This window comes from bacterium (assembly GCA_013360215.1).
Taxonomy (GTDB): domain Bacteria; phylum CLD3; class CLD3; order SB21; family SB21; genus JABWCP01.
Map to the genome: position 1 here is coordinate 1 of JABWCP010000015.1, position 57,671 is coordinate 57,671.

The following is a 57,671-nucleotide window of genomic DNA, read 5'->3' on the forward strand; positions in this document are numbered from 1 at the left end:
CAAACCGACAAACCCTAACATCAGCAGGCGAAACCACCACGTTTGCCAAAAAGGCGGTGTGATGACGATCATTACCGATGCACCGTCTTCATTCCACACGCCGTCATGATTGGATGCTTTTACACGAAAGATATATGCACCCGGATCAAGATTGGTGTAACTCACATACCGGCGCGTGCCGCTGTACAACCATGTTTTGTCAAATCCTTCCAGTCGGTAAGCATACTGATGTTTTTCCGGCGCATGATACATAAGGGCTGAAAATTCAAAAGCAAATGCATTGCCCGCGTACGGCAATACGATCTGCTGCGATTCCGTGACGGATTGTTTTAGCACGCCGTTAGGATCAACCGCGATCGGTTGATTGGCTATATGAAACTGCGTAAGCACAACGGATACCGGCATCGTATTATCCGTAATGCGGTCAGGATGAAAAGCGTTGAACCCTTGTATTCCGCCAAAAAACATTTCACCGTTTTGATTTTTAAAAAATGCGCCGGCATTAAATTCATTACTCTGTAGACCGTCTTTGGTATCGTAATTACGAAAAGCCGAAGTTTTCGGATCAAACTTGGACAGCCCGCCATTGGTACTCATCCATAAACAACCTTTTTCGTCACGAAGAATGCCATACACCACATCGTTGGCCAGACCGTCGCGTTCACGAAAATGTTGCGTAATACCTGTGCGCGGATCGAACCGATTCAAACCGCCGGCCGTTCCCAGCCAAAATATATGTTGCGTCGTATCCGGCAATATGCAAAGTACGATGCTATTGCTTAGGCTTTGCGGATTAGCCGGATCATAATTATAAACCGTTACGGATTGCCCGTCCGCTGATATACAATTTAACCCGCCCCCCTGCGTTGCCACCCAGACTTTACCGTCCCGGTCCTGATAGAGCCCGCGAATAATATTAAAACTCAAACCCGGTTTGGTTTGCGGGCTATACTGCTGCAAAACTTTTCCGGATTTTTCGATGCGAAATACACCGTTATTATTAGTACCTACCCAGAATATATTTTTATCTCGGCGGTCTTCGATCACATAACGAATAAATTTGATATTCGGGTTGGTTGAAGGCTCAAACAACCCGCGATCCGTATCCATCCGTTGCAAACCGGATTTATTGGTTCCTACCCAAAAAATACCTTCACTGTCTTTGAACAAAAAACGAACGGAATTATCACCGATCGTATGGCGAACTCCCGGCGTATTGACATAGGAACGAAAGGTCTGTGTTATGCGATCCCAGCGATTAAGCCCGCCGCCATTGGTACCGATCCAAAGTACTTTTCCCGAATCCGCCGGATCTTCAAAAATACAATACACACTATTGTGGCTTAGGCTATTGGTATGATCCGGATCATGTCGGTACGACGCAAAACGTATGCGTTGCGGATCGTATTTGCTAATTCCCCCGTCACGATGCCCAATCCAAATTACACCGGTATGATCTTCTGTCAAACGCAATATCAGGTTATTGCTTAGGCTGTGTGCATCACCCGACTCGGTTTTGAACTGTAAAAACTTGTTTTGTTCTGGCGAAAAGAGAAATAATCCTCCGCCTTCGCTGCCGACCCAAATACGCCCTGCACGATCACAGTATAACGTCTGCAAATCATCTTCGGTAAGGCCGTGTTTCGAGGCGTCTGCTTTTTTAAAATTATTCTGAAGACGCCAAACTTCATCATACATATATAGACCGCCACCGTATGTCGCAACGTAATACCAACCCCGTCGGTCTTTCACCACCGATCGCACACTGTTCTCCGACAAACGATAGTCACCGGCAGCTTCACGATGATAACGTACGACGTGGCGCCGGGTAGGATCGCAAATATATAAACCCGAATTGGTCGAAAGAAAAAAACGGCTCCCGCTTTCAATTTGCAAATTTTGAACCGACGACATGTCATCGGCAGAACGCGGATTCCATCGTTCCTGTATCTTTCCGTTTTCATCCACACGCAGGAGTATGCCGCGATCCGTTGCACACCATAGATGCCCCGTGCTGTCTTCAGCCATATTTTCAATACGATACCCCGCGATGGTCGCCGTATCGTCACTACGCTTGAATCGTAAAAATTTTTCATCGCGCGGATCGTAGCGATTTACGCCTTCCAAAGTCATCACCCAAATAAACCGACGACTATCTTCGTAGAGAGCGTTGATGTAATTATTGGATAGCGACGTGGAATCAAACGGATCGTTTTTGAAAATGCGAAATTGATACCCATCGTAACGGTTGAGCCCGTCCTCCGTACCGAACCACATAAAACCGCGACGATCCTGCATCATCCCAAAAATGGTGGTTTGCGATAAACCTTGTTCAACGGAAATCCGCTCTACATATAAGCGTTCTGTCTGCGCCGCTAAAAAAGCAACATTCATCCACAACAGCATCGAGGATGCGAATTGAAACAGTTTTGCAATGCGGCCTGTATTCATATCCTGTTTACACTCATACCATGAGTCGGTTTTGAACTAGTTCACACCGATACGATCGGCAAGTTTTTCGATATGACGCGGCGTCGTACCACAACAACCGCCGATTATTTTTAATTTGTACTCCGATACCCACCCTTCCATACGCGAAGCAAAATCATCGGGTGTCATCGCAGGCTTTGATTGTTCCGGAAATATATTGGCATAAGCGCCGATCGGGATATCACCGGCCGTATCTTTCAATACATCCAGCGTATGTTCCATGATTTCTACGCGCATACAGTTGAGCATGAGTGCAGCGGGATTATATGTTTTAATACGCAGTATGGCTTTTTCCAAAGATTCACCGCTGAGCAGTTGCGTATCATTGCGTGCAATAAAGCTGACGGCAACGGGTAAGCCGGTCTGAACGGCATATTCCGTTGCAATGGCGGCTTCATTCATATTATTCATCGTCTCGATCAAAATCAGATCCGGCCGCGCTGCATACAGATCATCAATACGCCGATGGTGGTCATCGCGTAAAACATCGTCCGCCGGTGCACGTTCCGGATGATAACAATCCTCCACCGGTCCGATCGATCCGGCGATAAAAACCGTACGATCCCGTGCCACACTTTCGATCGCTTCGCGAACGGTGTCAACCGCTTTGCAGATAAGTCTTCTCGAATCATTATGGAGTTGCTCGGTCATGAGCGTTTGGCGATTTAGGCGAAACGTGTTTGCTGTGATGATCTGTGCACCGCGCTGTATGTACTCCGCGTGAATAGTCCGCAAAACGGATGTGTACTCATTTTGAAGGAGTGCCACGGCGGACCACAACGGTAAAACACATGGAACGCCGCGACGTTCCAATTCAGAACCCGTTGCACCATCCAAGAGCAGTGGCTTCGCATCCCGAAGTCGATCAACCCAAGCGATCATAAAATAAATGACCGCCGGTTGTACACCGGCGGTAGTATTGGAAATGATTTACAAATTTTGCAAAGCGGAAAGATTGGATCGAAGTTTTTCTACGGTCGCGCGAAAATTATCCAATTTAGCGCGCTCTTTTTCGAGAACCTGTGGCGGCGCTTTGGCCACAAAACCTTCATTGCCTAATTTTTGTTCGATACCACCGATCTGACCTGAAATGCGGTCAATCTCTTTTTGTAAACGTGTACGCTCCACTTCAAGATCAATCACACCCTCTAACGGTAAATAGACTTCCGTACCATTCACAACTGCACTCGCTGCGATGCGGGGTTTATCCGCTTCGACGGCCGCCGTGATTTTTTCTACCCGCGCAAGTCCCGCAAGTGCCGATGTATTAGCATTGTACAGCGCCGCATCCTGAGGTGTAACACAACGCAGAACGAGATCTGTTTTTTTGGATGGTGCGATATTCATCTCTGAACGAATATTACGGATCGTAGTAATCGTATCCCGCAATTGCTCCAGATCTTTTTCAGCTTCCACGCTGATGTAGGACGCTTCGCACTGCGGCCACGGTTGGATCATAATACTTTCACCGTCGGTGCGCGGCATCAGACGTTGCCATATTTCCTCGGTCACAAAAGGCACGATCGGATGCATCAACCGCAATACACCGTCGAGAATATACAACGCCGTGGATAACGTTTTTTCTTTGATCTCCGGAGTGGCATTGTACATACGATCTTTGATCAGCTCAAGATACCAATCGCAATAATCCGCCCAGAAAAAACGATAGACCGAATCCATCGCTTCGTGCAGTTTGTAATTTTCGAGTCCGGTAGTAATACCTTCAACGGCACGATGATATCGGCTCAGTATCCACCGATCGGCGAGTTCAGTGATCGCGTTCGAAAGCGGCAGTTGCGGTTTAGCGCTAGGTAGCTGCTCCTGATAGTTCGCCAAAAAACGAAACGCATTCCATACTTTATTGGAAAAATTGCGGCCGAGTTCAAATTGGCGTTCCGCGAGATTGATATCCTGACCTTCGGCACTGAGATCAACGAGCGTAAATCGCAACGCATCGGCCGAATATTTATCAATCACGGCTATGGGATCAATGCCGTTACCGAGCGATTTGCTCATCTTGCGGCCGAGTTCGTCACGCACGATACCATTGAAATAAACCTGACGAAACGGAACTTTACCGGTAAACTCCAACCCGGCCATAATCATACGTGCAACCCAGAAAAAGATAATATCCGGACCGGTCACCAAAAGGCTCGTCGGATAAAATTTTTCCAGATCTTTTGTTTGATGCGGCCAACCCATAGATGAAAAAGGAACCAGCCACGAAGAAAACCATGTATCCAGTACATCTTCGTCCTGACGTAAATCGGAAACCGTTAGCTGCGCATTTTTTTTCTTTAGTATCGCCAAGGCTTCATCGGCATTACGTGCTACGGCGACACTTCCGTCCGGCGCGTAAAATGCCGGTATCCGGTGACCCCACCAAAGCTGACGAGAAATACACCAGTCGCGAATGGAGGTCATCCAATGCTCATACGTTTTAATCCACTTCTCCGGATGAAACCGTATATCACCTTTAAGAACGGCCTCCAGCGCAGGTTTAGCCAATTCGTCCATTTTCAGAAACCATTGTTCCGAAACCAACGGTTCGATGGGCACATTTCCGCGCTGCGAATAACCGACGCGATTTAAGTGATCCTGAATTTTTTCGACCAATCCTGCCGATTCTAAATCGGCAACCACAGCTTTGCGTGCGGCAAAACGCTCCATGCCGCGATATTTTTCAGGCACGTTTTGATTCATGGTCGCATCGGCATGCATGATATTAAGAAACTGCAGCTGATGACGTTTTCCGAGTACAAAGTCATTCGGATCATGGGAAGGCGTTACTTTCATTGCGCCGGTACCGAATTCTTTATCCACATAGTCGTCGGCGATGATCGGTATTTCACGTCCCACTAACGGAAGTATCACTTTTTTTCCGATCAGGTGTTTGTAACGCGCATCGTCCGGATTGACGACGACGGCCGTATCACCCAGCATCGTCTCGGGGCGTGTCGTGGCAATGACGATATGTTCGGCGCTGTCTTTTACAGGATAACGGAAATAATACATCTTTCCGTTGATCTCCTTGTATTCCACTTCTTCATCGGAAATAGCCGATTGCGAATACGGACACCAATTGACGATATACTGACCCTTATAGATCCAGCCTTTATTGTAAAAATGTATGAATACTTCTTTGACGGCCTCTGATAGTTTTTCATCCATCGTAAACCATTCGCGCTCCCAATCGCAAGAACAACCCATTTTTTGCAATTGTCCGACGATCCGCGCGCGGTACGTCTCTTTATGCTTCCACACTTCATTGACAAAGGCTTCGCGGCCTAATGTTTTTCTTGAAGTCCCTTCTTTCGCTAATTGTTTTTCGACGACGGTCTGCGTTGCTATGCCGGCATGGTCCGTGCCCGGGGTCCACAGCGTTTCAAATCCCTGCATCCGTTTGAAGCGTGTATAAATGTCTTGCACGGAATTGTTATAAGCATGCCCGATATGCAATGCACCCGTTACATTGGGCGGAGGGATGACAATAGTAAAAACCGGTTTAGCGCTATCGGCATGGGCTTTAAAAAAATCATGCTTCAGCCAATACGCATACCATTTGTCTTCAGAGGCTTTGGGATCGTAAGCTTTCGGGATTTCAGTCTTTTGTTGTGCTTCGCTCATAGTAAAACCGACGTGTACCTGATGAATAATGAATTATTTTTGTGGAGTGAATATAGAAGAACGGCATGACAAATAAAAGCGGGTTCTACAGCGTATTTCTGTTGGCTCCAGAATATTACCCGATCATCCCGGACACCGAGTAGGCACGTGAGAGATACACCAAGATGCCCATATTAGAATTTATAGCTCGCCAAGACACCAAGTCGCACTAAAAAATTACTTAGTACTTTGCGACTTTGTGTGAATATTACGCAACCATATAGTAGTATCCCGAATATCAGGACATCCAGTGGAAACGAAAGCGATACACGGATGGGTCATTATTTATTGTTTCTAGACGGCGAAACCCATGCATTGCCATCAATAAAATAACGCCATTTCTTCTCCATCCCTACGCGAATGCCGATACGCGGCGACGTTTTTATTTTTGCATGGTATCGGTCATCAGAAAGATACAGATCGTCGGTCGTCAGATCGGTTCCATTATGGGATTTATCAATGCCCAACGCTAAACATAGTTTCCCTGGTCCGTTACTCAAAGCAAAGCCGCGAGCCATAACACGGTTAGCTTGCATGCGTTCTACGCCATCAAGCGGTTCAACCGCCCGGATCAGGCATGCACCGGCTGTACCTTCTTTTTCGCATACGACATTGGCACAGTAATACATCCCGTAAATAAAATACACATACAGATGGCCGGGCACGCCAAACATTATTTTATTTCTTGGCGTCAAACCGCGGTACGCATGCGACGCCGGGTCATCACCGGCACGATAAGCTTCTACTTCGACAATACGCGCCGACATCGTCCCGTGATGCAAAATTTTTCCTAATAATTCGGGAGCCACTTCTAAGGTAGGCCGCGCATAAAACGAACGCGGAAGCGGTTTAGGCATGATGGGTTTGTTTGTCGTGTTTAAACCCTTGATGAATTTCCTCTAATAGAAAATCCACCTGTAACATAAATCGTTCCGATGCACAACCGCGGCGCTTGCACTCACGGCAGGGGATTTTCAATTTACAATCCACTTCGTTTTTATGCAGGGTTTCAATCTCTCCGAACGCTTCATAGAGATCGCTTTCGTTTTCTTCCTGTTTACGTTTCGGTTCGTTTTCCGTCATCAATTTACCCCATTTGATACGAAGCATCTCTTCAAGGTCTTTGATACGGCCAAGAAACTGACTGATCGTATTACGCCAGATCATCACAGCTTTATTGAGTACGGCTTCATCCACTTCGTCTTCAACACCGGATTCTTCTTCAAACTTGAAACTTTTCAGATCAAGAATGTGTCGCACCATACCTTGAATCTCTTCAAATTCCGTAAAAAGCTCACGTTTGGTATCGCTGTAAAGCGCATTGATCGAACCTTCAAAATGCTCGATCGCTTGACGAATCACACCCTGCGCGACGGTTGCCGATCCGGATTCGAGATTTTTGGCTTCTTTGGCAAAAAGCTGAAGATAATTCAGCGAACCGCGCAACATAGTGACGGCTTCTTTTTGCGAATTGATACGACTGTAATTGAGAGACTGAAAGATCACGTCAAAATAAGCATTAACGCTGACTTCGATTTCCTTCATTTTTTTATTTAATCGTTCAGCTTCTTTGAGACGAATCTCCGTGGTACGTTGACGCACTCTTTCATCGGTGCTCTTTTCAAGCATCGGCAACACTTGCGATGAAATATGCCGCGGCGTCGAATCATCGGATACCAGATCAATAATGTCATCCGGCTGCAATATTTCCAACGCCTGCGCCCTCAGATCGGCATCTTTATCAAAATGAAGATAGGTAATCAGCGTAGCATTAAAAAGATCGGTCGGATCTTCCACGCACTTTTCCAACTCTCTTCGTTTGCGGTCTTGCAATACCTGTGTGAGTTGCCGACGTGCGGCATTGTGCTCATTCGTCTGATCCGCCCCCAGATCACCGCCCGCAGCCAGGTTACGAATTTCAAGATGAACCGCAGACTCCAGCATGCGAAAAATCGAAATCGCCGTTATTTTGGGTATAGATTCCCGCATGGTGTGTATGAGCGAATCATCTTCGAGCGCATTGATCAACGTTTGCACATCCAATGCAGAGACGACATTTTCTGCGGCCATTCGCACTTGCGCATCATCGTCAATGAGGTATGAAAACAATGTAATCAAATTAGCACGTTGTATCGGCTGCGTATTGGCCGTATGTATCTCGCGAACTTTGACGATACGACGACTGCGCCGCTTCATGACCTTTTGTGCAAGCTTGAGGATTTTATCATCTTCGCGATCGATGTCGCGTTCCTTGATCAGATTGATAAAATCATACAATACCTTGGTGGGCAACTGAGGATTACCAAAAACCGCTTCGAGAACATCCAGGTCGCGTTCAAACAACAAAAACACGATCAAATGTTGTACTTCGTTTTCACGGCCAAATTTGATGCGCTCCTGTTCACTAAAATCCAAGATGTGAACATATTTTCCTACGTCGCGGAAAAACGGATCGTTTTTCATCGCAATACGCGCATCGGGCGGTTGTTCATCTAAGTTTTTATAGGATTGAATATCAAACGGAAGCGACTGACGATAATAACGATGCAGGATTTCTTTATAATGAACATGATCCGATTTCGAAAATTTATCGTCCGTTTCGATCAGACGCTCCGGATCGGTGATATCCGGTGTATTTGTTATTTTAGTGTTTTCAGACATGATGTGCTGTTTCGGTTACATTCGAATGGTTTAACTCCATCACGGCGCTGATCGTATGCTGATGCGCGACATGTACTTGGATTTGCTCTTTCATCGCAGTAGTTTGCAAATGTTCTGTCATGGACGCCATCGCAAGATCCGGCATATTATTATGTTCACTCAGATGCGCCAGCACAAGCCATTGCAGCCTTGGGAACATCGTATCGCGCATCAATTCGCCGGCCTGACGATTGGAAAGATGGCCTACACGCGATGCGATACGCTGCTTCAGCGGCCAGGGATAACGTCCTTTCATCAGCATTCCCTCGTCGTGATTGGATTCCAAAATCAAGATATCCGAATCCTGAATGCGTGCTTTCACCAGTTCGGATGCATACCCCATATCCGTAGCGACGGTCACTTGCCTGTTGCCGCATTGGAACGAATAACCTACCGGTTCCGTGGCATCGTGTGAAATGGAAAACGGCTGCACCTGAAGTCCGTCGGCTTCAAATGTATCGGAAAACACATGCACCCTCGTCTGCTCCGGAATGCGATGTCTCAGATGGCGAAACGTTCCCGCATTGCAATGCACCATACCGCTAAAACTTTTCAATATTTTTTTCAGACCTTTGATATGATCATCGTGTTCGTGCGTGATAAAAATGTGTTGCAGTTCGTTGATCGGCGTAGCGACCGCCGTAAGACGATCCATCGTTTCTTCACCGCTCAACCCGGCATCGATCAGAACTTTAGTTGCACCGTACTGCAAAAACGTACTATTGCCTTTGCTTCCGCTGCCAAGTACGCATACGCGCACCGCATTGTTCGCTTCTGTTAACACACTATCTCCGTTTAGGGAAATTAAACTGAAACCGGGGCTGTAGTCAAGACATCAATTTTTTGAGAAGGTCTTCGGCTTATTTGTTCATCGAACGGCTTCCGGGCTTGATCGCCGGCAATGCGCCTTCCCGGCATAGGGGACATGTTTCGGGTTCATATTTGACTACATCCACAGAGACTAAGGAAAATTTAGGTACGCCAAACTCGGCGCGCCCGCCGCTGCGATCCACCAGATAACCGACGCCGACGACATTCGCATCCGCATCACGGCAAAGTTGAATCACCTCTTTGAGGGAACCGCCGGTCGTCACGACATCCTCGACAACCAACACGTTTTCATCGCGTTTGATTTCAAAACCGCGCCGAAAACGCATGGTGCCGTTTTCACGTTCGGAAAATATACAACGTGCATTCAGAGTGCGGGCTACCTCATGCGCTACGATGATCCCGCCTACTGCCGGTGCGGCCACGGCATGAATTTTTTTATCTTTATAATGCAATGCTATTTCACTGCACAACAGCTGTGCCCAGTTGGGATGCTGTAAAACGCGAGCGCATTGAAAATAATTAGGACTGTGTGCGCCCGAAGTCAGGATAAAATGACCTTCAAGTAAAGCGCCGCTTTGTTTGAAAATACCGAGTACTTCTTCCTGTTTCATCATTCGGTTGTATAGTTTTTAGATGAGCTGACTTGTTCGATATAATTCCACACATTAAAAAAATCATGCGATCCCGAATAATAAATTCCCAAAGCCGTGCACAAAACGATCAGCGCTCCGCCTAAAATAAATCCCGTACGCCACCAACTCGCATTAAAAAGTATTTGCGCTGCGCGGAAAAAACGAATCCAATGCCAGAAGAAAAACAATACGGCCGCCGTAGCTCCCAGGCTCAAGACAAAATCGGTTTTCATGAGACGATGGAAGACCACCACAAAGGGAATAAGATACAGAAAATGCGAACTGCTCCACGCCGCCGCGATAATACTTTGCTGGAAATTTACGTACGCCTGAAAAGGTTTTTGAAATATCATAAAGAGAAGCCCGATCACCGTGATGACCAAAGCGTAAATCATCGTCCACTCCAGCACAAAAAGTTCAGGACTCCATGCCAGGCCGTCTACCCAGGCTTTGAGGCCATTGCTGCGCAAGAACGTCGCAAGGTACTCATCAAACAAATGGTTCCGCCGCAATTCAAAGAAAACGATAGACAGCAATGCCGCGTACGCTAAGCTCGCAAGAAAGCCGACTAACAACGCCGGCCACAGTGTGATGACGCGGTTTTCGCGAATGTCACCAAAAAAGCTTACTACTTTGAACAACGAGCGGTGAACGCTGTTTTTAAATTTAGGACTTTGCCGGTAAAAACTGATAAACAAGACGACCAATATCAGTCCCGTGATCGGATACGTTTTGGGATATACGGGTTCGTAGGCACCGACGGCGATCGGCTCCAAAGCATCATCCGAATACAAGGCGCGCAATGTTTCAAACGCATAGCGCTCCTGACGATCGTAGGTCACGACGCCGGACGTATAGATTGTTGAACTCGCATTCGGATTGGCATAAAGATACGGGCGCTGTACGGCAAAATCATTGAACGAACGCACCACGCCGCCGGCCAATTTCCACTCGCCGGTCTTTTTATAAAAATCAGCCAACACCTTAGCCTGAAACTTGGTGGACATCGGGTCGCTGTAGCCATTCTGATTATTGGAAAAAATCTGCGCACCGTACACCGCGATCAGTGCACGTGTGGGCCACTTGGCCAGACTGCGCTGGACGAAAAGATTGGATACCAGAGGGTTATTGAGACGAATATCCAGCTGGACAATATCCACGTTGTCCATAAACGAATCATAACCGCCAAAAGCCGAAACGGCGAAAACGGGACGACGATCTTTATTTTTTATTTCGCCGACAATTTGCTGGAAATAATAATTGGCTGCGCCATCCGACGGATCGGGAGCAAATCCCACACCCCAGGCAAGGATACTCGGATTGAGATGCTCATATTCGACGATATGCCGATAGTATTTGCGAATATCTTCGACATAACTCGGCGAACGCATAATATCCGCCGTAAGTCGCCAGGATGGAATTTCATAAAACAAAAGCAAACCATAACGATTGCACAGTTCTACAAAATAAGGATGCGGCGGATGATGACGAAAACTCACGGCATTAGCGCCAAGGCGTTTGATTTTGAGAATATCCTGCTCCATCATCGCCCAGCTCATGGTGGTGCCCGCGCCCGGATAATCTTCATAATATTCGACGGCGCGTATCGTCACCGGTTGCGCATTGAGAAAAATATACTGGTCGTGCACATCGGCCTGGGCTATACCGAGTTGGTATTCGACACGATCAATCACCGTCGTGCCCTGTACTAAATACATTACAACGCGATAACGACTCGGCGTGATCGGGTTCCAAAAGACCGGTTTTTCTATTGAAAAACGTAATTGACGATCAACAAAATTGAAAACCGAAACCGTATCTTCTTCGTTTTGCTCGCGAATTTTCGGAATGTCCCACACGTTGCGATATTTTTTAAACCGATTTGTGTACACCGGTTCCGGATTATTTTCTTCAAACATTTCCAAAATATACCGCAGCGGCTGATTGGGGTTGATCAATCGTAATGTATCCACAAGGCGTAAACTGTATTCGTAATTACGCAAATGCCAATTGACCACAAAATCACATTTGCGCAAATCATTGGACAACGTATAACCTACGGTGTATTGATCAATAGCAACTTTTGGAAGACCTACGAGAAAGAGTTCACGGGTTATACCGCTGTACAATTTGGGTTGCAACAAACTGGTTTCACGGGGATAGCTGGTAAACGGATCAACACGCGAATCCACTGTAATTTCAATTTTGTTTTCCTGACCGATACGGATCAGATCTTCACGCAAGTCCGCTTCCAATCGCGTATAACTGTTATTGGCATTGGTGACAAATTCGCCATTGATGCGAATGTCGGCGCGGAAATTGATGCCTAAGCTGACAAAACGAAAGTGCTTATTACGAAAATCTTCGCCGGGAACGAACGTACGCGTAAATGTAACTTTGCCGCTATAATCATAAGAACTGGGAACAATAACCTTTCGTGAAACCCCTTCCACGGACATGGTCCACTCACCCGCCAAGTCTAAGAAGGCGCGGGTTTCGGTAAGATTGACATACTCGCGTAAGGTCTGGGGATCATAGCCGTTTTTTTCGCCGAGGATACGAAAATCATTTTGCGCGTGAACGAAAAGCGCGCAGCATAGAAGAGTGATGATACGAAAAATCATTCGCAGTACTGCTCCGGTCGCGGCCGTCATCGGCCGAATTTACATAATTCGTTTACCGAAAAGTGAAGCCATCATTTCGACGCCGACATGTGCCGTCGTGTTTTTAATATCAAGTATCGGATTGGTTTCAACAATTTCCGCAGAAATTACTTTTTTAGAATCGCACAGCGATTCCATGGCGAGGTGGGTTTCACGGTACGTAAGTCCGCCGGGTACCGGCGTTCCGACACCGGGAGCAATACTCGGATCCATACTGTCCGCATCAAAGCTCACATGAATGCCCGCGGTATCTCGCGCGGCTATATCAATGGCTTGTCGTATAATCCTGGACATACCTTGTTCGTCAATGTCGCGCATTGTAAAAACGGTGACCCCCATACGTCGGATATTATCAATTTCTCCGTCATCCAATGTACGAATGCCTACAAGTACGGTATTCTCAGGATTGACTTTGACAAATTCACCGCCGACACCGGTCAACTTGGGATGACCGTGTCCGAGTGATACGGCAAGCGGCATGCCGTGAATATTCCCTGAGGGCGAGGTATCGGGCGTGTTCATATCGCCGTGCGCATCGATCCAAATCACGCCGATTTTCTGATTGGTTTTTCTAAAATGACCGGATACGCCCGCCAGTGTGCCGATAGCGATCGAATGATCGCCGCCGAGCACAAGCGGTATATGATTATCGGCGAGGCATTTTTCGACGTCATCGGCGAGCGCCGTTACGGCACGCGTTACTTCATTGAGGTACTTGAGTTTTTCGTCGCCGACCCTAATGACTTCGGGGTTTTTGGTAACGATATCCCCCTTGTCTTTAACGGTGTGGCCTAATTCCTGCAGTCGCTCCGTCAAACCGGCCAACCGCAAAGCGGACGGGCCCATATCGGTTCCGCGGCGCCCTGCACCCAAATCCAATGGAACACCTATGAGACGAATGACGGACATACATTACCTCTGAAAATTTGAATTTTAAAACCGCGCGAATATACCCGTCCCGTGCCTAATAATCAAGCGTATAACCGATGCGCAGATAGTTCTGCGTCGCATCAAAACCTTTACGGTTACCCAAGTTTTGAATCATAGACAACTCATACTGGAGATATAAGGCGTGATGTGACCATGTTTCAAATGAGGTGTTTAACAACGCCGAGTTTCTAATTTCTTTGATACCCATGAGAAACCGTTTTTTCTGTTTACCGGAATCATCGTCGGTAAAACCGTATTCGTATCCAAACCGCTGAATATCGCCTTCTCCGTGGCGAATTCGCCTGAAACCTACCTCCGCCCGAAGACGCCGAGAGGGTTGATAACTTATTGAAAAATTCCATCGGTCGGAATTGGGTTGAAGCTGGCTTCCCAAACCGGCATCAAAATGCGTATAATTCAGCAATCGCCATTTATGCGCATACACAAAAGGTTCAATGCGTGAATATTCGATGCGCACACCGGCATCTTGGATCCCTATTGGTTCCGCCCAATAACCGCCGCCCATAACCGCCCAGGTTTGCTTCCAATATGTAAAAGGATTACGTGCCGATGTAAAATCATCAAGGTACACCGCACCGTACACTTTGGTTCGTCCGGGTAAAAAAGCAAGCACATCAAAACTCATTGTATTATTATCTTTGTCACCTAAATATTGTTCGGCGACATGGTAAGGAACAAGCGGGTTCAGATATGACAACTCTACGTCACGCCCTCCGTAGATCACACTTTCACTTCCGGCGAGAAAAAGCCAGGGTAGCGCTTTCCACTCCAAGCGATGCGCAACGATATATTTCCGATCGCTTAGATCTTTTCGTCCATTGACTGTATCACGATCATCCCTTAACCAACCGTGAACGTAGGTGAACTTGAAACGGCTATAGCTCACATCCAGTTTGATGTTTTCAAAAGAAGGTGCATGTCCCGATAAAAGGAGATTATCATAATATCCCGGCCCCCATGCCATATTATCTTTTCCGAATTGCAGGCGAAACCATTTTGGCTCGATAACGATATATGCATCGGAGTGTAACGCATAACGATTAGCACTGGCCGGATTATAGTTGAGCACACCGCCACGATAACTGCTCCCAAAATCGGTAGATTGTTCATCCCCTTTAACCAATGTATTGGACGCATCGGCATAAAAAGCAATGCCGCCTTTTATCAATCCTCGGACACGCCCACTACCTTTGGAAAGGCTTATCGTACCACCCAATGAATCATTTTGTTTGGAGAATCGTGTCAACTCGACGCTCTGGTCAATAACTAGATCACCAACCAAATAGCTGAATCCGTCTTCGTGCATTTGATATTCAAAAATATGTTTCTCACGCACATCTGATGTTTGTATGTTCTGCGTAGAGGCTAGTTCTAAATAAAATTCGCCTTTGAGCTTTTCAAATAAACTGCGTTCGGCCGATGTCAAAACATTCGCATCTGTTTTGATTTTGTCCTGCACTTCATTTATGATTTTAAGTACGGTTCCGCGGTCATACGGTTTGGTTCGAAGACGAATGGATGGCGATACAACACCCCGTGTCTCAAGATGCTCTATCAAATCGTATCCGAAGTGCCCCATCGGAAGGTTAACAGACGGCCCTGTATGTTGCGCCCACCCTGAGCAGGGCATTAAAAAAGCGGCTACGAGCACCGCCAAACCTGTCGGAACTATGTACTTTTGACAATGAAACACCAACGTCAATATCCTTTCGTATCGTATTTGATCATTTGCCATACGGTCAAAAATATGATTTGAATATCGAGCCAGAACGACCAATTTTCAATATACCAAATATCATGATTCACACGTTTTTGCATAAGTTCCGGATCACGGGTTTCACCGCGATAGCCATTGACTTGCGCCCAACCGGTGATGCCGGGTTTTACAAGATGACGGAGCATATAATTTTCGATCACTTCTTTGGATTCCATGTTGAGCGGGGTAGGATGCGGGCGTGGCCCGACAACGGACATCTGTCCCATGAGTACATTCCAAAATTGCGGCAGCTCATCCAAATTAGTTTTGCGTAAAAACTTCCCAAACCATGTTATCCGCGGATCATCTTTAGTCGCTTGTTGGTATTTCCCGCTGTCATCCACATCCCGGCTTTGAGAAATCATGGTTCTGAATTTATAACAGATAATTTTTTTGTTTTGCCGCCCCCAACGTTCCTGTTTAAAAAACACAGGGCCGCGCGACGTGAGCTTGATCGCAATCGCTATAATCGGCACCAACCATGACAATACAAGTACCATAAAGGCCAACGCAAAAAACGCATCAAAACAACGTTTGATGATATACCAATGCGCTTCATCCATTTTGATTTTCCGAACGGAGATGAGCGGGAATCTTCCGAACATGCGCACTTCAAATTTATCAGAAACAAATCGGAAATAATCCGGGATAATGCGTACACGGCGGGTATGATGGTCACAAATTTTGATGATCCAATCTATTTTTTCAGACGCATATGTCGGCAGAGCAACAATAACATCATCTACGGGATGTTTTTGCAATACCGATTCCAGATCTTCGACTTTGCCAAGTAATTTTCCATTGAGCGATGTCTGCGGCTGATCGTCAAGAAAACCCGTAACGGCATAGCCGAAATGAGAATTGGATCGAATAAGCTCATTAAAAGCTGTACCGACTTCCCCGGCTCCTATAATCAGCAGGTGCCTTAGATTACGTCCTTTACGGCGCAGAAAATTTAAAACCCTCCGAACCAAAAACCGCTCAATGGATAGGATAATAAGTAAATGGGCAGCGTAAAGAACGATAAATAGTCGCGGTAACGTATGATTTTTAGCAATAAACATCACTACGATAGCCACAAGTATTTGGATAAGTATGTTTTTTATGAGCCCAACGAGTTCGTAACTGAAATTACGCGAGCGGAACTCATCGTATAAACCGGTCATGCGTGCAAGGAAGTACCATGAAAAGGCTAAGGAAGTAAGCAGGAAGAGATCAAAATTGGTCGTAAGGCGCGCATCGCGAATCGAAAAAAAATAAATCGAACTCAACGCCGCCACGAGCACTGCTACCGTGTCTGCGGTAACCCGAAGAAAATATAACATCCGACGCTGCGTATGCATGAAACCAGTCAGTAAAAATTGAATCCAAATTCATATTAATGTAAACTTTTTACCTTCAAATTAAAACAGAATAATGATTGGAATGATACGAGACATCTTGTATTACTTCAACAACAGTATCCGTCTCGATTTTATGTATCTTCGACCTGAAATTTTTCCAATGGCTTCCATACGTATAATATATATTCCTGACGCTTTCCCCTCAGCCTTCCAATCAATTTCAAAATACTTTGCCGGAAGCCTCCCTTTGTAAATCCTCTGCACTTTTTGCCCGAGTATATTATAGATATCCAGAATAACCTCGCTTTCTTCGGGAACTTGAAAACGAAGTATAGTGTTCGGGTTAAATGGATTAGGATAGTTCTGAAAGAGTTCAAAGCTTTTAGGTAATTCTTCAAAAGTTTGATTTGAAAAACGCTTAGTCGTGTGAAAATAAAAAGTATCAATAGAAGAAACCGTAAACATACCGTCGAACACCTTGACCGTCCAATAATATTTGGAATTTTCTTGAAATACAATCCCCGAAAAAGTTACGTTTGTATCTTTTATGCCATGAAAAACCGTGTCTAATCCCGGGCCGTAAATTCTAAAATGATATAATAATGTGTCCTGTGAATCCGGGTCGTTTGCTTTACTCCATGTAAATGTTCTCATTAGTGGTGTTTTGAATAAAGTTAAAGTGTCTTGATGAGTAGGATTCTCAAGTGCAAACGCTGTTGGCGGTCGGAAAGCCCTTCCAACTGTTACCGCCCATTCCACTTCCGAAGAACTGCCATTTCTATCATACGCTTCAGCAATTACCAAATGTTTGCCAATATCCGATTCACTTGGAACCCCAATAATAACACCGCTTACACTGTCTATAGTCATCCAATCCGGACCATCAAACAACCTGTAACGAAGGATATCATTGAATAAAAAACTATCCTTATCAAACGCATATAACTGAAAGCGATATAGTGAATCAACCTTTGCAACTGAATCGGTACTCGACAGAAAAATCGGTGCATGATTTACATGAACAATCTTAAGTTCAAATGATTGCTGTATCGTTACAAAACCATCTGTAGCTTCCAATAAAACTGTTGTGTCGCCAACCGAATAGCCATCGGGAATGCCTTGGAGAACACCACTAATACTATCCATCGTCAACCAGTGTGGACCTATAACTAAACGATACTTGATCTTATCATTAAATAACAAACTATCTTGATCGTAGGCATATGCAGTATAATTATAAACCTCGTCTTCCAGTGCAATTGTGTCGGGATTACTAACAAAGACTGGCGGATGGTTCGTATGCAGTACATTGATAGAGAAAACTAAGCTATCTCTACCCCCTTTTTGATCGTAGGCTTCAACAACAACATGGTTTTCACCAGCATCATAGGCGTCTGGAATTCCTGTAAGATAACCGGTCACTGAATCTATTATCAGCCATGAAGGACCATTCAGCATGAAATAGCGCAATTCGTCTCCAAAGAACATGCTGTCAACATCATGCGCGTAAATCCGTATTACAAATTGAGAATCTTCTTTTGCCGTTTGAACTGGAATACTTCCAAAAATGGGCGCATGATTAGTATGATGAACACGGATTGACTGCGTTTGCACATTTGTCGCACCTTGCAAATCGGTAACCAACATTGAAAACGATGTATCTCCTACGTTATAAGCTGTTGGAGTCCCATAGACGATCATTGACGCAGGATCAAATGTCATCCAACTAGGTTTGAAAAGCAATTCCAGTATAGTTGTATCGCCATAAACACTATCCGAATCAGCTACAGTTATTTTGCATTGATACAGTGAGTCTTCATAAAGATTGGAATCTGGTACAGCGCCAAAAAATGGAGTTCTATTTGACGGAAAAGTCGGATTTAATTTTATATGATAAACCGTATCAAGTTTTGAGCTTGTCACTCTGAATTCAATTGATGTGTCACGCCATAATTTGGCATAACCGGTTATCGCACTATCGGTAAAACTCATAGTTTTTGGAAATGAGATTGGACTAATTTTTACCGAATCTAGATATTCAAATTGTCTGTATCCCTGTTGAGAACCCCAACGATCAATCAAAGTAATAGGCCTCAACTGAATTTTTATTGAATCAGAGTAATCGAAACTGATTTCATTGTTAAATAGAACACCTACATTCTCTAAGCCGATAAGATCACTTGGTCCACTTTTATTTCCATTATCATCCACAGATATGACACGATAAAATGAAAAAGATAATTTTTTTAAATAATCGCTTATAGTAAATCGGTTTGTATCCGTTGAATCAATAAGCGTTTGATCAGAAACCGAAAAACCTCTGATGTTACTGCCGTATATATAATACTTCGTTGGGAGGCTCCCGCTGGAGTTGATATCCCATAATATATTAATGCCGTTTGTTGAAGCTGCCAAGCGCAAATTCTTAACTACATCAGGTATTTGTACCTGAAATCTCCAAGCAGGACTCCAATCACTATAAACTCCGTCTTTTGAACGTGTCGCCACTCTCCAATAATAAGTCGTATTGGGCGATAATAGGCCCTCATGAGGAACTTCAAACTGATTAGTGGTACCATGAACGTTATATTGACTTGTCATTTGGTTATAGTGTGAAGAGACAGGGAACCGAAACAATGAGTCTTCACTGACCTGAATATGAAAATCCGATATCTCAAATAAATTCATCCCGGAAGGCAGACCGAACTGAAACAGAAACTTTGATGAATTAGTAATCCCACCGTCTAAAGGAAAAATCGGTGAATCAATTATTGGTGGCACCTCAATGGAATCAATAGAAAAAAAGGAGTGCTCATAAACTAAACCGTTAAAGGCTTTATTATCATCGTTACTTATCCGAACAGTATTAATACCCGCGTTCAATCTAGGCAAGGAGGCGGGGTTCAGTTGAAAAACTGAACTTAAAGATAAGCTATCAATTATTAGACCTTTATCCAAAACTGAATTCCATTCGAGGTGAATAAAATACTTATTTGTAATAGGGGTCCCAACAGGAGATATGAAGTTGTAAAGCCTGACAGAATCAGATATCAAACCAAACAAATTGGAATCTAAAGTATAAATCAAAATCGGCGATTGGAGCGTATCTTTCTGAAAATAAATCGAAAGGCCTGAGTTAGTATCAGATCGTAAAATGTTAAACTTCACATATCCGTCCAATAAAGAATATGGATTTGAATTTTCTATTGTAAAATAGGATATATTCGAATTTACAGTTGAATATATTTGGACATGATCGGAGGTTGAATCAACCGATAGATTTGATTGACTTACAAAAGCTCGGGGCAAAGCGTGTTTTGTAAGCGGTTGATAAATCTGATAACCATAACTTATCGTTGGAGGTGGCGCAAAAACATCATTGTTGACATGATAATACTGATAAAGCCCTGTAAAATCATTCCATGTAAAAATAAATTTTTCACTTGGGCGAATTTTAAGTCCAAACGTATCAATGACATTACGATTATATTCTCGCAGAAGCCCTTGACGCGAATAAACGGCAGAAAAACGATCATCCCAGTCAGTTTCCCCAAATAACACTAAACCGTTAGTTCGTTGACGCCTAGCAATATCTTGATCATTCCATATTTCTTCTATGGTTGCAAGAGCCTTATTGTCTCTTAGTGTATAAAATACGTTTAGATCGGGATCAAGTGGGATGATCCCTTTATCTGTGTGAATCAGTGTCACAGCATGTGAGGGAAGACGTGTATTAGGGTCGTGACCAATCCCACCGGAATTCGTACCCGAATACCCTAAATACTTAAGAATGGAAGAAAGTATCTGTGCCAACTGGTCACATTGGCCGGCACCATAAACATTGTAAGTCCTTAAGGGGTTTATTAACCAACTTTGCTCATTAGTACTGGTAACCCAATGAAACATTTCGTTTGTAAGAAATCCCCACACGGCTTTCAATGAATCGTCGCGCGTGCCCAATCCGTGTAAATCTAGCCGTTTAAGCCAATCGCTAAATTGATAGACGAATCCCTTACCATTTATTTCGATCTGCGGATTTACAATTGTTTCCGACGATGTGTTTTCTAATGAAAAACTATAGTTATTCTCAATACCTTGTATACCCGACCTCGTATTATAATAATTAAGCGGGTATCCTTGGTAAAAGAGAGGGTTATGATAAACAATACTATGCGTCGAATAACGCCGAGTATTGGATGCATCTATTTTCCCGCCGGCGTCTATGACAACAGTCGTGTCGCTTCCTGTTATTGAATGACGAATTAAATGAATCTGACTTTGCAGTAATCTGGTATCAAATAGAAAAGCAATGAACAAAGAAAGTTTTAATATTAATAATACTCTAGAACACCGCATATAGACGCCACATAAGAATTTACTTATTTTAAGGTGATTCTTCATATAGCTTTATTGCGACAACAAACCGGATGAATAACGGGCATAACAAATCACATATAGTTTTATATGTTAAGATAATAAAGAACCTCCGAGGAAGATACTGATATTTATGCATCATTCTTCCGTTGCTCTATAATTTTTTGAAATAACGTATGTAGTTTTTGATAGTGAACCTCTGGTGAATAATGCTCCAAAGCCCATTTATATGAATTTTTACTCATGTAATCTTGAGTTTCAACATTTCCATAGAATTTCTTGATTACCTGAGCCAGGTCTTTTCCGTCACCTACAGAAAAAAGTAACCCATTATATCCATCAACAACAAGTTCTGGCATACTACCGATATTAGATGCTATTACCGGCAACCCAAGCGCTTGAGCCTCGATAAGACTATTGGGCATATTATCAAAACATATAGATGGAACAACAGCAACATCTGCAATGGCTACTTTATGAAAAAGCTCTCTTTTCTCCATATAAGGAATATATTGAATATTGAAAAGTTTGTTTTTTTTAATCATAGACAAAACTTTTTCTACATAATTCTTCTCTCCGCCCCCTATAAGCAACAGATTGCATGTAAATTTTTCATTTTGGAGATAAATAATAGATTGTATTAGGGTTTCAATACCTTTTTCATAGGATATACGACCCCAATAGACGATTGTTCTTTTTGAAAGGTTTAATGAATCCCTTTTCTTTCCCAATTCAAACACATTAGGATCTACGAATGTAGGTAAATGCCTGAATGAATGGGAATTAAAACGACTATTCATTTGAAACTTCGATATTGTATGTAGCGATGGACTCACAATGAAATCAATTTTATTTTGAAATTTTCTTATAAAATTAAATTGATATGCTACATAATTGATAATACTCGCCACTCTTGAGTTCTTAACACATTTATATACTACACTATTCAATAAGTTCTCTTGACATAATTCACAAACAACGTTATTTCGGGTAAAACTACTCTCGGGGCAAATCAAAGCAAAATCAGAGAGGCGAACTACGACTGGAACATCCAAATCAAAACAAGCATCAATCACAGAGGGAGACATTTTTCTTAAAAAATGAAACACATAAGCCACATCAGGTTTGGCATCGTTAATTAGCTTTGAGAGTTTGTCGTAAACGTGGATACTAAAGAACTGACGCTCTAAAAGAGAAAAAACAGATTTGAAATTTCTTTCTATTTCATCATAGTAAAAATGAGGTTGATCGCCACCAGGCGGATCCGGAAAATACTTTTCATAAACTGTTGATTTGTTTTTCGCAAAACGAAGCGAAAACGGGATTACTTCATGGCCTTTTTTTTCTAATAACTCCTGAATGTTAAACAGATAACGTTCGGCTCCGCCTGCTTCGAAATATCTGTAATTTATCAAAAGAATTTTCACGATTATTGCACAATGATAGTATTATATTATATTATGATAAGTGAATAGTATACTACTATTCAAACATAAGAACAATATACACAAGTTGGAATACAGTATGAATTGAATGTAAATTGGCTCACGGAAGGAAAACAGCTGAATACTATATCAAAATTGTCAACACGAACCTAATTATGATCCAACAATTCCACATATTTATCCGTTATTGTGTCCCAAGAATAATACTTTTTTACAATAAATTTTGTCCGTTCGCGTTCAATTTCAATTTTATCTTCAGCATTTATATAAAAACGAAGTTTTTCCGCCAATTGATTAACATTGCCGGTCTCAAAAGTTGCGCATGATCCTTTAAGCACTTCCTCGTTTTCTGGAAGATTGCTAACAAGTGCAAATCCGTTAATAGCCATAGCACTCAGTAACGAGGGGGATGTACCTTCAAGTAGTGAAGCAGAGACATAAAATAAAGCTTTATGCAACAAGGATTCGTATTCTTCCCCATAGATAAAACCTGTAAAAACAATTCGATTACCGCCTTTTGAATGCAATGATTGAACGTATTTTTTATCAGTCTCATTCCCACCAACGATTACTAGTTTCTTATCCGTTGTAACTTGTTCAAAAGCTTGTATAAGAAGATCAATGCCTTTTTCTTTTACAAAACGCCCGATAAATATAATGTAGCCCCTCTCACACAAACCGTATTTACCAAGAAAACGAGAATCGTAGATAGAAAGTTGATTAGCTCCATAAGGAATATAAACAGGATTCCTTTTGAAGCGCTGTTGATAATCTAAAGCTAATTTTTCATTGTCAACGATGTAAAGTGAAGAAAAATAAACCGCAAAATACCGATTTACGCTTAGATACTTTTTAGCAAAAAAAGGCCATTTCGCTCTTTCCCAATCGGCTCCATCAACAACCGCAATAACTGGCACTCCTCGCAACCTTAAGAACGGGATGAAAATAGAATTACCTATCCCATACAAAATGACGTAATCAACTTTCTCAAAAAAAATTTGAACCGTTGATAAAGCAGTGTGGGTAATAGTATCAAAAAATTTACTTTTGATTGAGGGTAGATGCTTTAGTCGAACACCATTAAACGATTGTTTCTTTACCCGATAATGGTTACGTCGACAGTGAACCACGACATCAAAACCTTTGTTCACAAGGCGAATAGATGTCTCCTGAATTGATGTCTCAAACCCGCTGTACGAAGCCGGAATACCTCGAGACCCGATAATAACAATAGTTTTTCTCATTGTTTCTTTTACAAAAAATTTTGATAGTAGTCTGCTATATATTCCTTTAAAGCTACCTGCCAATCACGCATTATGTTAAGTTTTTTTAGATTCAATTTTTTATCAATCAATCTTTCACTGGGCGGACGTTCAGCAAAATATTCCGTTTTGAAATAGTCAGAACTAACAGAAGTGATCTTTACTTCTTTTTCTAAACCCAAAATCGTTAACAATTCAGTCGCAACCTCAAGTCGGCTAGTCAGTCCACCACATACCATGTTATACAGTCCCCAATATTCTTTTTCTAGAAGTAACTTAACATTTTTAGCAAAATCATGTGTATAAGTAGGAGTTCCATCCCTATCGTTAACAATAAACAACTCTTTTTTCCCATTTTTTAGCTGATTCATTATTTTCTGAATAAATTTCTTATCTTTTTTTGGTCCGCCTCCCATCATCCAACCCGCTCTGCATATCAAATGTTGCCTTACATTTTCTTTTACGAACTGCTCGCCTGCATATTTGGAACGGGCATAGTGCCCTAAGGGATTAGGCAAATCCCAATCATCATAAAGTTCTTTTTTTCCATCAAATATTCCTGCTGTACTAATATATAGCAAGGGAATGTTCAAACGATTTGCAATATATACCGCGTTTTCAACCGATATTGTATTTGTGATATATGTTTCATCCGGATGTTTTTCACAATATTCCAAATCGGTAAATGCACCTAAGTGGAATAAGTAGTTGGATCTGAAAGATTCGACATCAGCTCCGTATGAATCAATATCACGAAAGTCGCAATACGTGATCCATGGTTCATTCACATCAATATCAGAGCATCGCAGTTCATATTCTGATTTGAATTGTTTATAAAAAGCTTCTCCTAGCATTCCACCGCAGCCGGCAATATAAATTTTTTTCATAAGAAGAATAAATTGAATTAAATGTTTAGGCAACCAACTGGATTTTACTTATACGCTTATTCTGAAGTACTTGATAACATTGCAAGAAGCCATACTTTTGTTGAAATATTTGTCTGATCAAGAGAATGAATCAATGGACCAATTTCATTTTGGAATATTAGATGTGACTGATCTAACACTGAAATTTTGTCATATAATGCTCTCATTGAAAGCCCCCAAAATCGTTCGCTATCAGGAACACTGAACCCTCGTTTTTTCTGATTTAGAAGCTGTTTTGGAAGTAATTGACCGGTCGTTTTCCTAAGAATTTCTTTCCTACGAAATCCATTTAATTTGATAGAAGATTTCACAGTAGATGTGAGTTCGATTAGGCGGTGATCAAGGAATGGTAACCTCGTTTCTAAAGAATGTGCCATAGATGCTCGATCTACTTTGGTCAACATATCGTCACTTAATGCCACTTTAATGAGCCAATAATTTAATTGATTAAATGAGCTGAGGTGCATTACAGGTCGCAGGGTATCTTCGATATATTCCCTTGCAGGTCTAACGGTTTTATCTCCATTGAATATAATATTTCGTTCATGTTGCGTAAATCCAATTTGTTTTGAAATGAGGCGATCAACAAACCCCATCCTCGCACTTGCAATTATCTTTTTATAACGTTTAATGTTCTTGTTTAGTTTTTCTGGAAAAACGACTTGAGAAGAAAAATTAAAGAGAAATTCAAAGCTATGCTGAAAATAGTGTGGGAAACTTTGATAAATATTACTAAATTTCTCACCTTGATGAATGGTATAGCCATTTAGCACTTCATCACCACCATCTCCGGTCAGAACCATGGTAACTTTAGAACGTGCCATTTTACTGACAGCGTATGTTGGGATCGCAGAGGTGTCTCCAAAAGGTTCGTCATAACAAAAAGCCAATTTCTTTATTAGAATTTCAACATCATCCGGTTCTACAACATATTCATTGTGACTCGTTCTAAATTTATCTGCAACCAATCGAGCAAGATATCGTTCATCAAATCTACTATCGTTATACCCTATTGTACATGTAGTAATAGGAACTGTCGAGTTTTGGCTCATTACGGCAACAACAGAACTCGAATCCATCCCGCCACTCAAGAAAGCTCCAAACGGGACATCGCTTCGCATTCTGATTTTGACAGAATCATTGAATATATCATCAAATTCCTTCAAAATTGCTATCTCGTCATCTCGAGCATCTTTATCATCAAGTAAAGTTAAATCCCAATACGGATTGATGGTAATTTTTCCTGATTCATACAGAAGATAGTGGGCTGCCGGGAGCTTATATATGCCTTGAAAAAAAGTTTGGGGTGCTGGTATATAAGTAAAACAAAGGTAAGCATCCAAAACTTCACGATTAATTCTTTTTTTAAGCCCGTAAGCCAAAACAGCTTTTATTTCGGATCCAAATATAAAACTTTCATCTGCCAAGGTATAAAAGAATGGTTTTTCTCCTACCCTGTCACGAGCACAAAATAATCGTTGTTTGTATCCATCCCAAAGGGCAAAGGACCACATCCCATTAAAATGTTGAAGGCAGTCTATGCCCCATTGCTGATAGGCGCAGAGCGCAACCTCCGTATCGGATGTTGTTTTAAATGTGTGCCCTAATTTCTTTAATTCATCTTTTAACTCTAAATAATTATAAATTTCACCATTGAAAATCAGGCATAATCTCCTATCAGCGCTAAAAACCGGCTGCCCTCCTGTTTTCAAATCAATAATTGATAAACGACGGTGGCCAAGAGCTATATTCTTATTTACAAAAAAACCCTCACCGTCTGGACCTCTGTGAAAAAGTGTATCAGACATTCGTTTCAGTTTTTTTTGGCACGCCTCACGATTAATATCGTGGTGAATATAGCCTGTAATTCCGCACATATTTATTGTTCTTTAATACAAGTATGAATAAACCGATCCATAGCTTCACAGTGATTCGTGTAATCGAAAAACTTGATGCAGGACTCTTTGCTTTTTTTTGCTATTAGTAACGCCTTATCATAATTTTCAGCAATAAACAACATCTTTTTCCCAATAGACTCACTATCCTCGGATTCTGCAAATACTATATCTATTTCCGCCTGAAAATAAAGGTCAATATCGCCAACACGAGTAGCAATAATAGGCTTGCCGGTCAAACAATATTCTCCGAGCTTCCATGGAAATCCATATTTTGCGAAATCAGATTTAGTTCTGCATACCAGTAACATTGATGAAGAGTCTTGAAGCACAGCAAGTTCTTTTCGAGACACAAACCCTCTATATTCGATGGCAGCGGAACAATCTTGCTTTTCTATAAGCGATTGAATACTAGCAAATTGATCTGCATGTACAGGTTTACCTGTAAGTATTAACCTTGAGGATGAATATATCTTGTTAAACAAACAAAATCCTTTTAGGATATATTGAACCCCGTCTTTTTCACCAAAAGTACCACTATATAATACTCGTATTTCTGAAGGATTTACTCTATCAGATAATGTTTGGTCAGGTTTCGAAGAATCCACAAGTATCGGCAAAAGTAGAATCGGAATATGAGGATTGCGTTCCGAATAATATTTCTGCAGCAAAGTTGATATTACGATTATTCCTTCCGACACCTTTGGTGTTAAATTTTCTGTCAACCAACTACCTGCTTTCCTAAGAACATTTTTTCTCTCGTCTTTGTAATACAAAGTCATTCGTTCACACGCTTCTAAAATCAGCGTCACCCCTCTAATTTTACATGCCAGTATAACCAAAAGGTACTCTAAAGTGTCCGGGCTATACAAAATGACATAGTTAAGTTTTTTTTGGCGCGACCGATAAACAATCAACCCTGCCGCTTTTATTATAAAAGCAATTGTTTGAAAAAACTGAAATGCTGCAAATTTTGTCCTCATATAATCACTTAATAAAACTAAATAAGGCACAATTTTTTTTTCTTTCAAATGCTCATGACTTACAATCTGTTTCTTTTTAATCGCACTGTGCGGAACAACCAAATAAGCTATATGGCCACTTGCACGTAGCATCTTGACAATCATAGCTGCACGCTCACTGGCAGCATCACCTTCAGGGTATTTTACGGTTGCAAATACAAAACCGTATTTTGGTTGACTCATATTTATTCTTTAAGTTTGCTGATAAACCGTGCAGGGTTTCCGGCCCATATCTCCTCAGGAGGAATATCCTTTGAAACAATTGAACCGGCGCCTACAATGCTCTTAGAACCAATCGAAACTCCTTTTAAAATAATACTGTTAGCGCCGATAAAAACACCATCGGCTATTCGAATTGGCTTGGACGACACGCCGGCAGAAGTTCCATATTCTAATTCAATCTTTCTCTGATCAAAACGCAGTGAATGAAAGTCCGTGTCCCATATAAAGCAATTCCCACCGATCATAACATGATCACCAATTTCAATATACTGCGATGCATAAATAGAAATTCCTGAAAATCCACAAAAATCGCCAATTTTCAAAAATGCGTTTTTGCCCGCTATAATGGAGCACTCCTTGATTATTCCCATATAATTGTAGTGGGTAGAATTTACTAATGTCAATTGCTTACCTATTTCCATTTTTCCACTGAGACTACAATAAAAAAACGGAATACCACCTCGAGACCTAAAACCATCTCCAACTTTAATCATGGGAAATCGAAGCCGGAGCCAAAATCTAGAAATAATAGAATAATACCAACAAATTAAGTTCCCCAAAACGATTTTTGCTTCACCTAGACTTAACTTCATCGTTTTCCTTTTTATAAGATTCAATGATCTTTTTATAGATGTCTACGGTTCGGCGCGCGACCTCAGTTGGGTGATTCCTTGTTAGCGTGTTTTTTCTTGCATTTTCTGACAGTTTCAAACGCAAATCATCATTTGCAAGCAGAAGGATTGCCTTTTTGGCTAAGTCATTCTCATCTCTCGCATTACATAGCAATCCTGTAACACCATCTTGGATAATAGACGGTATACCGCCGACGTTGCTAGCAATGACGGGTAAACCTGAAACCATCGCTTCAACCACACTGTTGGGGCTGTTATCTATGTAAGAGGGATGCAATAAAATACAAGATTTATCATGTAGCTTTTTTATTTCATCCGCATTTTGAAAACCCAGCCAATCTATACGTTCATCAACTTGTAATTCTTTAGTTAGTTGTTTTAACTCTGACAATGTCTTCCTGTCACCTGATCCTACTATTCGAAGCCGAACATCAGGAAACCTGCTGATTATTATTGGTAAAGCTCGCATCAATTCGAATATTCCTTTTCGTCTCTCAATCGCGCCGACAAAAAGTAAATCTTTTGTTTTATGGTCACGGTTAGCTGAAAAATATACGGGATTCATCGCCTCTGGTAAGTCAAAAACAATAGCGTTGGAGTTTATAGAGTAAATAAACTCATTTGCCCATTTCGTACGGCTCCCAAAATTCTTTGATCTACTAATAAAGTTTTTCTCTAGATAGCTATGGAGCTTAAAGAATAATGACGGCGTTTGACGAGTCATCAAGCTTATGATCCCCTGAATACTGATAAGACTTGGGAATCCCGCTTCAAATGCACTATAGCCGTAACCATATTCTGTACCATGAACATGGATGATATCCGGGTTTATGGACTTGATAATCGAATTGATCTTTTTCCGAAGAGGGTAATATCGCGTTAAAACATCCAACGGCAAAAACCTAGGAAATCCTCTATTGGAAAACGGAAATCCATATCGGATAATATGATAACAAACCCCATCTTCTAAACACTCCTGATCATCAAGTGCGTATGGGCTTGATGTAATTATATGTATTTCTATATCGCCCCTAGATTTCATTTCATGAAGCAAATTAGTGATCCATGATGCGGCATGTGAAATGCTAGTTCTAGAAAGTTTTAGTTTCGCATTAATTTTGCCAATTGGAAACGGACACACCCAAACGATTCGTATCATTTAATATTTTTCTCCTTAAAAGATAAGCGATCCTCTATTGGATAGGAATTTACCAACGCTGCAATTATTAAGGATACGACTATGTTTTCTTTAATCTCAAAAAGACTAATTGTAAAAGAATATATCGAACAAAAAAACAGAACCATCATCGTGAAATTGAGAGTGACATTTTGTTTCTTAATTTTACAGTTAATATTTCTGTTTTGAAGATTTAAAAAGACACTTCCGTAAAACAACATATAGCTAAACCAACCCGCAATCCCTACTTCCCCAACCAATATTACAAAACTGTTTTCAACCCAGTCACCGCTCCCTAAAAAACCAACTAAAACATTGGTAGAGTTGTAATCATTCCAAAGAGGCGTTGAGTATTTTTGAGCTGCTAACGATAAAAACATTCCGGGACCAGAACCAAATAAAAAACTTCCATTGTTTACCATCATATTATACAAATTCAAAAAGGAAAATACCTTTGGGATTTCCAAAATTGGCTTGTCCAAGATTTCCTGAATTTTTAGTGCAATATAATCAAATCCATAAAGCAAGTCAGGATTCATGACTACAACGATAATGGGAATTGAAATAATAGAAGCGACAATAAGAACTGTTTTGAGAATTAATCTTCTAGATCCTCCCGCTCCAGTACCTATCAAAAACAAGAAATACGCAAATAGAACTAACAATAAGAGAATTGTAAAGAACCCTACCGACGCCAATAATACTCCAAAAAACGCTATACCAGCTTTCATCAAATGTTTTTTTTTACGCAAAAAAAAATATTTTGATACATAATAAAAAATTGATAATGCCAATAAAAACGTCGAGGTTTGGACGTAAGGAAAAGAAAAAGTTCCAAATGCGTAATCTCCAAAACTCACTTCCCCCACAAGTAAGCTCGGAAAGTTTTGTATAGTAGTAATAAGTAACTGCAACTCTAAACACATGAACAATATATATCCAAACAACAATTCTTTTTCGCGTATCAACATGCTCGAACCAATAATATAAAAATAAGCAACCAAAGGAAAGAGATGATAATAGAGAAATAGCAAACCCGCACCAATAATGCTTCCATTGATTATTATTGATAAAATGAAAGTTAAAATAAACAATCCAACGGCAATCAGTTCCTTTTTGTACAATTTCCACGATTTATTAAAAATAGTCACAAAGACATTGACCAACATTGCCACAAAAATGAGCTTGGGGACGTTATTGATAAACATATTGTCTGGAGTCGTGAACCTAAGAAAACTCAGAGAGAGATCACCGGAAGTTAGCATGGAAGAAACACCTTCAATGTATTCACTGGGATACATTAAAAACATTTGCAAAGAGAGTAAAATGCTGATTGAAAGCAAAATGAAATAAAACGGTTTTCTAACTGACAAGATCAATAAAGAAACAGAAAATACCGCTAAAGACAATACATTGTCCAAGAACACTAGCACTAATTGAATCAACAAAATGCTCAAAAAAAGCAGTAAATATTTGATGTACTGCCTCGAGTCTACGTGGATATCAATTAGTGACACCATCTCTACAATTGCTTTCCGGTTAAAAGACGATGGTATAAACCAACATAATCATCCGCAACAACAGAAAAGGAACAATGCTTTGAGACAGTTTCTCTTGCGTTCTGACCGCATTGCTTTGCAAAAAAAATATCTTCCTTAAATCTTATGAGGGCCTGTGACAACTCAATTACATTTTCTTTTTCAATAAGTATTCCATTCAAATTATTTTGAATAAGATCGGAATTTCCGGAAATATTGGTTGCAATACAAGGTAAACCTATAGCCATAGCTTCAAGAAGAGCATTGGACATTCCTTCAGATCTAGAAGGAAGAATAAAAACGTCCGATTTCATTAATAATTCAGAAACGTTATTACTGCGCCCTAAAAAAGCAACTGAGTTTTGAATATTCAGTTCTTGAGCTTGTTTTTTTAAAACCGTTGCATCCCCCCCTCCTACAATTAGAAGTTTGGCCGGATTGATCTGCTGTATACACAGCGCCCATCCGTTCAAAAGTACATCAATTCCCTTCCAAGGTTGTTGTGACAAATTTCCTACGAAAATGACAGTAAATTCCAAATTTCCGTGATCCCTCCAACAATTGTCAGGAATCGCGACTCCGTTTGGAATTGATTTGATCCTTACTTGTGGAATATGGGATTCAATTAATTCCTTTTTTATTTCAGAGGAAATCGCAATAAAACAATCAGCTTTTTTAGTAATAGATTTAAGTAGAGCAGGCTGACCATTGTAACTTCTATATAAGCCCGATCCTGCTTCTTTGACAATTACCTTTCTATTGGTAAAGCGTGCTGCACACACACCTAATGCGGCGATCCAGTGAGCCTCGTGTACGTGTATAATGTCAATCTTCTTTCTTATTCCAAGATAAATAATTACTCCAAACGCCTGAATTGAAAATATGACCGCAGGAATAAACTCAAGAAAAATCTTTGCAAACAAATCTGTGATCGGTTTTTCTTTGGTTTCCGATGTCTTTGCGAATGCGTCAATAGTTTCAAATTTAGGGCGATTTCCTTTGATGAAGGGCCTAAGTTTTTGCCAAAGATTGTATACTGTCTCATAGCCAGACTTCAATCCGTAAACATTAATACCATTCAAACTTTCTTTTGATTCCGTCATTGGATGATACGACGTAACTACAAATATGTTATGGTGGCGTTGCGCCAATTGTTCACTTAACCGAAGGCATTGAAGTTCAGCCCCTCCCAAAACAGGAGGAAAATGCCATATGAGCATACAGATTGAAGGATTTGATTTAGGTTGAGGTGCTGACATCTTCTTTATGGAAAAAAGTTCAATAATTATTTAAACCAGTAATAACTTAGTTCTATTCGATCTTTTTCATTAGCAGGATTCGGTTGTACTTTACCTCTTTTGAAATATTATATTCGCCCGCCTAATATTTTATTTACAAATAACGCCACCACACCCGCTAATCCTTTGGATGCGTAAGTTTCTTTTAATTTCTTTGTTTTGGGATAGAAGAAATGAAAATATTTAGTTATCCATAATTTTATTGTTTTTTCTATTACAAAACTCCTTCCCAATACTACACTTTTATCGCTTGGAATCAAAAGCGAGTTTATACCATCTTTAAAATCACTTTTATTTTTTCTATTATCTAGTAAATAGTTCCAAAGTTCGATATGTTTTCTTGTATAATCTAACCAATTCCATGAAGCCACAGAGTTTACGAGTTTTTTTTGGCCTTTTTCTATATTCAGAAATATATTTTCCAATTCTTCATACTCCGTAAACGGATGAATTATTGCGTTTGACGCATCTAAATGATAGCCTTGGGTGGTAACGATAGTTTTTACACCTGCAGCCACTGCATCAATAAAGCCCATTTGACCCTCGTCCATACCCATATATAGGTAGTAATCCAAGCTTGGAATAAGCTCAATGTATTGCGAATAATTAAAATGATCAAAATAGTCCACTTCAAACCCTTCTTTTCGAAGAGAGTTAACCTGGCGCTCCCAACCATCTCCCATTATTTTAAATTTAAAATAATCAGCATCTATCGTTTTGGACAATTTATCTAAGAAATATTCTCTTTTTCGCCCATCTACTTGCACACGACAAGACAGCCCTATCACTATTTTCCTTTTCCTCATTACGCCATCATGTGCAGGATTTACATAACAAAGCTTTTTCTTATCAATGCCCATTCTTGATAGGTAACTCATGGTCTCATTAGACATACAAATGCCCGCCGATGCAATAGTCATTTGTTTTTTTAAAAGATTCAGCTTATCTATTGTGTCAATATGAGTAATCATCAAAGTATCAATCCCGCGACTTTGACCATCATACCCTAAATAAATTATATGATGATTGATGTCCGCTGAGGTGTCGGGAAACTTAGAGATGTCCGATTCAACTTTTAATTCCTTAAGGCATTCTTGCATTCGTAGAGCAAATTTCCCCAGTATCCAAGCGTCAACATCTTCATAACAAACTATCCTGACTTTCACAAAACGCTCCCGGTCTTAGATTATACATTACCGTTATTCATATTATATAAACTACAACCTACTTTGTTTCATATTCATCACAACCTACAGTAATTTGTTCTCACAATGAGAATATAACACATCGAACAATAACCATACCGACAATAATATTGAATCCGCTAAACATAAACAGTTTATGCTTTTCAAAGTTTAATCTATTCAAAATTTCAATGGAAAATCCCAACAATAATACTATTAGCACAGGGATAAGGATCCGCGTATTTAGCGCCTATGACATCTGAATATAAAACCTGCTTCCATTCATTATCTTCCGATATTCTTTTCATAAAATATTCTTCAGAAAAACCTAACTTATTTCTTCCAATCAGTGAATCCAAATAACTATTAAAACCTAAAGGCATAGTTGCTACTATCGTTCCCATTGGGCTTAGCATTTGTTTCATATTGTCAATTGCCCGTAGCAGTTGTTTTGGATCGTTGTGGTTGGATGTGATGTCACCATATCGGGAATATTCGTCCCATCCAACATGTTCTAAAGTTGAAATCGTTACGATCAAATCATATTTTTCACTAGGTTTGAATTCTGTTATATCGTAATTTAAGACAAAATCCCCTTTTTCATATTTATCAACAATTGTATGTTCAAATTGTAGGTAGTGATTCAAAACATTTCCAACCTCTAATATCTTCTTGTTTTGATAATGCTTCACATACTCCATGACTATTGGAATTTCAACCGACCTTTCGTTTCTAAATGTTTCATTGTGCATGGAGTAATAATAAAATAAGCTTGTTTCATTAAAATTAAATTTACTGTTTCTAAACATCTTGTAAAATATGAGATCAAACAAGTTTGGGTTCCGCCCAACAAGGTATAACGCTTTTCTAACTATTCGACGTAACAACGCAAAAAAAACGTTACTTGTTTTCACCAAATGCCCCTTTCAATTTATCCTGGATATACATTATTCCAGATACTTTCGCATTCACTATTTCCTCTACCGGAAGCCAATATACCATGATCAATATATACAAAAGCAGCCCACAACTAATTGAAATGGAGGTCCTGAAAAATTCAACAATATCCATCAAAATATAGTTTTGCAACGAGAACATAATTATCCCAGAAAATGCCGCAGCAGCAATGACTTTTAAAACATCCACAATCAGCTTTCTTCCGTCCAATCCTTTAAAAATCTTATCTAACAATATCAGAGCAATAACAATGGTGTAAAATGTTGATAAAGATGATGCTAGCGAAAGACCAAGATAAGAGACCTTTGAACTTAAGTAATACCCAAGTAACAAATAAATTGCTATTTCCGAAACAGCTACCACAGAAAATATTTTAGTGTTATTGGATAGATAAAATCCCTTCGCTGCTATGTTTCCGCAGCTAAGACAAATAAACGCTATCATTAAGGTTGACAATATATTACTGACGGCGCTAGTCGCGGCATCATCAAAGGCACCCCTTTCAAAAAGAAGCCGCACAATCGAATCACCAAGAAATAAAAATAAAAAAGCTATTGGAAGTGCAATCAAAAGTACAATTCGAATCCCTTTTGAAAAATATCTTCGTACTGCTTCAAGGTCATTACGCTCCCACGCTTCTGACATTAGAGGAAATATTGTTGTTGCAATGCCACTTGATGTAATATTTGCCAAATAATTCATTATTTGATTCGCATATCCCAAATAAGAAATACTACCAGGTTCAAGTGTAGAGGCGATTAGTCTTTCCAATACACTTGTCGATCGATACAACAAACCTGCGATAATCAAAGGAGCGGCAGTTTTGAATAATTTTAATTGTTCTTTATCGAACAAAAAACTTAATCTATAAAATTTACCTTGGAAAACAATCGGAATAAGAATGATGAAACTAAAAATGGAAGCAGCAAGGCTTCCATAAGCTAAACTTTCAATACCAATTTCACTATTCCATAGGATGACAAACAAAGGGCTTATGACTGTACCTAAAATGGGCGCGACTGAAGGCAAGAGAAATCTCTTATGTGCATAATATATCATTGTAAGTAGATTCGATAGAACTGAAAATAAAATTGTTGGTAGGAGAATTCTAAGTAGTTTTGATGTAAGATGAAGTTGATCACCCTTGAAACCCGGAGTCAACAGAGTAACTAATTGCTCGGAAAACACAATCCCAAAAATAACTAAAATACAAATAAAGAGCCCATATATATTAAGTACCCTACTTACGAAAAATGCAATTTCATCAGGTGTCTTTTGAATTTGATGCCCAATATATGATGACATAAATATAACACCGAGGGAGTTAGCGAAAAGCGCTATCAAGTACGTTGGAATAACAATAGCAGCAAAATATGCGTCCCGTTGAGGTGTTGTGCCAAAGTAAAAAGCAACCACTAGTTGAGTCAGAAAACCCGCAATTATTCCTAAAAAAGAAAAAAAGGTTACTTGTATTGTTGATTTTAAAAGCAAAGAATTAGACGTTTAAAATTGCAGTATGGTAGCGGGTATTATACTAAGAACTGATATGGGTGATTCACGTAAACTTTCCGCTTAGTTCTTAACATCATTGGAACTTATGTTGAGTCCTTTGGTCGTTTGATACCCCAACTTGCAACTCAATACAAAACGACCTTTGTGCATCTAAAGACTTGCTTAAAAATAAAATTATCACCTAATGAACTACCATGAAGAAAATATACGACTTGAACTAAGATTAGTTTATTACTTCATTTGGCAGATAAAAAGGGCACTCCACGTATCAAATCCGAGTGTTTTTTTTGTAATCCATTCTTCGTGAGCAAGAATTTTGAATCCATTATTTGAAAGCATAAATTCAATTTCAGGTAAAAATAGATACCGCATGGTATGCGTTTCATTGAGTACATTAATTACACCCGTTTTCTTTTCTGTTACAAACACTGTATAATTAACATCTACTAAATTCCTGTCGCTAATATGCGAAGGTTCTGCGATCCGAATAACTTTGATCAAATCATCTTCGAGTCTTTTTACTCGTACCGTTGGGCGATCGGTTAACACAGCAGGACCATACCAACAATCAAAAATAAAAATTCCATTCGGATTAAGATGATACTTTACTGTTGACAAAGTATCCATAAAATCGTTATTGCTTGTTTGATAACTCATTACATGGAACAATGACAAAGCCACATCAAATGTCTTATCTAAACGGATTGATCGAATATCACCTTTGTAAAATCTCAGCAACGATGACAACTTTGGTGAGGCGGCAGCTTTTTCTATTGCTTTGGATAGCATCTCTTGTGAAACATCAATACCGTCAATTGAGTAACCGTATTCGCTCAAAAAAAAGTCATGCGCACCTGTACCACAACCAAGATTCAATATAGTCTGAGTTTGGGGAGCAAAACGTTGAATCAAATCTCTCAAATAGTGGACTTCATTACCATAGTCCTTATCTTTATAAAGGAGATCATAATAGCGCGAATAATCTCCAAAAACGTTACTCATAATGCCTTTACTTAAATAGTTCTTTAAGCGCTTCTGCGACTGAGTGTATTTGCTCTTCAGTTATTGCAAGCCCGCTTGGCACATAAAATCCTCTTTCACCAAGTCTCTCTGCAACCGGGTACTGCTCTCCAAGGAAAAGACCTATATCATTAAAAACAGGCTGCCGATGCATGGGATAAAAAAAAGGACGAGTACCTACACCCGCACTTGCAAGTTTTTTCATTGCCTCAAATGCGTCGTATGGTATTTCGTCGCTCATTACAATTCCATAAACCCAATAAATATTGGACGCATAATCGCATCCCTTGATAGGCAATTGAATACAATCTATCTCAGAAAGTAACTCGTTGTATATTGCACCGATTCTTCTTTTCTTAATAAGAAAATCATCTAATCTTTCAAGTTGCGCAACCCCAATAGCTGCTTGTAAGTTTGTCATTCTAAAATTCCATCCCAAATCTTTGTGAATAAAGCGACGGGGTGGAATAAAACTAAGATTACGCAGTTCTCGGCTTTTCGCTGCTAATTTTTCATCATTTGTCAGCACCATACCACCTTCACCTGTAGTGATATGCTTATTCGGATAAAAACTGAATATTGAAATGTCACCAAAACTGCCACACGGTTTTCCTTTATATTTTTGTCCAATAAGCTCAGCAGCATCTTCGATAATCATCAGGTTATATTTCTCGGCTAATACCAAAATTGGATCCATATCTACAGGAATGCCATAGATATGTACAACCATGATTGCCTTCGTTCTACTGGTGATTCTAGATTCAATATTTTCAACTGACATATTCCACGTCTTTGGATCTGAATCAACAACAACAGGAGTCGCACCTGCACGTACAATTGCAGCTGCACACGAAATAATTGTAAACGTAGGAAGAATTACTTCGTCGCCTTTGCCGATACCAAGCACCGCAACTGCAACTTCCAACGCAACGGAGCCGTTCGCAACAGCAATCCCGTATTTTCGGTCAACTCTTTTCGCAAAATCCTCTTCAAATTTTTTCACAAAGGGACCATCCGATGATATCCATCCCGTATCAATACATTCAGCTAAGTATTTCTTCTCATTACCATCCAACAATGGTTCATTTACCGGAATCATGGTTTTGTACCCTCAAAATGTGTCTTATCATTGGTTACACCACCATAAGGACCTTGTTTTATTTCGAGCATTTCACAATCTGACAACATTTCGAACCCATGCCCACCAGAAATCAGAAAAATCACATCATCTTTATCTAAAACAACACTATTAACCCAATCGAATTCTGAATCATAAATATCTACTCTGACCGATCCTTTTCTAATAACCAATACCTCTTGTGTTAATATAACTTGACGAATCAACTTATTGTGATAATGAGGTTTAATCTTACCCTCTTTAGAATACTTAATGATTCCAATCTGCTGAGAATACTCTGGACTTGAAAAAAATTCCGTTTTTTCCACTTGATGACTTCTTCTAATCACTAAAGCAAGGCAGTTATTATTTTTATCATTTATTTTTTGCAGGGATTCCATATTTGATATTCTATTTCACTTTTGAGTTGTAAGAATTAGTAAACCATTCAATTGTTTGTTTTAACCCAGCTTCAAAATTAACAGCCGGTTTGAAACCTAATTCTTTTTCAGCAGAAGAAATATCAGCAAATGAGTGTTTTATATCTCCAGCACGTTCGGGGTGATACAAAGGTGCTATATCCTTTCCCAAGATTTCATTAATGGCTTTTACTAATTGATTAAGTGTAGTTTGTTCATGGCACGCACAATTCACAGCAATCCCCGAAGGGCAATCAATAGTGGCCGCAAGTATATTAGCTTGTACAACATTTGCAACAAAAGTAAAATCTCTACTTTGATTGCCATCTCCATATATTAAAGGTTGTTTATCATTCACTATGGCAGCTATGAAAATTGGAATCACAGCTGAATACTGTGAATCCGGATCTTGCTTGGGGCCAAATACATTGAAATAACGTAAGCAAACTGTTTCTAAACCATAAAGTTGCGAGAATACCTTACAATAGTACTCCCCCCCTAATTTCGATACTGCATACGGCGATAAAGGATTAACTTGTAAGCCTTCGTGTTTCGGTAACTCAGGATTATCCCCATAAACAGAAGAAGACGATGCAAAAACAACTCTTTTCACTTTTGCTTCTTTTGCAGCATCAAGAATATTCAAGGTTCCTGCAACATTCACTTCATTTGTCGTTATAGGATCTCTAATCGACCTCGGAACAGATGGCAAGGCTGCTTGATGCAAAACAACATCTATTTCACTAACAGCCTCACGTACGATATGGTAACTACGAATATCTCCTTCTATCAGTTCGATTTGTTCTAAAAAAGGCAATAAGTTACTCCTTTTGCCTGTAGAAAAATTATCAAGCACGCGCACAGAGTCACCACGTTTTACCAATCCCTCTACAATATTGGAACCTATAAACCCGGCTCCTCCGGTAACTAAATACTTCATAAATTCTTTTCTTAAAGTGTCATCAGCTCAAGAGCTATATCACAACCTGTTTTACAACTAAATTAATTACAATGAGTAAAACAAATATTTCAAACACCCAGTTTTTTTTGAAAATTCCTAAACCAGTCTATTGTTTTCCGGATACCTTCTTGTAAATCAACTTTGTGTTTCCAGCCCAACGAATGGATCTTTGAAACATCGAGAAGTTTTTGTGTTGTCCCGTCCGGTTTAGTGAGATCAAAATCCAACTTTCCAGTAAATCCAACTTCTTTTTTTATCATTTCTGCCAATTCAAGAATCGTAATATCTTCGCCAGTTCCAATATTTAGGATTTCATTGTCCTCATAATTCTCCATCAGATATACGCAGGCATCCGCTAAATCATCAACGTACAAAAATTCACGCCGAGGTTTACCTGATCCCCAAAGGGTTACAGTGTTTGTTTTATTTGACTGACCTTCAACAAATTTTCTGATCAATGCCGGCATTACATGTGAATTTTGCAGATCAAAATTATCGTTTGGACCATATAGATTGGTCGGCATCACAGATATATATTTGGTGCCATATTGTCTATTATAAGATTTGATCAACTCAATTCCGGCAATCTTTGCAATGGCATACGGCTGGTTAGTTTGCTCCAACGACCCCGTAAGCAGATACTCTTCTTTTATCGGTCGTGCAGCATGTTTCGGATAGATACAAGAACTCCCTAGGAAACAAAGCTTTTTAACATTGGTAGTATATGAAGAGTGAATGATGTTGTTTTGAATAACTAAATTTTGATAGATAAATTCAGCGGGATAGGAATTATTGGCCTGTATACCACCAACTTTAGCAGCAGCAACGAATACATATTCAGGCTTTTCTGCTTCAAAAAAAGCTCTAACATTTTGTTGATGCCCAAGATCAAGTTCTGCGCGCGTGCGAAACAATAAGTTCATAAACCCTTGCCTACCCAATGTGCGAAGAATAGCTGAACCTACCAAACCTTCGTGCCCCGCTATATATATCTTTGAATCTTTTTGCAATTTAAAGTCCCCGTTTTTTCACAAGTTCATAATCTGACTTGACCATTAATCGTGCAAGATCATGAAATTTTGTTCCGGCCTCCCAATTCAGTTTTTGTTTAGCCTTTATTGGATTTCCAACTAAAATATCAACTTCGGTTGGTCGAAAATATTTCACATCCACTTCTACTATATTTTTATCATTCCAATAAGCTTTTTCATTGATACCTTGACCATCCCAAATCAAATTCATTCCAAGTTCATTAAAGGCAACATCAACAAACTCCCTCACTTTGTGGGTCTCGCCAGTCGCCAAAACAAACTCCTCTGCAACATCTCGTTGAAGCATACGCCACATCCCCTCAACATATTCCGGAGCATAGCCCCAATCTCGTTGCGCATCTAAATTCCCTAAAACAAGTTTATCCTGTAAACCAAGCTTAATTCTTGCTGCAGCCATAGTAATCTTACGGGAAACAAAAGTCTCTCCGCGCCGTGGCGATTCGTGATTAAACAAAATACCGTTGCATGCAAAAATGTTGTATGCTTCACGATAATTAATAACTATCCAATAGCCATAAATTTTAGAGACACCATATGGACTTCTGGGATAAAACGGAGTATTTTCATCTTGAGGAATTTCAATTACTTTCCCATAAAGTTCGCTTGTGGATGCTTGATAGAACTTAGTCTCGATTCCAGTTTCACGAATAGCATCAAGAAAACGTAGTGTTCCAATGGCATCTACCTCGGAAGTATATTCCGGAACCTCGAATGAGACTTTTACGTGGCTCTGAGCTGCAAGATTATATATCTCATTTGGTTGAATTTTTTCCAAAAGCCTGTTGATGTTACTGGTATCTGTAACGTCGCCGTAGTGGAGAAAGAATCGTTTTCCAATAAGGTTTGAATCATTATATAGATGATCAATCCTTCCGGTGTTGAATGAACTGCTGCGACGAATAACACCATGAACATTATACCCTTTTTTCAAAAGGAGTTCAGCTAAATATGAGCCGTCTTGCCCGGTAACACCTGTAATTAACGCTGTTTTTACTTTGCTATGCTTCACAAAAACTCTCTTTAATCTTTTCAGGTTAATCCCATTTCGAAGTCATCTACCTTTATACATAAACTATTTAAACTTTCTTTGTGTAAATAACCCAAGAATCAATTGAAACTGCTTATTGTCGATCAGAGATTTCCACATGTATTCTTTGAAATAAAGTAAAAACAAGACTACAACTCCCGCTATCAATCCCGACACTAATGTAATTATTTTTTTTCTTGGTTTAAATGAATAATCCGCAGGCATTGCTTTGTCTAGCACCAATAGGGTTGGAGTATCTTTAGCCTCCTGAATTTTAGCTTGCTCAAACTGCGGAATCAAAAATTCCAATATTTTTCCATTAATTTGAACATCACGATACAATCTTAGATATCTCAATGCCAGATCGGGTGTTTCTTTAAATGGGATAAATATCCCCAAATCAACTCCCCCCCGATCTAATTGTTTTTGCGTCTTTCGCAACTCTTCCATCTGTGACTCTAAAATCATCAAATTTGGGTGATTTTTCCCTAAAGTTTTTTTCTTGATATTATAATCAATTTCAGTCGATACCATCTCAGCTTGAAGCTTAGCAGCTGCTTCTATTCCGGCTTTGGTTTGTTCCGGAATCGAAATCACTCCAAATTTTTTTTGAAAAAAATTCAACGAATCTTCTGAAATTTGCAGATCCTTCTTAGCTTGTTGGTATCGATTTTCGATAAATTGCCTAGTAAATCTTGCTTGTTCCGTTGCCAGTTCCCGATTTATCTCATCCAATTTTAAAACAATATAATTTGCAATATCGGCCGTTTTTTGAGGGTCGTTGAAATAACGAAAAGTGATATTTATTGTGCCTAGTTTTTTATCCGCTTCGGCATTTATATCTTTTTCTAAAACCTTAAGCATGTCATCCATTTTTTCAATCTTATACGCATTCAGCAGATCATACTTACCAATTAAATCTTCGCGTAACCTCCTACTGTTTAGAATTGCCATATATCGAGAAACATTTGTCACTCCGCCGCCTAATATGCTTACTCCAATGCCGCTAAGGCTACCTCCGCTTGATGATAGGGCGTCTAATGCAGAACCTGTTTTCTCCGGTAAAAGAACGACGGCGGTTGATTCGTACCATTTATCTGACAACAAACTCAATCCAGCTGTTATTACCATTACAGTAAACACAGTAGTTATGATTAGGGTCTTCCATTTAACAAAAACGTAGAGTATCCATACTATTTGAAACACAGGCTTTGTATCACCATTATCGGCTTCCCTTTCAAAACCACCAATTATGCTATCTTTCTCATTAGTCATATTACGAAAAGATTCTAAAATAATATTATTTGTATAGCGTGTATTATCACTCAAATAGTTTTTGACGTAATAAACATCGTATTACATCTTGCCAAAAGTGTGGCAAGTTTACAAAAATTCTATCTCACAAACAATGTTTTTCAAGTTTGCTAAAAATTAAAAATCATCTAATATTTAGAGATATTCGACGTCGTTTTATGGCTTCTTGAACAGACCATTTTCTATATCTTTTATGATCATATTTCTCAGTAATTCTAAACTTACCTTTACGATATTAATTGCGAATTTAAGCTACAATATTTTCGACTGAGTTCTCGTGCTAGAGTAAAAACAAACAGAGATAACAGAAATTTCTGAATATCTTAGCGATTTGAAAGTCACTTACGCTTTTAAAAATAGAATTTCAGTCGATTGCTTTTGGCTACGGTTAGTCATTTGTTATAGTATGGGCGTTAAAATTTTCAACACGTTTTGATTCATTTAGTATATAAGTAGAATAATCGTCCTTTAGCATTTATGCGTTTTCATATATTATAGTAATTTGATTTTAACTGTAGGATACACCGTTGCATTTCAACGATCCAGATTGATACGCAAGATACAACGTCTCTTAATCTTAAAAATCACAGTAATACCTTCATGCAAATCTATTTGGTTAGTAGAATTGAAATTTTGCCGTTTCACGAATGATAGAGATGACAGTGTAAGCACCTATAACAAGTAGATTTACTTTGAATAGCTTAATCGTTTAAGATAGCAATTAAAATCACGACTATTTCAACTAGATTTCACAGTAAATTTCTCACCCACTTTCCAAACACAATCCCCCGCCAATATCGCCCGTCGTAAGCCTTTTTACCGGCAATCATGGCATCAAAATCATCCCTTAGCGAAGATCGTATTACCCCCCCCGAACGCTCAATCGAAGAACTCAGTTGCTTGCGAAATGCATCCGGGTGTGTACGAACCCAATGCTCTTCCGGCGTTACAAAACCCATCTTGTCACGACGTTGAATGATACCGTCCGGCACGTAACCTCTCATACTGTCACGCAATACACGTTTGGTCGTTGCATCCGAAATTTTATGATCGGATGGCAACGATAAGGTAAATTCCACCAACCGATAATCCAAAAAGGGAACCCGCGCTTCGATAGAATGCGCCATCGAATTACGATCCTCCCAATGCAATAGCATCGGTAAATTGGTACGTGTCAATTGAACGCGAAGCGCTGTATTTACATCCGGTTTAAATTCTCCATATTGTTGCCGCCAATGTATTGAACGTGCTCCGAGTTTTTCCATGTCAAACCAATCATTGGACGATTGGCTATCCGACGGCATGAACGGCATCCATGCGTTAGGTATAAGCGCTCCTATCAATCGCCGTAAGACAGCACCGCGGTTGACATGACCTTCGCGGATAGTTTTTTGTATTTCACGAACTAACCGAATCCAGCGCCCGCGTACCATGAGCTCCGCTAAACGCGTCCCATAAAACGGATAGTAACCGGCCAACTGCTCATCCGAACCCTGACCGTCCAGCATCACCGTTACACCGCCGGATTTGGCCAATCGAAAAACATGCCATTGCGCGTAGATACTCGCTGAACCAAACGGTTCGTCCTGATGCCAGAGCAAGGTATCCAACGTATCAAACAGCGTTTCAAAATCCGGATAAACATGATGCGCTTCGACACGAATGGCACGAATCACTTCTTCCGCATAACGGCTTTCATCGTAAGCCTTCTCCCGCGCATACGCTGAAAAAGTTTTTTGTAATACTGTCGTACTCTGCGTGGATAGCATGTCATGCAACAAACAAACAATCGAGGACGAATCCAATCCGCCGGAGAGACACGAGCCTACCGGCACATCGGAGCGCAACCGCAAACGTACCGCATCCGTAAAAATATTTAAAAACTGTTTTGTCGCATCCTCATACGTACCGTCAAACTGTGTATCCGGAAACGAATACCAACGACGTTTTTCCAATCGTACGTTTTGCCCCTCGTACGTGATCTCCGCGCACTCTCCTCCGCGAAGCTGCAAAACCCCGTCGTACATGGTTTCATCTGTATGATCAGAAATCGCATAACCCAAAAAATCGGCTACGCGTTGTCCATTCATCGAATATCGCCACCCCGGCAAAACGGAGAACTGCTTGATTTCGCTGGCGAATGCAAATCCTCCATCCGTTGTTTGATAATAATACAGGGGCTTAACACCAAAACGATCCCGCGCAGCAAAAGTACGTTTGGTCAGCGTATCATAAAGAACAAACGCCCACATACCATTGAAACGATGAAGGCATTCCGTTCCCCAATAATCGTACGCCGCAAGGACCACTTCCGTATCCGTTTTGGATGCAAACACATATCCTACCGCCTCCAGCTCACGACGCAATTCGATGTAATTATATACTTCCCCGTTATACGTGATCCAATAACGTTCATTTTTATAACTCATCGGCTCACGGCCTGCGTTGCTGAGATCTATGATAGCAAGACGACGTTGGCCGAGCCACACACGATTCCCATCAAAACCATTATGCCCGTCACCGTCCGGTCCGCGATATGAAACAATATCGGTCATACGCTGAATCAGCGCACCGTCCGTCGGCTTCGTATTGATAAGCGCCGCTATTCCGCACATCGCTGAAAATACTCCGTTTTGTGATTAACTTGCTTCTGGCTGGACGTCACGATCATAACTTCGCGGCACTCCTTTTTCGTTTTCCGCGGCATGCGCGCGTTCGTGAATTGCTTTTTTCGCCAATATATCACGTTTGACGTGCGACCACTGCCGGGGTTTGAGCATCACAAATACAACACTGTACAATACTCGTTTAACCGAAGCCGGCAACTCGATCAAGACAAAAAACATCACTAATGCCAATCCGTTACACATAGAGATTGTTCGCAAATGACGCCGCGCATTTTCACGCAAAAGACGGATCTGGCGGGGACTGTCAAAAAACGCAGTATATAGCATGATATTTTTTAAATAAAAAAAAAGCCGCCGGGTCCAAAATAAATGTCGGCAAACAGCACGAAAAAATGACGTCCCTAATTCAGGCTTTAAAATCAATGCGACGTGCTGCAATGAACGAATCCCTGTTTCCCACAGATACCACCCGGAATATAACGTATTCTCGGTATGGTTGGGCGAATACGAACTGATCAACGGCAACGAAAGAAACGGTTTGGATAAATTACCGCTTTTCATGGCTAAAAAAGCAATATGCGTTTGCGGCCAATACGACTGTGCGATCAATGCATCATCACCCGGTTTTAACCCCTGCCGAGCATGTTCGGTGCGAATCGCAAAAACACCGGCATTACCCATATAATAAAAATAGTGCTCGGCGGCCGATTCCAACGTCATAAGGCTTTCGTGCCCTATGAGTTTCCATTGATCAAACATCACTACAGAAAAATCTTCCCGCGTTGTCAGATGATGCATGATTTCAGGAAGCATATCTTCAGCCAGAATATCGTCATCACCAAATGCCATCCAAAACTGTCCACGGCTTTGATGAAACGTTTGTATCATATTTCGGATGGCACCGATATTTTCCGAATTGCGTACATAACGAATCGCTACATTTGTTTGTGCGCTCATCGCCTTTACGACAACACCGGTATCATCCGTAGAACAATTATCCGAAACGATAATTTCGACGGACTGGGTAAAATCAAATTTTTCGGCTTGATGTATAATACTCTCAAGCAGTGCTTTCAGAAATCCGGAGCGATTCCATGTCGGTACACCGATAGAGAGAATTATATTATTTTTCATTATGCACGTATCCTTACCGAACGAACAACCCAAATCAAAAAAACAATCAACATCATCGCTTCACCGATGCTGTATAAGATTACGGCGGTATAAGCCGAGCCGGAGGTCACACCGATACCGATCATGGCCGCACGTATCGCAAAACTTAGAAGTGAAATAACAAAATGCGTACGCTGCTTGCGAATCACCGACGAAATCATGCTTACGGGTGACGCGACAAGGTTTACTGCAATCGCTATCACAAGGTACCGGGCGTATTCGCCGGCATCCCTCCACGCGGCACCAAAAATCCATTCGAATAACCAAGGACCGGCGGTCACAATGATAATCAAAAACGGGAGCGAAAAAAAGGACAGAAACTTAATGTTATTGATCACAAACGAACGCAAAAGTGCCGCATCCTCACTTAGTTTGGCTGACATTTCATAAAAAACTTGTGCCACACCTTGTCCAATCACCGTACTGGGCAAACGAAGCACATTGGTTGCCAACGCAAAACAGGCCGCATCATGAGGACTGAACGATGCCGTGAATATCAATAAAGGTAATGACGCCGTCAGTTGATCAAGAAACGTCATCAGCAAACCATACGTCGGAAACTGTTTGAATCGTTTTAGCAAATTTCGAATTTCCATCCGATCAATAGCAAGATGACGTATAGGCTTTCCTTCGTGCCGCAATCCAAAAAAAATCGTGATGTATAATGTGATGGCCGCCGATATATGCCCCAATACCAAACCCGTGATCGTCGAACCTTGCCACGAATACATTGACAGCATGACAATAAACGCCAACAGCGGCGGCAAAGCTCGCGAGAAACTCAATACCTTATACGCTGCATGACGATTGGCCCAGCTCGCGAGAAGGATATTACCCGCGCCTAAAACAATCCACACCGGCAACCAAAAATATAACGGCCCGCCTTTGGGAAAAAACCCCAAATCCAACGCCAAACCAAAAAACACCAGCGCACTGATAGCGATCACTATCGCGAAACCCAAAATCAGTTGCCCACAAAATTGAATGATCTTTGCAGCCTGTTCATCGGAGTCCGCCAAGACGATTGCCGAGTCCATACGGAGCATGATCGTGGAAGACGCAATCATCACCATAGCATTGAGTGTTGCGGCGATCCCGTAATCCGCTGAATCATAAAGCCGTGTTACGATTGGCAATAAAAGAACAGCGATTGCCTGGCCGATGATCGTTCCAATAGACAATCGGGACACATTTTTGAGGTAACCACTTTGTTTAATGCGCTCCGTCAATTGGCGCAGCGTCATAGGAATGGATGATGGAGGAGCGGACATGATAATTGCGTTATATGTATTCCGACAATACGAGTCCGCAGGATTGTCGGAGATAATCTTGCGATCCGGCGATTTGTATAAACTGATCGGGAATTGCAATGCGATGTACAAACGGTATCGGCATGGACTTTTTCTTTTCACGGCAATCATGCAAAGCTTCGAGTACGGCCGAACCTAAACCGGCACTACGCTGATGTTCTTCGAGCGTTATGATTCGTTCGTACGAGTGTGCCAACAGCTCAATAGTCGTGTTGTCAATGGGTTTGATATACGGCACACTATACAAACCCCAAAGCAAATTATTATGACGAATAAAATCCGACGCGTAACGAAGCATGGCACCTGTTGTTAACACGACTGTATTTTTTCCGTGGCAAACAGGAATCATTTTACCGGCTGCGAATACGATATTTCCGGGATGTACAGCCGGTTCGCCGGCTTTTCCAAGTCGAATATACATCGGTGCATCGGTTTGAACGGCATGGGTCGTGATGAGGCGGGCTTCCTGAGGATCACCCGGCGCCGTAACAATCATGCCCGGAAGCGTACGTAAAATTCCTAAATCTTCCGTTCCATGATGTGAAGCCCCAAGCGCACCGTATGCAAATCCGCCACCGACCGATACGATTTTTACGCCAAGCGCATGGTAACAAATATCGTAGCGTATCTGCTCCAAGCATCGCAACGTGGGAAAATTACCAATCGAATAAATGAACGGAATATATCCTTCTTTGGCCAAACCTGCGGCAATACCGGCCATATTTTGTTCGGCCACACCGATATTGAGAAACCGATCAGGAAACGACTCGGCAAACGGCTCAACCACCGAATAGCCAAGATCACCTACCAGCAAAAAGACGCGCTCATCACGTTTTGCTTCGCTCATCAGTTGCTGAATAAAGGCCGTACGCATTACGAATGCTCCAGTTGTTCCAGCGCATTACGGAATTGTTCAGCGTCAGGTGTACGATAGTGCCAAAGCAATTTTTCTTCCATAAAATCAACACCCTTGCCTTTGACTGTCTCAGCAATAATGATATGCGGCTTATCATCTGTTTTTTTCGTTATCGCCGCCGATAACGCAGCATGATCATGACCATCCGTTACGGTCACATACCATCCAAAGGATTTGAACTTTTCCGACAAAGGCCCCAAGTCAAGTACTTCATTCACATGACCAAGGCTTTGTATTTTATTATGATCTACGATCACCACCATGTTATTCAGATGATGGTGCGGTGCAAACAGCAACGCTTCCCAATTGGATCCTTCATCCAACTCTCCGTCGCTAAGGAGCGCAAAAATACGCCACGCTTGCCCGCGTCGTTTGGCAGCCAACGCCAGCCCGCAGCCAAACGATAACGCGTGTCCCAAACTCCCCGTGGACAATTCTACGCCCGGGATGTGGTGATTGGCATGCGAAGTAAAAAAACTTCCATTTTGCGCAAAGGAAGTAAGTTGTGACATGTCAAAAAAACCGCGCAACGCAAGCGCTGCATATAAAGCAGAGCACGCGTGCCCTTTACTGAGAAGAAAACGATCCCGGTCAGGCCACCGCGGGTTTTTGGGATTGACATTCATCACGCCGCCGTATAAAACAGCTAAAATATCCGCCATAGAAAAAGCGCCGCCAAGGTGCGACGAATTCGAAGCATGAACCATTTTTAACGCTTCAATCCGAATCGCTTTGCTGAATGCTTTTACTTCATCCGTGGTCACGATTTCACCCAAGTCTTGATTTTATTGGCGTGCCGTTCACGATGCAGAAAAATAAAATTGGTTTCAACGGTCGTTTCGTCTACGACGGTTACCGGTGCGAGATAATCATTTTGAATTAAAAAACAATAGTATCCCATTTCCTTAAAAAAAGTAATGATGTCATTAGGATGATAATTGTACTTAGCCGCCCACTTACGCAACATTTCCGTACATACGATCGGCTTATGGGTTTGCAGCGTGTTTTTCCCTCCGCGATAGACCATCAATTCCGCGCCTTCCACATCGCATTTGATAAAGTCCGGCTTCGCACCATACTGTTCACAAAAATTATCCATCGTTTCCAGCGCGCATTCCGTTTCGTGCGCATTAGCGGCTTCGGTTATATTAACCGCCGATGCACTAGTCGAAAGTTCCGGGTCGACAAAAAACGTAAGTTTTCCTGTGCGATCGGATAAGCCGAGATTATGCGGCTTAATACGCATGGCTGCATTTAACTGAATATTATTTTCCAGCTCCCGATACGTTCCGGGTACCGGCTCAAACGCCCAAACATGTAAATCGGAAACGACCTTAGAAAAATTTAGTGAATACCAGCCAATATTAGCGCCAATGTCAAAAACCGACATACCCGGTTCCAACAAACGACACATCATTGAAAAATACTCTGGTTCATACTGCGCAAAATTAAGAATTTCAAACGGCGCACTGCGTTTGTCGGCTTTTGGGGTTAACCAACGAAGTCCGTGCGGACGCGTAGTCCATACTATACCATGCGACGTGATCGTGATATTTTCGATATCCGTGTGCCGGAGTAAATCCGTGTATTCGAAAAGCTGATTATGTTTCTCATACATTGCTTGTATGTATTCCGATTTTTTAATCGCACCGGAACGGTATTGATTTTGAATGTCTGTAATTTTCATGTATAGGACTTAATCGTTCGTGTAAAACCCTCTTCGACAGTTGTCGTCGGTTGCCAACCTAAGCTCTTTATTTTGGTAATATCCGGAACACTGCGTTGTACGGCGCTGGGAATATAGCCATTTTGCGGCGGGATATCCAAAATCACTGATAATTTTTTTTCCGGAAACAGTGTTACTAATTTTTCCGCCAATCCTCGAATACTGATTTCACATTCAGGGTTACCTACATTATAAGCTTCGGTCGTTTTTCCGTGGAGCATCACCGTAAAAAAACCGATAACCGCATCGCGAAGATAACAAAAGGAGCGCGTTGCAGCACCGCTACTGCGAAGTACAATATTATTTCCATTAACAATATCTGCAACCAAATCCGCAAAAATACGCCCGTCATCCAGCGCCATGCCGGGCCCATAGGTGTGAAACGGTCGAACGATCACCGTGGGAAGACCATACTGGTGAGACCATGCAACGCACATTGTTTCGCCAAGCCTTTTGCTTTCCGCATAACATGAACGCAGGGCCATGCTATCCAAACAACCAAGCTGCATCTCATTGGTCGGTATTTGGCGCGCTTCCAGTTGACCATATACTTCGCTGCTGCTAAAGTACAAAAATCGTTCGCTTTGGGATTGACGCGCTACCTCAAGCATGTTTTGCGTGCCGGTCGTATTGGCCGTCAAAGTACCCACCGGATCTATACCATAATATTTTGGCGAGGCTTGGCTTGCGGCATGTACTACAAAATGAACCGGCGTATCAGAGCGAAATACCAACCGTGTTACATCGGCTACGTGTAACTTAAAATCGTTACGTCCGGCATGATGTGCAAACCTCTGACGTGCACGTTCTTCAGACCGTACAATCCCGATCACATGAATGTTCATACCCAAATGATCATTGAGCCCTAATAACGTTTCTACCATGTACGCCGGTAGAAAACCATTGGCCCCACTGATAAGAACCGTTTTTCCACGGAGTACATCCCAAGGCAGCGGCGCAGAAATAATATGCGCGATGTCTTCGCGTATTATTGAATGCATCACGAAGCCGTATCTTGTCGGAGAAATGAACGGATAGCGTCGATCATATAATCTAACATCGGCGTCGTTAAACCAGGATACACCCCCAACCAAAACCCGTTATTCATGATATGATCCGTATTGGTCAATTCACCTACAACGCGGTAAGAACCCGGCTGTTCTCGGAAAGCATCAAAAAAAGGTTGGCGTATAAGATTGCCGCCAAACAACATGCGTGTTTGAATTTTTTTGTTTTCAAGATAGCGGATCAACTCGGGACGAGAAATACCGCTTTCGCTGCGAAGACTGATGAGAAAACCAAACCAACTCGGATTGGCATTGGGTGTGGCTTCAGGTAAAATAAAAATATCCGAGAACTCCGCTAAACCGTTTTTCAGATAATTCCAATTTGCACGTCGTCTAGCGGCAAAATCCTCAAGTCTGTCTAATTGCACGCAACCTATTGCGGCTTGAATATCCGTAGCTTTAAGATTGTAACCTAGATGACGGTACGTGTATTTATGATCATAACCACACGGCAACGTTCCGAGTTCCCAATCAAACCGTTTACCACACGTATTATCTTTTCCGGAATCGCACCAGCAGTCACGACCCCAATCACGAAACGATTCAATACTGCGCTTGAGAATACTTTTATGGGTGTACACGGCACCGCCTTCGCCCATCGTAATATGGTGCGGCGGATAAAAGCTACTTGTCGCGACATCACCGAATGTTCCTGTCCACCGGCCCCGATATTCCGAACCCAGCGCATCGCAATTATCTTCTACGAGCCAGAGATTATATTTTTTACAAAACGTCGTCACGGCATCCAGATCAAAAGGATTGCCGAGCGTATGAGCGATCATGACTGCTTTCGTTTTTGGGCTGTACGCCGCTTCCAATGCCCGCGTATCGATATTCGCTGTTTCGGTATGCACATCCAGAAAAACAGGTACGGCGCCAAACTGCAACATCGGAGCAACCGTCGTCGGAAAACCGGCCGCTACGGTTATAACTTCGTCGCCTTTACGAATCCGACGATCTTCCAGTAACGGAGAAGTCAGACTCATAAACGCCAAAAGGTTGGCCGACGAACCGGAGTTACACAACATGGCGTGCTTCACGCCGAGTTTTTTGGCAAGCTTGCTTTCAAACTCCTTTGAAAAATGTCCGGATGTAAGCCAAAACTCAAGACTTGCATCTACGGCATGTTGCATTTCTTTTTCATCAAACACACGTCCCGCGTACGATATAGCGGATTGACCGGGCACAAATTCCTTTTTTTGACCGTGCGTCAAACGGTAATACTCGGCCGTCTTTTCTAAAATTTCGAGCCGAAGCTTTTCCGCCGCGGCTTTTACGTTTTGATCCATGTCGTTTATTTTATTCTCGTTTTCGGAGTCGCGCTCAAAGTTAAAAAATCAAATCTTCAGATCGCGTGGAATGACAAGCTTAGATATTCATCAAGTTGTTTTTTACGTGCATCCCAAAGCGAACCAGTGGATGCATCGTCGTGATAGCCTTGGGCTGTCAATGCGATAGTTTGTTCCAGTGATAAAGCCGGTTTCCACGACAATTGTGAAACCGCCTTGGAAATATCTAAACGCAACATGTAGGCTTCGTGTTCATTTTGTTTTACCGCAGCGGTTTCAAATCGTCCGAAACCCGTTTTGGAAATCAGCGCGAGGATAAGTTCCTGTACCGAGCACGCATGATGCATTGCCGGTCCAAAATTCCATCCGCCGGAGTATGTTTTACCGTGGAGCAATAATTTCTCCCCCAACGTAAGATAGCCGCGCAACGGCTCAAGAACGAATTGCCACGGACGAACTGCGTTGGGGTTTCGCAGTATCAGTGTTTGATTTTTTTGCGCCGCCCTGAAAAAATCAGGAACGATGCGATTCTCGGCCCAATCCCCTCCGCCGATTACGTTGCCGGCACGCGCACTAGCGACGGTGCACGTTCCTTCGTTCGAAAAAAAAGATCGCGTATATGAAGCCGTGATCAGTTCCGATGCACCTTTGGAAGCGCTATAAGGGTCGACACCTCCCATGGGGTCGTTTTCACGATAACCCCACACCCACTCGTTGTTTTGATAACACTTATCGCTGGTTACATTGATTGCTGCACGAACGGATGGTGTTGCGCGCACCGCTTCAAAAAAACGAACCGTGCCCACCACGTTGGTTTCAAATGTCTCTGCAGGATCGCGATAACTGTCCAGTACCAACGCTTGGGCGGCAAGATGAAATGCGATATCGGGTCGAACTTCTTTAACATAATCCACCAATGCGTGCGGATCGCGAATATCACCATCGCGGTGATGTATTTTATTTTGTAAATCACATCGTACGAAATTATCGTTATTGGTTTTCGGAGCGAGAGCAAACCCGTAAACCTCGGCGCCAAGGGTATGCAACCAAATACTGAGCCAAGATCCTTTGAAACCGGTATCGCCTGTAACCAAAACGCGTTTACCGCGATAGATGTCGGAAAAATTGTTTTTCACCAGGTCACCCATGGTGCGCGTTTTTCACGTAAAAGTTCGTCGAGCATATTCTTATCACGCAATGTATCCATCGGCTGCCAAAACCTGTCATGTTTGAATGCAACAAGCGATTGGGAGCGGGCTAAGGTTTCTAACGGTTCACGTTCCAATACTGTTTGATCGTCTTTGAGTAATTGCAAAACACTGTTTTCAAAAATAAAAAAACCGGCATTCACCCAAGCTCCGTCGCCTTTGGGTTTTTCCTGAAAACTCTGCACCATTCCGGATGCATCCATAGCCATGGCGCCAAATCTCCCGCTCGGCTGTATCGCCGTCACTGTCGCCGGTTTGCCATGCGCCATATGGAATGACAGAAGTTTACGGATATCCACATCGGCCACTCCGTCGCCGTAAGTCAGAAAAAAACGCTCGCCATCAAGATAGGAAGCAACGCGTCGGATGCGTCCGCCGGTCATGGTATCCAGCCCGGTATCCACCAACGTCACACGCCACGGTTCTGCCGTATGTGTGTGAATGACAGGCGCATTGTGCGCACGAAAATCAAACGTGACATCCGATTCGTGTAAAAAATAATTGGCAAAATATTCTTTGATCACATAGCCCTTATAGCCAAGACATATCACAAAATCATTGTACCCGTAACTGGAGTAGATTTTCATGATGTGCCATAAAATCGGTTTACCTCCGATTTCAATCATCGGTTTCGGTTTTAAGTGCGACTCTTCACTGATGCGCGTACCGTAACCGCCGGCTAAAATGACAACTTTCATATCAAGCTTTCACGAATTCAGTTATGGCGTTGACTACTTCCGAAATCTGGTCTTTCGTAAGCTCAGGATAAATCGGCACGGCAAGCGATTGTTCCGCTTGGGCATTGGCATTGGGAAAATCGGTATCTTTTTCACCGAGATAACCAAAACATTCCTGACGATGAAACGGCACCGGGTAATACACTTCGTTGCCGATTTGTTTATCGGTTAGATATTTGCGCAATGCATCACGTTTTTCTACTCGTATTACATATTGATTATAGATATGGTGGTTTTTCGCTCCGGACGTGCGGTATACGGCTTTGGGAAGCAGTACTTTATTTTTGCTGTCGTAAGTTATCTTACCTTCTGCTTCAGCCACTCCGGCTGCAATAAAAAGTTGGGTATACAGATCGGCATTTTCACGACGCCGTTGGCTCCAGTTGTCTAGATGCGGAAGTTTTACGTTAAGCACAGCGGCCTGAATCGCATCAAGGCGAAAATTACCGCCGATCATCTTGTGATAATATTTTGGTTTACCGCCATGCACACGCAGGACGCGCAGCTTTTCACCGAGGGCATCATCATTGGTCGTCACAAGGCCTCCGTCTCCAAAGCATCCGAGGTTCTTACTAGGGAAAAAAGAAAAGCAACCAATGTCGCCAAAATTTCCGACTTTTTTTCCATCGCTGTATTGTACGCCGATCGCCTGCGCACCGTCTTCGATGACTTTGAGATTATGTTTTTTTGCAACCGCCATGATCGCTCCCATGTCGGAGCTTTGTCCGAAAAGGTGCACCGGCATGATAACGCGTGTTTTGGCAGTGATCTTTTTTTCAATGTCAGATGCACGGATATTAAAAGTCAGCGGATCCGAATCAACAAAAACCGGTTTTGCATGCAGTCGGGCAACCACGCCGGCAGTGGCAAAAAAAGAATACGTCGGCACGATTACTTCATCGCCGGGCTGAATATCGAGCGCCATCAGCGCTACCAATAACGCATCCGTCCCGGAAGAAACTGCAATCGCATGTTTGCATTCCAGATAAGTACACAAAGATTTCTCTAATTTTTCAACTTCCGGGCCCATAATAAAATGCTGCGATTCGGCAACGCGCAACATGGCTTCATCAATCTCCGATTTATGAGCACGATATTGTGCTTTGAGGTCTAAAAGAGGTACAGCCATTATTCTAATTCCTTTACCAAACCGTTTTCAAATTTATATTTTTTCTTGGATTTTTCGCAATACGCGAAACTCTGCGCATCAAAATTTAACTTCTTACCGGCCTCGCTGACCCAACCGACGATACGCGCCGGATTACCGACGACCAGCGCAAAATCGGGAACGTCTTTGGTAACCACCGCACCGGCACCGACAAGGGCACTACGTCCGACGGTATGACCGCATACGATGGTTGAGTTTGCGCCTAACGAAGCACCTTCTTTTACTAAGGTTTTGATGTAAAACTCTGCACCGACTTGCGGATACTTGCAGCGCGGATCAAGAATATTCGTAAAAACCATCGAAGGTCCGCAGAACACATAATCTTCAAGCTCCACCCCTTCGTAGATGGACACATTATTTTGTACTTTGCAAAAATTACCTACTTTTACATGATTGGCTACATTTACGTTTTGACCAAAAACACATTTTTTTCCGATACGAGCGCCGGTTTGGATATGCGAAAAATGCCAAACTTTAGTACCTTCGCCGATTTCGACGTTGTCATCCACGACGGCCAAGGGATGAACAAAATAATTTTTTTCAGACATGTTGCGTGATCCTTTCTTGTGCTTTTTCCAATATCCGAAGCACTTCCAGCGCATGTTCGCCGTCCGTACGCGGTGTTTTGCCGTGCAGGAGGCAATCATAAAAATGACGATGTTCTTCACTTAATGGTTGTGCGGCATCAAACGGAATCACCTCAAAGTCTACCTCAAATTTCTCGATTTTTCCGTTACTTTGCTGAAAGCCTTTTTTATAAAATTTTAACTTATCTGTTTTGAGCGAATCTTCAAACACGATCATTCCCTTATCACCGATGACAACCAGTCTTTGTTCTTTAAAAGGGTGAAGCCAACTCACAAAAACATGCACATGAATGTTACCGGGATAGGTGAGGTACGTGATGGTCGAATCTTCGACGTTTTTTTGTACGAACGCCGCGCCTTTGGCCTCAATCGTTTCCGGATTTTTTCCTATCAAATATTGAACTATCGAAATATCATGCGGTGCAAAACTCCAAAGACTATTTTCTTCGCTGCGAATAGCGCCGAGATTGAGCCGAT

44 protein-coding genes (1 of these 44 running past the window's edge) are annotated in these 57,671 nt (G+C 41.5%); all 44 read right to left on the minus strand.

From position 1 onward, the window contains the following. Positions 1–2,451 (minus strand): histidine kinase (locus tag HUU58_10345; protein ID NUN46069.1); only part of this gene is annotated, 2,451 nt, incomplete at its 3' end. A 36-nt stretch (positions 2,452–2,487) separates the two neighbouring features. Next, complete coding sequence (locus HUU58_10350) at positions 2,488–3,372, minus strand: homocysteine S-methyltransferase family protein (GenBank protein ID NUN46070.1); 885 nt, start codon at positions 3,370–3,372, stop codon at positions 2,488–2,490. A gap of 48 nt (positions 3,373–3,420) precedes the next feature. After that, positions 3,421–6,117: a valine--tRNA ligase gene (locus HUU58_10355; protein ID NUN46071.1), complete on the minus strand. Its 2,697-nt coding sequence runs from the start codon at positions 6,115–6,117 to the stop codon at positions 3,421–3,423. Positions 6,118–6,437: 320 nt separating this feature from the next. Beyond that, on the minus strand, positions 6,438–7,013 hold the full coding sequence (locus HUU58_10360; GenBank protein NUN46072.1) for a DNA-3-methyladenine glycosylase: 576 nt from the start codon (positions 7,011–7,013) through the stop codon (positions 6,438–6,440). Then, positions 7,006–8,817 carry a hypothetical protein gene (locus HUU58_10365; protein ID NUN46073.1) on the minus strand — a complete coding sequence of 604 codons (1,812 nt, stop codon included), beginning with the start codon at positions 8,815–8,817 and terminating at the stop codon, positions 7,006–7,008. The genes HUU58_10360 and HUU58_10365 overlap by 8 nt, the downstream gene beginning before the upstream one ends. Further along, positions 8,810–9,640 (minus strand): MBL fold metallo-hydrolase, encoded by an 831-nt coding sequence (locus HUU58_10370; GenBank protein NUN46074.1) that lies wholly within the window; start codon positions 9,638–9,640, stop codon positions 8,810–8,812. Before HUU58_10370 ends, HUU58_10365 begins: the two co-directional genes overlap by 8 nt. A gap of 76 nt (positions 9,641–9,716) precedes the next feature. Then, positions 9,717–10,298, minus strand: coding sequence for an orotate phosphoribosyltransferase (locus HUU58_10375; protein ID NUN46075.1), 582 nt, complete (start codon positions 10,296–10,298; stop codon positions 9,717–9,719). After that, positions 10,298–12,943 (minus strand): hypothetical protein, encoded by a 2,646-nt coding sequence (locus HUU58_10380; protein ID NUN46076.1) that lies wholly within the window; start codon positions 12,941–12,943, stop codon positions 10,298–10,300. The genes HUU58_10375 and HUU58_10380 overlap by 1 nt, the downstream gene beginning before the upstream one ends. Before the next feature lie 39 nt (positions 12,944–12,982). Beyond that, entirely contained in the window at positions 12,983–13,891 is a 909-nt protein-coding gene (gene rocF, locus HUU58_10385; GenBank protein NUN46077.1) for an arginase, read from the minus strand. 55 nt (positions 13,892–13,946) lie between these two features. Then, the gene (locus HUU58_10390) at positions 13,947–15,626 is read right to left on the minus strand and encodes a hypothetical protein (GenBank protein NUN46078.1); all 1,680 of its coding nucleotides are present in this window, start codon (positions 15,624–15,626) and stop codon (positions 13,947–13,949) included. 5 nt (positions 15,627–15,631) lie between these two features. Continuing rightward, entirely contained in the window at positions 15,632–17,014 is a 1,383-nt protein-coding gene (locus tag HUU58_10395) for an undecaprenyl-phosphate glucose phosphotransferase (protein ID NUN46079.1), read from the minus strand. Positions 17,015–17,134: 120 nt separating this feature from the next. After that, positions 17,135–21,433: a T9SS type A sorting domain-containing protein gene (locus HUU58_10400; protein ID NUN46080.1), complete on the minus strand. Its 4,299-nt coding sequence runs from the start codon at positions 21,431–21,433 to the stop codon at positions 17,135–17,137. Between the two features lie 104 nt (positions 21,434–21,537). Beyond that, complete coding sequence (locus HUU58_10405; GenBank protein ID NUN46081.1) at positions 21,538–22,833, minus strand: glycosyltransferase family 4 protein; 1,296 nt, start codon at positions 22,831–22,833, stop codon at positions 21,538–21,540. Positions 22,834–23,000: 167 nt separating this feature from the next. After that, on the minus strand, positions 23,001–24,095 hold the full coding sequence (locus tag HUU58_10410; GenBank protein ID NUN46082.1) for a glycosyltransferase: 1,095 nt from the start codon (positions 24,093–24,095) through the stop codon (positions 23,001–23,003). Between the two features lie 8 nt (positions 24,096–24,103). Next, positions 24,104–25,000 carry an NAD(P)-dependent oxidoreductase gene (locus HUU58_10415; GenBank protein NUN46083.1) on the minus strand — a complete coding sequence of 299 codons (897 nt, stop codon included), beginning with the start codon at positions 24,998–25,000 and terminating at the stop codon, positions 24,104–24,106. A gap of 56 nt (positions 25,001–25,056) precedes the next feature. Continuing rightward, a complete protein-coding gene (gene asnB, locus HUU58_10420) occupies positions 25,057–26,916 on the minus strand; it encodes an asparagine synthase (glutamine-hydrolyzing) (GenBank protein NUN46084.1) in 1,860 nt (619 codons plus the stop codon). 2 nt (positions 26,917–26,918) lie between these two features. Continuing rightward, entirely contained in the window at positions 26,919–28,139 is a 1,221-nt protein-coding gene (locus HUU58_10425; GenBank protein NUN46085.1) for a glycosyltransferase, read from the minus strand. Between the two features lie 2 nt (positions 28,140–28,141). Continuing rightward, positions 28,142–28,771 carry an acyltransferase gene (locus HUU58_10430; protein NUN46086.1) on the minus strand — a complete coding sequence of 210 codons (630 nt, stop codon included), beginning with the start codon at positions 28,769–28,771 and terminating at the stop codon, positions 28,142–28,144. Then, complete coding sequence (locus HUU58_10435) at positions 28,752–29,969, minus strand: glycosyltransferase family 4 protein (protein ID NUN46087.1); 1,218 nt, start codon at positions 29,967–29,969, stop codon at positions 28,752–28,754. Before HUU58_10435 ends, HUU58_10430 begins: the two co-directional genes overlap by 20 nt. Beyond that, positions 29,966–31,195, minus strand: coding sequence for a hypothetical protein (locus HUU58_10440; protein NUN46088.1), 1,230 nt, complete (start codon positions 31,193–31,195; stop codon positions 29,966–29,968). The genes HUU58_10435 and HUU58_10440 overlap by 4 nt, the downstream gene beginning before the upstream one ends. Positions 31,196–31,509: 314 nt before the next feature. Next, a complete protein-coding gene (locus HUU58_10445; GenBank protein NUN46089.1) occupies positions 31,510–32,784 on the minus strand; it encodes a glycosyltransferase family 4 protein in 1,275 nt (424 codons plus the stop codon). A 107-nt stretch (positions 32,785–32,891) separates the two neighbouring features. Further along, positions 32,892–33,989 carry a hypothetical protein gene (locus HUU58_10450; GenBank protein NUN46090.1) on the minus strand — a complete coding sequence of 366 codons (1,098 nt, stop codon included), beginning with the start codon at positions 33,987–33,989 and terminating at the stop codon, positions 32,892–32,894. 206 nt (positions 33,990–34,195) lie between these two features. Next, positions 34,196–34,921, minus strand: coding sequence for a hypothetical protein (locus HUU58_10455; protein ID NUN46091.1), 726 nt, complete (start codon positions 34,919–34,921; stop codon positions 34,196–34,198). Beyond that, positions 34,908–36,455 (minus strand): oligosaccharide flippase family protein, encoded by a 1,548-nt coding sequence (locus tag HUU58_10460; GenBank protein NUN46092.1) that lies wholly within the window; start codon positions 36,453–36,455, stop codon positions 34,908–34,910. The genes HUU58_10455 and HUU58_10460 overlap by 14 nt, the downstream gene beginning before the upstream one ends. Positions 36,456–36,707: 252 nt before the next feature. Continuing rightward, positions 36,708–37,478: a class I SAM-dependent methyltransferase gene (locus HUU58_10465; GenBank protein NUN46093.1), complete on the minus strand. Its 771-nt coding sequence runs from the start codon at positions 37,476–37,478 to the stop codon at positions 36,708–36,710. A gap of 7 nt (positions 37,479–37,485) precedes the next feature. Continuing rightward, positions 37,486–38,595, minus strand: a complete 1,110-nt coding sequence (locus HUU58_10470; GenBank protein ID NUN46094.1) for a DegT/DnrJ/EryC1/StrS family aminotransferase — start codon at positions 38,593–38,595, stop codon at positions 37,486–37,488. After that, positions 38,592–39,014, minus strand: coding sequence for a hypothetical protein (locus HUU58_10475; GenBank protein NUN46095.1), 423 nt, complete (start codon positions 39,012–39,014; stop codon positions 38,592–38,594). The genes HUU58_10470 and HUU58_10475 overlap by 4 nt, the downstream gene beginning before the upstream one ends. A gap of 10 nt (positions 39,015–39,024) precedes the next feature. Continuing rightward, positions 39,025–39,972, minus strand: a complete 948-nt coding sequence (locus tag HUU58_10480; protein ID NUN46096.1) for an SDR family oxidoreductase — start codon at positions 39,970–39,972, stop codon at positions 39,025–39,027. 89 nt (positions 39,973–40,061) lie between these two features. Next, entirely contained in the window at positions 40,062–41,003 is a 942-nt protein-coding gene (locus tag HUU58_10485) for a GDP-L-fucose synthase (GenBank protein NUN46097.1), read from the minus strand. 1 nt (position 41,004) lies between these two features. Then, entirely contained in the window at positions 41,005–42,054 is a 1,050-nt protein-coding gene (gene gmd / locus HUU58_10490) for a GDP-mannose 4,6-dehydratase (GenBank protein ID NUN46098.1), read from the minus strand. 63 nt (positions 42,055–42,117) lie between these two features. Then, positions 42,118–43,401 carry a hypothetical protein gene (locus HUU58_10495; GenBank protein ID NUN46099.1) on the minus strand — a complete coding sequence of 428 codons (1,284 nt, stop codon included), beginning with the start codon at positions 43,399–43,401 and terminating at the stop codon, positions 42,118–42,120. Positions 43,402–44,135: 734 nt separating this feature from the next. Then, positions 44,136–46,001, minus strand: coding sequence for an asparagine synthase (glutamine-hydrolyzing) (asnB, locus tag HUU58_10500; protein ID NUN46100.1), 1,866 nt, complete (start codon positions 45,999–46,001; stop codon positions 44,136–44,138). Positions 46,002–46,025: 24 nt separating this feature from the next. After that, a complete protein-coding gene (locus HUU58_10505; protein ID NUN46101.1) occupies positions 46,026–47,147 on the minus strand; it encodes a glycosyltransferase family 2 protein in 1,122 nt (373 codons plus the stop codon). Next, entirely contained in the window at positions 47,147–48,457 is a 1,311-nt protein-coding gene (locus HUU58_10510) for an oligosaccharide flippase family protein (protein ID NUN46102.1), read from the minus strand. The genes HUU58_10505 and HUU58_10510 overlap by 1 nt, the downstream gene beginning before the upstream one ends. Positions 48,458–48,467: 10 nt before the next feature. After that, on the minus strand, positions 48,468–49,370 hold the full coding sequence (locus HUU58_10515; protein NUN46103.1) for a transketolase: 903 nt from the start codon (positions 49,368–49,370) through the stop codon (positions 48,468–48,470). After that, positions 49,370–50,179 carry a transketolase gene (locus tag HUU58_10520; protein ID NUN46104.1) on the minus strand — a complete coding sequence of 270 codons (810 nt, stop codon included), beginning with the start codon at positions 50,177–50,179 and terminating at the stop codon, positions 49,370–49,372. Before HUU58_10520 ends, HUU58_10515 begins: the two co-directional genes overlap by 1 nt. Continuing rightward, the gene (locus tag HUU58_10525; protein ID NUN46105.1) at positions 50,173–51,099 is read right to left on the minus strand and encodes an FkbM family methyltransferase; all 927 of its coding nucleotides are present in this window, start codon (positions 51,097–51,099) and stop codon (positions 50,173–50,175) included. The genes HUU58_10520 and HUU58_10525 overlap by 7 nt, the downstream gene beginning before the upstream one ends. Further along, complete coding sequence (locus HUU58_10530; protein ID NUN46106.1) at positions 51,096–52,139, minus strand: NAD-dependent epimerase/dehydratase family protein; 1,044 nt, start codon at positions 52,137–52,139, stop codon at positions 51,096–51,098. Before HUU58_10530 ends, HUU58_10525 begins: the two co-directional genes overlap by 4 nt. Further along, a complete protein-coding gene (gene rfbH / locus HUU58_10535) occupies positions 52,139–53,494 on the minus strand; it encodes a lipopolysaccharide biosynthesis protein RfbH (protein NUN46107.1) in 1,356 nt (451 codons plus the stop codon). Before rfbH ends, HUU58_10530 begins: the two co-directional genes overlap by 1 nt. Positions 53,495–53,550: 56 nt before the next feature. Beyond that, positions 53,551–54,642 (minus strand): CDP-glucose 4,6-dehydratase, encoded by a 1,092-nt coding sequence (rfbG, locus tag HUU58_10540; protein ID NUN46108.1) that lies wholly within the window; start codon positions 54,640–54,642, stop codon positions 53,551–53,553. Continuing rightward, on the minus strand, positions 54,627–55,400 hold the full coding sequence (gene rfbF / locus HUU58_10545; protein NUN46109.1) for a glucose-1-phosphate cytidylyltransferase: 774 nt from the start codon (positions 55,398–55,400) through the stop codon (positions 54,627–54,629). Before rfbF ends, rfbG begins: the two co-directional genes overlap by 16 nt. Position 55,401: 1 nt before the next feature. Continuing rightward, positions 55,402–56,568 (minus strand): DegT/DnrJ/EryC1/StrS family aminotransferase, encoded by a 1,167-nt coding sequence (locus HUU58_10550; GenBank protein ID NUN46110.1) that lies wholly within the window; start codon positions 56,566–56,568, stop codon positions 55,402–55,404. Continuing rightward, complete coding sequence (locus HUU58_10555; protein NUN46111.1) at positions 56,568–57,155, minus strand: N-acetyltransferase; 588 nt, start codon at positions 57,153–57,155, stop codon at positions 56,568–56,570. The genes HUU58_10550 and HUU58_10555 overlap by 1 nt, the downstream gene beginning before the upstream one ends. Further along, on the minus strand, positions 57,148–57,671 hold the 3' portion of the coding sequence (locus HUU58_10560; GenBank protein NUN46112.1) for a Gfo/Idh/MocA family oxidoreductase. It continues 460 nt past the right edge of the window; 524 of the gene's 984 nt are visible here — the last part of the coding sequence; its start codon lies off the right edge, out of view; the stop codon is at positions 57,148–57,150. The genes HUU58_10555 and HUU58_10560 overlap by 8 nt, the downstream gene beginning before the upstream one ends.

Bases quoted from the DNA above. Each gene is read 5' to 3' on its own strand.
- HUU58_10350 (NUN46070.1), bottom strand. From the start codon at position 3,372: ATGATCGCTTGGGTTGATCGACTTCGGGATGCGAAGCCACTGCTCTTG.
- HUU58_10355 (NUN46071.1), bottom strand. From the start codon at position 6,117: ATGAGCGAAGCACAACAAAAGACTGAAATCCCGAAAGCTTACGATCCC.
- HUU58_10360 (NUN46072.1), bottom strand. From the start codon at position 7,013: ATGCCTAAACCGCTTCCGCGTTCGTTTTATGCGCGGCCTACCTTAGAA.
- HUU58_10365 (NUN46073.1), bottom strand. From the start codon at position 8,817: ATGTCTGAAAACACTAAAATAACAAATACACCGGATATCACCGATCCG.
- HUU58_10375 (NUN46075.1), bottom strand. From the start codon at position 10,298: ATGAAACAGGAAGAAGTACTCGGTATTTTCAAACAAAGCGGCGCTTTA.
- HUU58_10380 (NUN46076.1), bottom strand. From the start codon at position 12,943: ATGATTTTTCGTATCATCACTCTTCTATGCTGCGCGCTTTTCGTTCAC.
- rocF (NUN46077.1), bottom strand. From the start codon at position 13,891: ATGTCCGTCATTCGTCTCATAGGTGTTCCATTGGATTTGGGTGCAGGG.
- HUU58_10395 (NUN46079.1), bottom strand. From the start codon at position 17,014: ATGTTATATTTTCTTCGGGTTACCGCAGACACGGTAGCAGTGCTCGTG.
- HUU58_10400 (NUN46080.1), bottom strand. From the start codon at position 21,433: ATGAAGAATCACCTTAAAATAAGTAAATTCTTATGTGGCGTCTATATG.
- HUU58_10410 (NUN46082.1), bottom strand. From the start codon at position 24,095: ATGAGAAAAACTATTGTTATTATCGGGTCTCGAGGTATTCCGGCTTCG.
- HUU58_10415 (NUN46083.1), bottom strand. From the start codon at position 25,000: ATGAAAAAAATTTATATTGCCGGCTGCGGTGGAATGCTAGGAGAAGCT.
- asnB (NUN46084.1), bottom strand. From the start codon at position 26,916: ATGTGCGGAATTACAGGCTATATTCACCACGATATTAATCGTGAGGCG.
- HUU58_10425 (NUN46085.1), bottom strand. From the start codon at position 28,139: ATGAGTCAACCAAAATACGGTTTTGTATTTGCAACCGTAAAATACCCT.
- HUU58_10430 (NUN46086.1), bottom strand. From the start codon at position 28,771: ATGAAGTTAAGTCTAGGTGAAGCAAAAATCGTTTTGGGGAACTTAATT.
- HUU58_10435 (NUN46087.1), bottom strand. From the start codon at position 29,969: ATGATACGAATCGTTTGGGTGTGTCCGTTTCCAATTGGCAAAATTAAT.
- HUU58_10440 (NUN46088.1), bottom strand. From the start codon at position 31,195: ATGTTTATCAATAACGTCCCCAAGCTCATTTTTGTGGCAATGTTGGTC.
- HUU58_10445 (NUN46089.1), bottom strand. From the start codon at position 32,784: ATGTCAGCACCTCAACCTAAATCAAATCCTTCAATCTGTATGCTCATA.
- HUU58_10465 (NUN46093.1), bottom strand. From the start codon at position 37,478: ATGAGTAACGTTTTTGGAGATTATTCGCGCTATTATGATCTCCTTTAT.
- HUU58_10470 (NUN46094.1), bottom strand. From the start codon at position 38,595: ATGATTCCGGTAAATGAACCATTGTTGGATGGTAATGAGAAGAAATAC.
- HUU58_10475 (NUN46095.1), bottom strand. From the start codon at position 39,014: ATGGAATCCCTGCAAAAAATAAATGATAAAAATAATAACTGCCTTGCT.
- HUU58_10480 (NUN46096.1), bottom strand. From the start codon at position 39,972: ATGAAGTATTTAGTTACCGGAGGAGCCGGGTTTATAGGTTCCAATATT.
- asnB (NUN46100.1), bottom strand. From the start codon at position 46,001: ATGTGCGGAATAGCGGCGCTTATCAATACGAAGCCGACGGACGGTGCG.
- HUU58_10505 (NUN46101.1), bottom strand. From the start codon at position 47,147: ATGAAAAATAATATAATTCTCTCTATCGGTGTACCGACATGGAATCGC.
- HUU58_10510 (NUN46102.1), bottom strand. From the start codon at position 48,457: ATGTCCGCTCCTCCATCATCCATTCCTATGACGCTGCGCCAATTGACG.
- HUU58_10515 (NUN46103.1), bottom strand. From the start codon at position 49,370: ATGCGTACGGCCTTTATTCAGCAACTGATGAGCGAAGCAAAACGTGAT.
- HUU58_10525 (NUN46105.1), bottom strand. From the start codon at position 51,099: ATGAAAATTACAGACATTCAAAATCAATACCGTTCCGGTGCGATTAAA.
- HUU58_10530 (NUN46106.1), bottom strand. From the start codon at position 52,139: ATGCATTCAATAATACGCGAAGACATCGCGCATATTATTTCTGCGCCG.
- rfbH (NUN46107.1), bottom strand. From the start codon at position 53,494: ATGGATCAAAACGTAAAAGCCGCGGCGGAAAAGCTTCGGCTCGAAATT.
- rfbG (NUN46108.1), bottom strand. From the start codon at position 54,642: ATGGGTGACCTGGTGAAAAACAATTTTTCCGACATCTATCGCGGTAAA.
- rfbF (NUN46109.1), bottom strand. From the start codon at position 55,400: ATGAAAGTTGTCATTTTAGCCGGCGGTTACGGTACGCGCATCAGTGAA.
- HUU58_10550 (NUN46110.1), bottom strand. From the start codon at position 56,568: ATGGCTGTACCTCTTTTAGACCTCAAAGCACAATATCGTGCTCATAAA.
- HUU58_10555 (NUN46111.1), bottom strand. From the start codon at position 57,155: ATGTCTGAAAAAAATTATTTTGTTCATCCCTTGGCCGTCGTGGATGAC.